The organism is Pseudomonas sp. GQ91 (genome assembly GCF_059758795.1).
Genome location: NZ_JCAXED010000011.1, coordinates 169731 through 211961, shown reverse-complemented (window position 1 = coordinate 211961; position 42231 = coordinate 169731). Strand labels below are relative to the sequence as shown.

The window sequence follows — 42231 nt, the reverse complement described above, 5'->3', positions numbered from 1 at the left end:
AAAAAGCCTCCGCGGTCCTTCAGTCCAAACTGGGGGGGGCAGGTTTGGGGGCTGCTGCGCAGCCCAACGGGGGACAAGCCCCCTCGCCACAAAACAAGCCCCTCTTCAGCCACAGGGCAAGCCCTCTCGCCACTTCTCATTGATCAAAGCCAGGCGGCATCCCACAGCGGGTAGTCGCCGATGTGTTCGACCAGGCCGGCGCGTAGAGGGTTGGCGATGATATAGCGTGCGACTTTACGCAGGTCTTCATCAGTACGAATGGCGCGGTCATGGTAGCCACGTTGCCAGAAGCGTTCCTTGCTGCCACGGGCGTGGTTGATGCTTCGTGTGCTCAACGACTTGGTACGCCCCACCACCTGGGGCAAGGTGGCGTCCTTGAGTTCGAACAACCAGTGGAAGTGATCAGGCATCACGACCCATGCCAGGGAGTTGATCAGGTTCAGTTCATGGGCCTGCTTAAACTCGGCGACCAACAGTCTTCCCAGATGGAAATTTCGAAATAACGGCTGGCGGTTATGCACAACCGCCGTAATCAGATAAGCGCGGCCTGGCTCTGAATATCGACCACGGCGCAGTAAGTGTGACTGGGGATGAGGCAATCCATTGCTCCTTTTGGTACGACGAACTGAACCTTTGACGCTAGCAACGGAGAAGGGCGAACCGTGTGGCGATTGATGTCTGTTTGTATCGATAAAGGTCGAGAAGGACGTTCACACCGGGCACGTTGGGCGCCGGTTACCTGTGTGACATCAAGTAATTTGTGTAGCCACAGGACAAACCGCCGCTCAGCCAGGTTGGCAGCGCATGGATTCTGTCTGTTCCAGATAAGGCATCAGGAGCGGTGTCATGCCCTTGAGCACTTGCACCGGCAGGGCTGAGGTGAAGGTGAAGTGCTGTGCCGAATTGCCCGGTACGAACGCCGTCAAGGTGCCGAAGTGCTGCTCGCCGAGGTAGAACACGAACGTGGCGGTGCGGTTGATCGATTTGGAGCTGAGTACGCGACCGCCCGCACCAAATGTCTGGATGCGGTTGTCCCCCGTACCGGTCTTGCCGCCCATTGCCAGCGGCGTACCGTCGGCCAGGGTGAAACTGCCCGCCACGCGTTTTGCCGTGCCGGCGTCCACCACCTGCGACAACACCTCGCGCAGCGCCGTTGCCACTTCGCTGGGCATGACGCGTCGAGCACGCTCCGGGTTGTTGATCAGCCGTGTCTCGTAAGGTGTGCCGGCGGCAAAATGCAGACGGTCGATGCGCAGCACCGGCAAGCGTACGCCGTCGTTGAGGATGATCCCGATCAGTTCGGCCAGGGCGGCGGGGCGGTCGCCCGAGCTGCCGATGGCGGTGGCCAGCGAGGGCACCAGATGATCGAAGGGATAGCCCACGGCCTGCCAGCGTTGGTGGATATCCAGGAACGCCTCGACCTCGAGCAGCGTGCGAATGCGCTTGTCCCGTGCACTTTGATGACGGCTCTTGAACAGCCAGCCATAGACTTCCTGGCGCTCGAACTGACTGGCCTCGACGATTTGGCTGAACGTCGCCTCGGGGTGATTGAGCAGGTAGCCCATCAGCCACAGGTCCAGTGGATGAACCTTGGCGATGTAGCCTTGGTCGGGCAAGTCAAAAGCCCCGGGACCGTAGCGCGTATAGAGTGTTTCCAGGCGCGCGTCGCTCAGCGCTTTCTGGCCCTGGGTGGTTTTCAGGTGTGCCCGCACAAAATGCTTGAAGGTTTGCGGGTTGGCCTCGGGCAGCAAGTAACGATGCACCGCCGCGAGGCGAACGGGCGTGGGGCGCACGCCGTCGAGGAACGTCTCGAGGCGCGCCTGGGTATCTTTTTTCTGATACTTCTTCCAGAACTTGAGCAAAAACGTGCTGCCTTCGCGATCCGCGAATCGGGCCAGGTATTCCTGGCGCCGCGGATCGCTGTCGTCCTTGAGTAATTGCGCGCTGTTGTTGGCGCCCGAATAGATGCTGTAGCGCACCAGGTCGCGCATCAGGCGAATGAACGGCAGGTTGATGGATTCGCGCAGCGCATCGCGCAGGCTCGGCGTGCGGCCGTTGTCCTGGATACGGAAATTATTGAAACGGTGCAGGCCGCCGCCAGTGAAAAAGGCCTCGCCGGGACTCGCCGAATAGGTGCGATCGAGGGCGGCACCGAGCATGTTGTCCAAGCGCTGCTCCGGGTGACGGATCAGGTAATCAATGGCCCAGCGGCTCAAACGGTCCTGGCTGTCGACCTCAACGTTCTTCAACGCAGCGGGCGTCAGATGCGCATAGCGTGCATGCAGTTCCGCGATGATTTGCAGGTAGGTGGTGAGCACGCGCAGTTTGGCGGTAGAGCCCAGCTCCAGCTTGCTGCTCTGGTTGATATCGAAGGGCTGGTCGGTGTTGTCGGTCTGGATCCGCACGCGGGCGCCATCCGCAGTTCGTTCAAACAAGGTAAAGCTATAGCGCACCTGGGCGGTGGACGCGGGGGTCAGCAAGCGGTGGCCCAGCAAGCCGACTTGTCCGGCGAAAGCCGGGTCCGCCAACTGCTTGAGGTAGTCGGTTATCTGGTTTTGCAGCTCGCCCTGCAAGGTGCTGGTAGCCGAAAGATCGAGGCGGTCAAGGTCGTACAAGGAGCGATCCAGCAGCACCGCCAGTCGGCTGCGGGCGACACTGATGGCTTTATTGCTGTCGATCGGTTGAACCGCGGGTTGCTGTTGCCAGTCGCGGTAGGTGACGCGGCTTTCCAGGGCGGCGGCGGCGAGGGTGGTGTCGATGACCGCGTGTTGCCGCAGGAGCCGCAGGTGGCTGTCGGTCAGATTGGTCAGTGCTGCGCGGCCCTTGGTCAGGTAGTACGAAGGGCGGCGCTGGGCGATCATCAAGGACAGCACCTGGCGCAACGCCAGGCCGCGCGCCGCGTGGCTGGCCGGGTCGTCCGCGTGGCTGCTCAGGGCTTGATTGACTTGATTGAAGTCCGCGCCGTACCACGCCCTTAACCCTTCGGCCATGCCATGGACTTCGCCATGCCCCGGAACTGCCGACAACGGCACGCTGTTGAGGTAGTCGCGCACCACGTTCTGCCGGGCGAGGAGCGTGTCGGGACCGTTCTGGTACGCCCGCACACTGGCGGACAGCATCTGGCGGATTTTTTCGCTGCCTGAAAGGGTCAGCCCGTCCGACGAGTGACGGTATTTTTCCAACTGAGTCGCCAGGGTGCTGCCGCCTGCCGTTTGTCCCGGCAAGTGCAACTGGCGGGCGACTTGTGACCATGCAGCCTTGGCGAAGCGCGGCCAGTCCACCGCCGGGTTGGCCTGGGGTCGGGTCGGGTCGAGCAGCTCACGGTTTTCGATAAACAACAGGCTGCGCACCATCAGCGACGGCACGTCGCTGAAGCGCGCATATAACTGGGGCGGGTAGTCGAACCGATACAACGGCGTGGCGCGGCAGTCGGTGATGGATAAACCTGCCTGGATTTTCTCGGCGTAGGGAATGAACATGCCTTGGCGGCTGTACGCCATCAGCGCATCGGAGAAACGTGCCTGCGACTCGATCACGTAGTTGCGATTCAGCAGGCGCGGCAGGAATTCTCCGAGGGCGCTGTAGCCCAGGCGCTGGTCAAACGGGCCGGCGCCGGGGTAGACAATCGCATCGCTGGCGCCGGGCCCCAGGGTGTAGGTCAGTTGCTCTGCCCACTGAGTGAATGTCCGCGCTTGCCAGTGAGCCGTCTGCAGTTCTCGTCTTGCGGCCCAACCCAGGGCGATCAATACCATCAACAGAATCAGCCAACACAGCCGCCAGGCTCGGGATGGCGTGGTTTTTTTCGGCAAAGGCACGGGTGACAGGCTGTCTGCTTCAGTGTCGGGAGAATCGGTGTGCCACAGAGCGCCCATAGTCGACTGATCCATTCCTACAGATTGATCGGACTTGTCTGAAGCGTAGACGCTGATTGCCCATGCCACGAGCTTTGTCGTAGAGGTTTGCGCGAGTCATCCCGGTGCCGGACATGTTATGTAATACTTGCCGCGTTTTGCGCCGGGAAGGCCGGTTTAGACGGTTGCTGCTGCCTCCGTCGAAACGCTTTTTATCGGGGCTTATCGCCAAATTTTGCTGTTTATTGAGTGAAAAGCCCTGTCGGGAGTTTTTTACACTGCACGCCCCGCTGAGCTGGCCAGTTGTTTTTGCCAGACGGGTCTTCCCACAAGGTTGACCCGGTCAAGTCGACATATGCGCCTATCGGCTGATATGCCTGAGACTCGGTGGCTATATCCAATAACAAAATGAGGTTGTATTCCTATGCCTGTCGGCAAACCACTGCCCCTTGAGGAGACCGCTCAAGGCGGTCCGCTCAAACGCGAATTGGGCGAGCGCCACATTCGACTCATGGCCCTTGGCGCCTGTATCGGTGTCGGCCTGTTTCTTGGCTCGGCCAAGGCCATCGAAATGGCCGGCCCGGCGATCATGCTGTCGTACATCCTCGGCGGCCTGGCGATCCTGGTGATCATGCGTGCCTTGGGCGAGATGGCGGTGCATAACCCGGTCGCCGGGTCGTTCGGGCGCTATGCGCAAGATTACCTCGGGCCGTTGGCGGGGTTTCTGACTGGCTGGAACTACTGGTTCCTGTGGCTGGTGACTTGTGTCGCGGAAATTACCGCCGTGGCGGTGTACATGGGCGTCTGGTTCCCCGATGTGCCGCGCTGGATCTGGGCCCTGGCGGCGCTGATCAGCATGGGCAGCATCAACCTGATCGCGGTCAAGGCATTTGGCGAGTTCGAGTTCTGGTTTGCGTTGATCAAGATCGTCACCATCATTGCGATGGTGTTGGGCGGCATCGGCATCATTGCGTTCGGCTTTGGCAATGACGGCGTGGCCCTGGGGATTTCCAACCTGTGGACCCATGGCGGTTTCATGCCCAATGGCGTGACCGGTGTGTTGATGTCCCTGCAAATGGTGATGTTCGCGTACCTTGGCGTCGAGATGATCGGCCTCACCGCCGGCGAGGCGCGCAACCCGCAGAAGACCATTCCCAACGCCATCGGCTCGGTGTTCTGGCGCATTCTGCTGTTCTATGTCGGCGCGTTGTTCGTGATCCTGTCGATCTACCCGTGGAATGAAATCGGCACTCAGGGCAGCCCGTTCGTGATGACCTTCGAGCGACTGGGGATCAAGACTGCGGCCGGCATCATCAACTTTGTGGTGATCACCGCCGCGCTGTCGTCCTGCAACGGCGGGATTTTCAGCACCGGGCGCATGCTCTACAGCCTGGCGCAAAACGGTCAGGCCCCGGCGCAGTTCGGCAAGACCTCCAGCAACGGCGTGCCACGTCGGGCGCTGTTGTTGTCGATTTTCGCGTTGCTGCTGGGGGTGCTGCTCAACTACCTGGTGCCGGAAAAAGTCTTTGTCTGGGTGACCTCGATTGCCACTTTCGGTGCGATCTGGACCTGGGTGATGATCCTGCTGGCGCAGCTCAAGTTCCGTAAGAGCCTGAGTCCGACGCAACAGAAAGCCCTGAAATACCGGATGTGGCTGTACCCGATCAGCTCTTACCTGGCGCTGGCATTCCTGGTGCTGGTGGTAGGCCTGATGGCGTACTTCCCGGACACGCGCGTGGCGTTGTACATCGGGCCGGCGTTCCTGGTGTTGCTGACGGTGTTGTTCTACGTGTTCAAACTGCAGCCGACCAACGCCACTGAAGGATCGGTGTCTTCAGCGTCCTGAAACCTGCGCCGATGACAAAAAAAGCCCCGCCTCATTTTTTATGAGGCGGGGCTTTTTTGTGAGATTCAGGGCGCTGGATCGACGCCTAGAACGCATCCATCAACAGCACTCTGCCGGGCTTGGCCTGATACGCATTGATCTGTGGCACCAACCGTGTGAAGTGCTCGGTCTGGCAGTGAGCATCCAGTGCTGCCTGGTCGGGCCATTGCTCGACAAAGATAAAGTGCCCGGGGTCTTTCTGGTCGACATACAGGTCGTAGGCAATGCACAGCGGTTCTTGCCGGGTTTTCTCCACCAGTTCGGCGTACCAGGGGCGTACGGTGTCCAGGTGTTCGGGCTTGATGAAATCTTCAGCAATGACTTTCAGCATGAGATGTGTCCTTGGAGCGGCGCCCTGCACGGCGCCGCATGAGTAGTCAGGCCGCAGCCACTTCGTGAGGCTCGAAACTGTCGGCCCGCGCCATCTGCCACATCCGCGAATAAAACTCGCCGTTCACTTCACCGGTAAGCAATTCCCCAGGCTTGAGGAACACATGCAACTGCGAGAACAGCTTGATCTCGGTGGCCGACATGCGTCGCACCAAGTGCTTGGCCGACAACTGCGAGGGATGATCGAGCCCGGCCGCGGCGAGCATTTCCGCCAGCGCCTTGAGGGTGTTGCGGTGGAAGTTGAATACACGCTGGGCCTTGTCCGGGACCACCAGCGCACGTTGGCGCAAAGGATCCTGGGTGGCGACACCGGTCGGGCATTTGTTGGTGTGGCAGCTTTGCGACTGGATGCAGCCAATGGCGAACATGAAGCCCCGGGCCGAGTTGGCCCAGTCGGCGCCGATGGCCAGAACGCTGGCGATGTCGAAGGCGCTGACGATCTTGCCGCTGGCGCCCAGCTTGATCTTGTCCCGCAGGTTCAGGCCGACCAGGGTGTTGTGGACAAACAGCAAACCTTCACGCAACGGCACGCCGATATGATCGGTGAACTCCACGGGCGCCGCGCCCGTGCCGCCTTCCTTGCCATCGACGACGATAAAGTCCGGCAGGATTCCGGTTTCCAGCATGGCCTTGGCAATGCCCATGAATTCCCACGGATGCCCCAGGCAGAACTTGAAGCCCACCGGTTTACCGCCGGAGAGTTCGCGCAGTTGGGCGATGAACTGCATCAGTTCGATGGGCGTGGAAAAAGCGCTGTGGCGCGACGGCGAAATGCAATCTTCGCCCATCATGATGCCGCGAGTGTCGGCGATTTCCTGGGTGACCTTGTGTTTGGGCAGGATCCCGCCATGCCCAGGTTTGGCGCCTTGGCTCATCTTGATTTCGATCATCCGCACTTGCGGATTCTGCGCTTGCACGGCAAAGCGCTCCGGGTCAAAACGGCCGTCGCTGGTACGGCAGCCGAAATAGCCGCTGCCGAGTTCCCAGGTCAGGTCGCCACCGTTTTCCCGGTGATAAGGGCTGATGCTGCCTTCGCCGGTGTCATGGGCGAAGTTGCCCAGTTTGGCGCCCTGGTTGAGCGCGCGGATGGCGTTGGCGCTCAGCGAGCCGAAGCTCATGGCCGAGATGTTGAACACCGAGGCCGAATACGGCTGGGTGCACTGTGGACCGCCGACCATTACCCGAAAGGCGCTCGGATCACTCAACGGCGCGGGGCGCATGGAGTGGCCGATGAATTCAAAACCGGACTGATACACATCGATCAGGGTGCCGAAAGGCTTGTCGGCGGTTTCATTCTTGGCCCTGGAGTAGACCAGCGAGCGCTGGGCGCGGGAGAAGGGCAGGGCGTCGCTGTCGGATTCCAGCAGGTATTGGCGGATTTCCGGGCGAATGCCCTCGACCAGGTAACGGATGTTGCCCAGGACCGGATAGTTGCGACGCACCGCGTGAGGGCTCTGCAGCAAGTCGAACAGGCCGATCAGGCTCAGTACGCCGGTGATCAGCGTGATGGGCCACAACCATTCGTGTTCGATAAAGGGCAAGCTGGCGAGGGTGAAAATGACGCACACGGCAAAAAATGCATAACGGCTAAGCAAGGACAAGCTCATACGTATTCCTTGGGTTCGGACTCATCAGGACCTGGGTCTTCAGGGTTGTGCGCCTGTGTCTTGTTATGTTTTTCACGGTTAACGCAGGCTTCCAGCTTAAGGGCGAACTCTCGACAGGGGCAACTGTAATAGCATTGAACACTGCTCTTATTGCAATTGCTTCTCGTTTGATTGGGTTTATTGTGTTACGGTATAACGTAATTAATCCACCCTGTGCCCCGGAGGCTTTATGAAAGCTGGTATCCATCCTGAGTACCGCACCGTGCTGTTTCACGACACCGCCGCCGATGTGTTTTTCCTCATCGGTTCCACCGCCGACACCGACCGTACCCATACACACACGGATGGCAATACCTACCCGTATTTCGCCCTCGACGTATCCAGCGCCTCCCACCCGATCTACACCGGCCAGCAGCGCAAGACCCAGGCCGAGGGCCGGATTGCCGGCTTCAACAAGCGGTTTGCGGCGTTTGGGTCTTCGGCGAAAAAAGTCGAGGTCGAGTAAAAAACAGGGTGGAGAACAACCCTCCTCGCTGCTATAGGCTGCTCGCCCCGTTAAACCGCGCTGACCGCAGGCATCTACAGCGGTTTATCCGTCTGCCGTATCGGCAGCACCACCCGAAAGGTGGTGCCTTTGCCGGGTTCGCTACGCACCGAAATATCCCCGTGGTGTTTCTTGACGATGCCATAGGACAGCGACAGTCCGAGCCCGGTGCCTTCGCCGACCGGCTTGGTGGTGAAGAACGGATCGAAGATTTTCTGCAGGCTGTCGGCCCCGATGCCGCAGCCGTTATCGGCGACTTCCAGCCACACCTGATCGCCTTCGATCCCGTTGCTGATGGTAATCGTGCCGCGCTCCGGACCCATGGCCTGGGCCGCGTTGATCACGAGGTTCATCACCACCTGGTTGATTTGTGAGGCCAGGCATTCGATTTCCGGCAACGGCTGGTAGTGCTTGATTACATCGGCTTTGTACTTGAGTTCGCTGGCCACGATGTTCAGGGTCGAATCGATCCCCTGTTGCAGGTTCGCCCATTGCCATTTTTCGTTGTTGTCGACCCGGGAGAAATCTTTCAGGTCCTTGACGATCTGGGTCACACGCCCAATGCCATCCTTGGATTCGCGGATCAGCAGCGGAATGTCCTCCTTGAGGAAATCCAGATCCATGGCTTTGCGCAGAGTGATCAACTGTTCAAGGCACTCTCCGCTGGGTAACGCCTCCTCGGCCTGCTGGTAAGCGTCGAGCATCTGTTGCAACTGCTTGACGTAGCCTTCGAGGGTGCCGAGGTTCGAGGAGATAAACCCCACGGGGTTGTTGATTTCATGGGCGACGCCGGCGGCCAGTTGTCCAAGGGAGGCAAGTTTTTCCGACTGCACCAATTGGCTTTCCAGTTGTTTGCGTTCATCGATTTCCTGTTGCAGCGCCTGGCCCGCAAGGGTGAGTGCCTGGGTGCGCTGCTCCACCAACTGTTCCAGGTGAATGGTTTTCAGGCTGGCGCGACGAGCCATGTCCCATTTGGCGGCGAGGGTGTTGGCCATCTGCTGGACTTCGATGTTATCGAAGGGTTTCTTCAGGATCAGCAACCGGTCATGGGCTTTCAGGCGCAACAGCAGGTCTTCCCAGGAATAGTCGGAATACGCTGTACACACCACGACTTGCAGGTCCGGATCGACTTTCCAGAGTTCTTCGATGGTCTGCGCGCCGTCCCAGCCTTGCGGCATGCGCATGTCGACAAACGCCAGGGCGTAAGGCTGTTCCTGCTGCATGGCGGTGTGCAAGCGTTGCAGGCCTTCCTGGCCGCCATAAGCCGAATCGAGTTCAAACGCCTGGGTCTGGACCTTGGCGGTTGTACCGAACAACGCGGCCTCCATCGCGTCCAGTTCCACGCTGGGTTCGACGGTGGGTGTCAGGATCTTGCGAAAATCTTCGTGGATCGACGGTGTGTCATCGATCAACAGGATGCGCCGGTTCGGGGGACGATTCATGCTCAGGCCTCGGCACGTTCAAGAGGGATGTTCAAGGTAAACAGCGCGCCTTTGCCCGGCCCGTCGCTGTGGGCGGTCAGGTGGCCCTTCATTTCGATGGCCGCCAGGGCGCAGCTGTGCAGGCCAAAGCCGTGGCCTTCCTTGCGGGTGGTGAAACCGTGGGTAAAGATCCGTGTCATGTTTTCGGCCGGGATACCTTCACCTTCGTCCTTGACGCTGATCTGTAACCTGTCGCCATCCAGGGGCTGGACCGTCAGGGTCATCTGTCGCGTGCGGTCGGTGAGGTTGGACATGGCGTACTTGGCGTTGCTGATCAGGTTCACCAGGATCAACAGCAGTCGATGTTTGTCGGCCATGATTTCAGGCACCTCGTGGTAGTTCTTGATCACGGTCACATGGTGTCTGTTCAGGGCGCCGGCGTTCATGCGCAGGGCATCTTCGATCAGGGCGCTGATGTGTATCGGTTCCCACGGACTGGAGACCCCGGCATAGGATTGCTGGGTGGAAACGATGTCCTTGATGTGGTCGACACTTTTGCTCAACTGCGCCAGCTCATCGACCATGCCTTGCTGTTCGACGGCAATCGCGTCTACCAGCTGGTTCAGGTAGCCGGGGAGCAATTTGCCTTTTTCATCCGCGGTGATAAAGCTGCCCAGGTCATGGGGGTGTTCGTTGATCAGTTGCATCGCCTTGCCCAGTCCCTGGGCCTTGCTGGTGCGCAGTTTGCGCGCGATCAGATCGGCGGAGATATTCACGCTGTTGAGTACGTTGCCGACGTTGTGCAACACGTTGGTGGCAATTTCCGCCATGCCGGCCTGGCGGGCGCTGCCCATGAGCTCGCTCTGGGCATCCTTGAGCTCCCGGGTGCGCTCTTCGACGCGTTGTTCCAGGCTTTCGTTGGCGCGCTGCAACGCGCGATTGACCCGGTTGATCTCGGCGAAACTGCGCAGCAGGCGAATCGCCAGGTACAGCAGTACCATCACCAACAAGGTTGAAAACACCAGCAGGTAACGATGATATTTCTGGTCGATACGATCGGCTATCTGTTGGTCCTGATTGATGTGGTTGGTCAACTCGTCCAGTCGCGCCGACAGCGGGATGGCCGCGATACGCTCAAGCAAGTCGTTGACCACCGGCTGTTCGCGCAGAATCAGCGAAATGTGGTTGCTGAGAATTTCCACCGGTGCCTGGAACCCCTCGGGCATTTGTTCGCGGTTGATCGCCAGCTTATTCAGACCGACAAGAATTTCCGCGCCCTTTTCGTCGTCGGTTACCAGCGCAAATTCCAGGCTGCTGAGCAACAGGTCATAGGTGTCGGTCGCCACGTTCTGCAATGCCAGCCGTTCATGATCGTCCAGTTGGTTGAAGTACGCCTGGATATCGTCTTCGGCAGTCGGCAAAAAGGCTTGGGAGTTGCGTAGCAAGGCGTTGCGCGACTTGAACTGGTCGACCAGCCGCGCCTTTTCCTGAAGGGCTGTCTGAAAGTCATGCTGGAGCGACTGCCAGGCGCCTGCGTCGACAGGGTGATGTTTTGCTTCGTAGGCCTTGAGGCTGGCCCACAGCTTGTTTATTTCGTTGAGTGGAGTGACCAGCGGATCGTAATTGTGGGTCAGCGCAATCCGCGCCTTGAGCACCTCGCTGTCCCATTGGGCGTTCAGTTGCTGGATATGGCGGATCAGGTCGCGGGACTGGGTGTAGCTCGCGGTCTGGTCCGTGGAGGATTTGACGTACAAAAATACCAGGATCGAGGCGAGTGCCAGGGCAACGGCGCCGAGCAGGAGCAGGGTGGCGCGGCGTGTCAGTCTCATAGTTGCTTACCTTCCCACTTGCCGCTCAGGGTCTTGAGAAACTTGATAATCAGGTCTTTGTCTTTGGCCGACGGTATGCGCCCCAGCTGATACTTGAACATCACGTCGACCGCGTCCTCCAGGGTTTTCGCCGAAGCATCGTGAAAGTACGGGGCGGTGGCGGCGACGTTGCGCAGGCTGGGGACCTTGAACACGTTGCGATCTTCCTCATCCTTCGTCACGAGGTAGCGTCCCAGGTCGGCTTCGGTGGGGTTGCCGCGGTCCTTGAAGTAATCGCCCATCACGCCGAACTTCTGATACATGTTGCCACCGATATTGACCCCTTGATGGCAGGCAATGCAGCCATATTCCTTGAAACGCAAATAACCGTACTTTTCCTCGCGGGTGAGAATCTCGGTGTCGCCTTGCAGGTACTGGTCAAAGCGAGAGTCGGGCGTGAGCAAGGTCCGCTCATACGTCGCCAGGGCGTTCTGCACGTTGGCGGCGGTGACACCGTCAGGATAGATCTGCTTGAACGCGCCCTGGTACCCAGGCAATGCGGCCAGCGTGGCGACCACGTTCTTCCAGTCACTGCCCATTTCCACGGGGCTGGTGACCACCGCTTCGATCTGTGCCTCAAGGGTGTCGACCCGGGCGTTCCAGAACTGTTTGAAGTTCAGGCTGGCGTTGAACACCGTCGGGGTGTTGAGCGTCACAGGCTTGCCATCGAACCCCAACGAAAACGGCTGGTTATCGGCGCCACCCCGATCCAGGCGATGGCAACTGGCGCACGACAGCGTGTTGTTGACCGACAGGCGCGTTTCATTGAACAGCCGACGCCCCAGTTCGACCCGCGCGGCGTCAAGCTCCGGCAATGGCGGCAGGGGTTTGAGTGCTTCATTGAGTGGCGCTGCGGCTAGCTCGCCGCCACTGCCGGACCACAGGCCAAGGGCTATCGCGGCTATCAACGAATAACGTGCAAGTGGATTGCTCAACTTGAATTCCTTGTGAGCAGACGGTTATTGACCCGGCATCAGATTAGGTTGCCCGCTTCGCAGCAACAAGGCGAACTCCTCGGGCGCCACCGCTTTGCTGAACAGGTAGCCCTGGCCTTCCTCGCAGAGGTTGGCTTGCAGGAACTGCAGTTGCTCAACGGTCTCCACGCCCTCGGCGATGATATTCAGGTGCAGGCTCTTGCCCAGGCTGATGATGGCGCTGATCAGTTGCATGTCCTGGCTGTTCTCGCTCATGCCGTGAATAAACGATTGATCGATTTTCAACACATCGATCGGAAAGCGTCTCAAATAGCTGAGACTGGAATAGCCGGTACCGAAGTCATCGATGGCCAATCGCACGCCCAGATGCTTGATTGCCTGCAGGGTGGTAAGCGTGTTCTCGACGTTTTGCATCAAGATGCTTTCGGTGATTTCCAGTTCCAGCAAGGTCGGGTCCAGGCCGGTTTGTTCGAGGATGGCGGTGAGATTGGCGACAAAATCCCGTTGGCGGAAATCGATCGCCGAGATGTTCACCGAAATACACGGCGGCTGCAATTCCTGGGATTTCCACTGTCTGGCTTGTTCACAGACCTGGCGCAACACCCATTGGCTCAAGGGCACGATCAGGCCACTGTCTTCGGCCACCGGGATGAAGGTGGACGGATAGACCCAGCCAAGACCTGGCCGATACCAGCGAATCAACGCTTCCGCGCCCACGATTCGCCCGGTTTTCAAGTCCAGTTTCGGTTGGTAATGCAGGACAAACTCGTCGCGCTCCAGGGCCAGGCGTATCGCGGCCTCCAGGCTTTGTTGCTGGCGTGCGATCAGGTTCATGTCTTCGGTGAAGAAAGCGAAATTGTCGGGCCCGCGCTCCTTGACGCTGCGCATGGCGGTTTCGGCCTTTTTGATGAGGTCCACCGCGTCGAAACTGTCGTCGGGATAAATGCTGATGCCAAGGCTGGCGGTGACGCGCAGATCATGGCCGGCGACAGGCCGGATCCGACCGACAGTCTTGAGGACCTTGTCGGCAATGCTCTGGGTTTGCTGGGGGTGGTGAATGTCATTGAGGATGATCACGAACTCATCGGCGCCATAACGAAACAACGAGTCGGATTCGCGTACCGCCGCCACCAGATCCTGGCTGACCTGTTGCAGCACTTGATCGCCCACCGGATGCCCCAGCGCGTTATTGATGCGCTTGAAGCGATCCAGGCCGATAAACATTACCGCCAATTGGGTGTCGTGGCGTCTGCCGAGGGCGATGGCTTGTGTCAGCCGGTCACCGAGCAGCGTGCTGTTGGGCAACTGGGTGAGGGCGTCGTATTGCAGCAGGTGCGAAACCTTCAGCAACTCCTGGACCCGTTCCTCTACCGTGCGTTCAAGGTTGATCACCTTGAGGGCCGCATCCTGCGCCAACTGCCACTTCCAGGTCAGCGCGCTGGCCATCTGCCGGATTTCCAGGTGATCGAAGGGTTTTTTCAGGATCAGCAACTGATCGTTGTACTTCAGGCGCGCTTCAATCGCCTCGAAGGAGTAATCGGAGTACGCCGTGCACAGCGCGATCTGCAGGTCGGGGTCAACCTCCCACAGGTGTTCGATGGTCTCCAGGCCATCCCATCCCGGCGGCATGCGCATGTCGATGAACGCCAGCGCGTACGGTGCGTTATCGGCCTGGGCCTGGCTCACCAGTTCCAGGGCTTCCTGGCCCTGATAGGCCGAGTCCAGGGTATAGGTTTGACGCGCGACAGGCGTCGTGCCGAACAGGGCTTGCTCGATGCCTTCCAGCGTCTGATCGGCCATCGCTTCCGCGCAGAGAATTTTGCGAAAGTCTGCATGGATGGACGCTGTATCGTCGACGATCAGGATCCGGCGGTTGGCCTGCCCTGACTGAGGCGTCATGATAGGTGCCTCAGAGGCGGCGGCATGGATGAGCACATAGGGCTTCCTTTCCTCGGTTGTTTGGCTTGAGTGGTGGGGCAGTCGCCGACTACGCTTAAGCATAGCCGTCTCCCTTGAAATAGTCGGCCACTTGACGTCAAATCAGTGTCAGTTCCCCCTTGGTTATGTCGCGCCAACCGTCGAGGCCCCTACAGTGTCTGATCGGCCCCGGCGGGCAAGGGTTTTTTGGCTTTCAGCAGGTGTCGCCATGGATGAGCAACTCGCTACGACTTCCCCCTACAGACCTACGGTCTTGCTGGTCGACGATGAAGAGTCGATCCTTAACAGCCTGCGTCGGCTGCTGCGTGCTCAACCCTATGACGTGGTACTGGCCGGCAGCGGCGCCCAGGCCCTGGATATCATGGCTGCCCAGCCCATCGACCTGATCATCAGCGATGCGCGCATGCCCGTCATGGATGGCGCCACCCTGCTGGCCGAGGCCCATCGGCTGTATCCAGGCACCTCGCGCATTCTGTTGACCGGCTACGCCGACCTGACGCTGATCATCAAGGCGATCAACGAAGGGCAGATCCACCGTTACATCAGCAAGCCCTGGAACGACGAAGAGATGCTCCTGACGGTGCGTCAGTCCCTGGAGCACCAATATTCCGAGCGCGAACGCTTGCGCCTGGAGCAATTGACCCGTGAGCAGAATGATCAATTAAAGGCACTCAATGCCACACTGGAAAAGCGCGTGGAATCGCGAACCGGTGAGCTGCAACAGACCGCCGACATGCTCGACCTGGCCTACGATGAACTCAAGCGCAGCTACGTGACCAGCACCGAGGTGTTTTCGCTGCTGGCCAACCTGCGCCTGCCCAAGGAAAAGCAGACCAACCGAGCGTTGATCGAGCTGATCCGTGTCTACTGCCGGGATCAGGCGATTGACGAAACCAGTGTGCGTGACCTGAGCATGGCCGCTGCCTTGTATAACGTCGGCAAGCTGAGTTGGACCGACGCAATGATGATGGCTCCCTCGGATCTGTTGCACAGTACCGAGCGTGAGTTGTATCGGGCCTACCCCACGCAAAGCGAATCGCTGTTGATGACCCTGGAGCCGATGAAGGATGCCGCCCGGATCATCCGTCATCATCAGGAACGCTGGGATGGCAGCGGTTACCCCGACCACCTCAAGGGCGAGGCAATCCCCTTTGGCTCACGTTTGTTGAAGCTGGCGGTGGACTTTATCGAGCTGCAGCGCGGCTTGGTCCTTGAGCGGCACATGAACAGCGATGAAGCGCTGCTGTACATCCGCAAGTACGCCGGCCGTCTTTACGATCCGGACATGGTGGAGGACTTCGTCCAGGCTTGCGCGGCGTTCCTCAGCGACGTGACCCTGGGCGATCCGAGCGTCAAGGTCCTCACCACCCGCGAGCTGGCCGACGGCATGGTCCTGGCGCGCAACCTCAACGCCGACAACGGCATGTTGCTGCTCAACGCCGGCAAGGTCTTGACCCTGCCGCTGGTGGACAAGTTGATCGCGTTCGAGTCCATGGAGGGCGCCAAATACAGCGTATTCGTCAAAGAACCTGACGAGGTAATGCTGCCGTCCTGACCGCGTGATTCGGTTGCCTCCGTTTTACCTGCGTGGGATCCTGAGGCCTTTTAATCCAAGGCGCTTATTTCATGTCCACGACTATTCGGATTGCCGCGGCGTTGCTGATCGGCGGCGACGGCCGAACCTTGCTGGTGCGCAAGCGCGGCACCCAGGCGTTCATGCAACCGGGCGGCAAGATCGATGCCGGTGAGCAACCGGTGCAGGCGCTGGCCCGTGAACTGCATGAAGAGCTTGGCCTGCGGATTGATCCGGCGCACGCTCGCTACCTTGGGCACTTCTCGGCGCCGGCAGCCAATGAACCGGGGTTTAGCGTGCACGCCGAGTTGTTTCTGGTCCACATCGACGTGGCCGTGACGCCCGCTGCCGAGATTGAAGAGGTGCGCTGGATCGATCCCGCCGGCGACGGCGGCCTGCAGTTGGCACCCTTGACACGTGACCTGATCCTGCCGTTTTATCGCTCATCGCTGGCCACCGCCTGACCCGTCGGGCTCAAAGGACTGAGCATGATCCCCCTGCATGAATTGTTGATCTTCGCCGCCGCCTCATTGTTGCTGGTGCTGACGCCAGGCCCGAACATGATCTACCTGATCTCACGTTCGATTTGTCAGGGGCGCAGGGCTGGCATCACCTCATTGCTGGGGGTGGTCGCGGGTTTCTTTGTCCACCTGTTTGCGGCGGCGGCCGGTTTGACGGCGGTATTCCTCGCCGTGCCCATGGCGTACGAGGCGCTGAAATGGGCGGGGGCGCTGTACTTGCTGTGGCTCGCCTGGCAGGCGGTGAGACCTGGCGCCCGCTCGCCGTTCGAGGCCCAGCGACTGCCCGCCGATTCGACGCGCAAGCTGGTGACGATGGGCTTTCTCACCAGCGCCTTGAACCCGAAAATTGCGGTGTTCTATCTTTCGGTCTTTCCGCAGTTCATCACCCCGGAACACGGTTTGGTGTTCACCCAGAGCCTGATGCTTGGCTTTACCCAGATCAGTGTCAGTTTCATGGTCAATCTGTTGATCTCACTGTTCGCCGCGAGCATCGCCGGGTGGTTTATCAACAACCCCGCGTGGCTGTCGGTACAGCGCTATTTCATGGGTTTTGTGCTCGCGGCCCTGGCGGTACGCCTGATGCTCGAGCAACGCCGCGCATGATGATCCGGGCGTTGGCCAGCAGCGACGCGGCGGCCTATCGAGCGTTGATGCTGCAAGCCTATGACACTTATCCCCAGGCCTTCACCACGAGCGTCGCGGAGCGGGCCGCGCTGCCCTTGAGCTGGTGGGAGAAACGCCTGGACAGCCCGCTGGATCGGGTGCTCGGCGGGTTTTCCGGGGAGCAACTGACAGGTATTGTCGGCCTGGCGTACGAACCTCGGGAAAAGGCCCGGCACAAGGTGACGTTGTTCGGCATGTATGTCGCCGAGGCATGTCAGCAGCGTGGTTTGGGGCGCCAGCTGGTACACGCGGCGCTGGATGAGGCGCGCAGGCAACCCGGCGTGAAGCTGATCCAACTCACGGTCACCGCCGGTAATGATGCAGCGCTTGCGCTTTACCGGCGGTGCGGGTTTGTGCAGTACGGCCTGGAACCGCTGGCGGTACGTGTGGGCCTGGAGTATTTCGATAAAATCCACATGTGGCGCGAACTCAAGGGAAGTCCGGCCTGTCAGTGAACGCCTAACGTACCGCGCTGACCCCATCCAGGGTCGAGAACGAAGTGTCCTTGGCGGTCAGCAGGAAATCGCGCATATAGGGCGCATCCAGCATGTCCGCGCGGATCCCGGCATACAGCGTGGCGAACAGACCTTTCTCCCCCAGCCGCTTGGCTTTCACATAACCCCGTGAACTGTACTCGTGCAGCGCCCAATGGGGCATGCCGCACACGCCGCGGCCGCTGGCCACCAGTTGCATCATCATCACCGTCAGTTCAGAGGTGCGGACCTGGGCCGGTTCAACGTCAGCCGGTTCCAGGAAACGCGTGAAAATGTCCAGGCGATCGCGCTCTACCGGGTAGGTGATCAGGGTTTCGTTGAGCAGGTCCGCGGGCACGATGTAGGGCTTGCCCGCCAGCGCATGCTGGTTGGCCACGGCGAGCATGGCTTCGTAGGTGAACAGCGGCACATAAGTGATGCCCGCCAGCTCCAGCGGATCGGAGGTTACCACCAGGTCCAGGTCGCCACGGGCCAGGGCCGGCAGCGGGGCGAAGGCAAACCCCGAGGCCAGGTCCAGTTCAACCTCCGGCCACGCATCGCGGAACTGGTCGATGGTCGGCATCAGCCATTGGAAACAACTGTGGCATTCGATTGCCATGTGCAAGCGCCCGGCGGTGCCGCCGGCCAGGCGCGCGATGTCGCGTTCGGCGCCGCGCAACAAGGGCAGCGTCGCGTCCGCCAGTTGCAATAGACGCAGGCCGGCGCTGGTGAAGCGCACCGGTTTGGTCTTGCGCACGAACAGCGGCATGCCCATGCGTTCTTCCAGTTCCTTGAACTGATGGGACAGCGCGGACTGGGTCAGGTGCAGGCGCTCGGCGGCTTCCACCAGGCTGTCGGCTTCGCGCAGGGCGTGCAAGGTCTTGAGATGACGGATTTCGAGCACGGCGACTCCATGAAGATAATTTGTTGAAAACAAGAATAGGGTGAGTTTGTCTCATGTTGTTCCGGCTGTCGACATGTCCGGCTGCAAATGACCGCTGGGCGCCATTCATTAAACTGTCATGCAACTGTGGCAGCGCGCTTGAACAAACTTCATCAGACTCGCGCTCTACTGGGGTTCTGCGTTTCGGTGTTTTCATGCGCGTGTTGCTTTTACTGGCCGCTTTATTGTTCGGCCTGCCGTCTTTTGCGGCTTCTCGATGTGATGTCAATGTCCCGACCGAGCGGGTCGACCTGGACCAGGTGAGCCTGGCGTACCAGAGTATTGGGCGTGCCTCCGATCCGGCGTTGCTGCTGGTGATGGGCCTGGGTGGACAATTGATCCACTGGCCGGACGAAGTGGTGGTCGCCCTGTGCGAACAGGGGTTTCGGGTGATTCGCTACGACAATCGCGATGTCGGCCTGTCCACGTGGCGCCAGGCGCCCGCCAGCGCCAACCTGACGTTCGAGGTGTTGCGCTACAAGCTCGGCCTGCCGGTGGCGGCGCCTTATACCTTGACCGATATGGCCGACGATGGCCTCGGCCTGATGGACGCTTTGCAGGTCCGGCAATTTCACGTATTGGGCGCGAGCATGGGCGGGATGATCGCCCAGCACATGGCGGCCATGGCGCCGCAGCGCGTGGAAAGCCTGACCCTGATCATGACCAGTTCGGGGGCCGAAGGCCTGCCGGCGCCGAATGCCGCGCTGGTGCAATTGTTGTCGCGGCGCAGCGCGCCCAACCGTGAAGTCGCGCTGGAGCAGCAGGCCGACCTGCTGGCTGCGCTAGGCAGTCCGCAGATCAAGGATGATCGCCAGGCGTTGCTGCAGCAGGCGGCGTTGTCCTACGACCGCGCCTTCAACCCCGAAGGCGTGAAGCGCCAGATCATGGCAATCCTCGCTGAACCGAGCCGGGTGCCGCTGCTCAATCAATTGCGCGTACCGACCCTGGTCGTCCACGGCACGGCCGATCCGTTGCTGCCGGTGATGCACGGCGTGCACCTGGCGGCGCATATCCAGGGCAGCCAGTTGCGCCTGATTCCCGGTCTGGCGCATCGTTTTCAGGAGGCGTTCAAGGCGCCGTTGCTGGCAGCAGTGTTGCCCTACCTGAAATCCCACCGGGAAGATGTGGCGCATTGGGCGCGGATTGATCCAGTGCTGCCCTCGAAGCTTTTGTGAAGGCCGGGCAGGGGTGTATGGTGCGAACTTTCCGGCGTGTGATGCCTGCGAGGTTGGCTAAATGAGTACTCCCCTGAAAATCGATTTCGTCAGTGATGTGTCCTGCCCCTGGTGCATCATCGGCCTGCGCGGCCTGACCGAAGCCCTGGACCAGTTGGGTGCCGAGGTGCAGGCCGAGATCCACTTCCAGCCTTTCGAGCTGAACCCGGACATGCCTTCCGAAGGGCAGAACATCACCGAACACATCAGTGAAAAATACGGTGCCAGCGCGCAGGAATCCCAAGCCACCCGCGCGCGCATCCGCGACATGGGCGCCGAGCTGGGCTTTGCTTTTCGCACCGACGGGCAGAGCCGTATCTACAACACCTTCGATGCTCATCGGCTGTTGCACTGGGCCGGTCTCGAGGGGTTGCAATACAACCTCAAGGAGGCGTTGTTCAAGGCGTATTTCAGCGACGGCCAAGACCCGTCCGATCACGCGACTCTGGCGCTCATCGCTGAAAGTGTCGGCCTGGACCTCAAGCGCGCGGCCGAGATCCTGGCTTCTGATGAATATGCCGCCGAGGTGCGCGAGCAAGAGCAGTTGTGGGTCTCGCGTGGGGTGAGTTCGGTGCCGACTATCGTATTTAACGATCAGTATGCGGTCAGCGGCGGCCAGCCGGCCGAAGCCTTTGTGGGTGCGATTCGCCAGATCATCAACGAAGCCAAAAACTAAAGCCGGACACGCCACCAGAACTCCCTGGCCCGCCCCTTGCATTGTCCCCCTAAAGCCCGTCCGGTATGCGGATGGGCGCAACCATCAGGGGGGAAACACTGCCTTGAACATTCTCGATCTCGACCACAGCCTCACGGCCCAGGCACCGATTGCCCGGCGCCTGGCCAGTGGACATGCAACCCGCATGGACCTGCTCGACCTGGGCCCGAAACTGCGCCTGTGGTCCACCGAAAAAACCTGGAAGCGCTTCACCCAACGCCTGGCCCAACGGCCACGGCCAACCCCTGCACGGCCGGAAATCTTCTTTGTCGGTTCTGGCGATTACCATCACCTGACCCCGGCCTTCCTCGCCGACCTGCAAGAGCCCGTCAGCCTGATCCACTTTGACAACCACCCCGACTGGGTGCGCCTGGCGCCGCGTCGGCACTGTGGTTCCTGGGTCAATCAGGCGTTGAAGATGCCGGCGATAAAACGCATCGTCACCCTCGGTCCGTGCAGTGACGATCTGCATAACCCGCAACTGCGCGGCGGTAATCTCGGCGCCCTCAAGCGCGGGCAATTGCAGCTGTTTCCCTGGCAGCATGCACCGTCGAAAGTCTGGGGGCGGATCGGCAGCGGCGCGGGGCATGAACAGCAGGAAAACCACTTGCACTGGCGCAACCTGGCGGAGATGGAGTGGGCCGAGTTTCTTGCGCAGATGATCGCCAGCCTGCCGACCGAGGCGATCTGGATCACCCTCGACAAAGACGTGCTGGCCAGTGAAGACGCCGCCACCAACTGGGATCAGGGCGGCATGCGCCTGAGTCACCTGTTGCAAGCCTTGCGCGCCTTGGCCGCGAGCAAACGAATCATCGGCATCGACGTCTGCGGCGAGTTCGCCCAGCCGGCGTTCAGCAATGTCTTCAAGCGTTGGGAAGCCAAGTCCGACCAACCACCGGCCGAGCGCTGGAACGCCGAGGATTTGCTGCGCAACGCGACGACCAATGAAGCCTTGATCCACCTGTTCGAGGAGCTGTTTCCGTGACCTTGACTGTGGTGTTGCTGGTGGCCGTCTCCATCGTGCTCGATGTGCTTGGCCAGCTGTGTTTCAAACTGGGCCTGGACCGTTTGCCGGAGTTGGAAGGCGGGTTTCGCCTGAATGCGTTCTGGGGCCAGGTGTTCAACGCGCCCTTGCTCTGGGCGGGCATCGGCGCCTACGTCGTCGAATTTTTTGTCTGGCTCGAAGCCTTGTCCCGCGCGCCGTTGAGCCTGTTGTTTCCAGCCGCCGCGCTGGCGTATTGCGGGGTGGTGCTGGCCGGCAAGCTGGTGCTTGGAGAAACCGTCAGCCGGCGTCGCTGGCTGGGCACGCTGGTGATCACGGCGGGCGTGATGTTGGTGGCTGTTGCGGGGACTCAGGCATGAATTCGGAAAATACCGCCGTCCGCCCTGTGGGCTGGTTGCATGGGCGCCTGGGAACCCTCGTGTTGTGGGCGCTGTTGATCTGCACCGAAAGCGCCGGCCAGCTCTTTACCAAGGTGGCTGGCGATCAGCTGGGGCAGATGGATTTCAACTGGCAATGGTTGACGGCCGTGGCGGTTAACCCGGGAGTGCTGGCGGCCATTGCCTGTTACATCGGCGCGTTCTTCGTGTGGATGCTGATCCTGCGGCGCAGCAGCCTGTCCCTGGCATTTCCGCTGAGTTCGCTGGTGTTTGTGGTGGTGTTGCTGGGGTCCTGGCTCGGCCTGGGCGAACACATCAGCGTTCTGCATTGGGTCGGGGTGGGGGTGATCATTGGCGGCATTGCGCTGTTGGCCGAGGGCGAAGAGAACTGAAACCGCTTCGCTGTCGCGGCGAGGCTCAGTCGAAGCTGTAGCTGATTGCCGCCTGAACCTGTGCCTGGTTCACTTCGCCGGCCTGTCTGACGATGCTGCTGTTCGCCGCCGAGCCCACCAGATGCACCCAACTGGCACTGGTCAGCAATGACCAGTTTGGCGCCAGGGGAATGTGCAAGCTCTGCGTCAGCGTCACGTTCTGGAAGCCTGCGCCGGCTTTGTAGGGGCGAATTCCAGAGGCGGCTGCCGCAGGCTCATCCACCCCGAAAAATGCCTGGGTCTGGCGTGCATCGGCAAAGCGTGCCACCAGGCCGCTGCTGCCAATCACCCCGGCGCCCAGTGGATAACCCAGCTCGCCACCGACCTTGCCGAGCACGCCACTTTGCTCGCGAGGGCCGCCCACGGCCCGACCCAGTTGTGCGTAGATCCGCCAGAAATCGGCCGGGGCGTATTGGATAAAAGCGCCAGCCTCGGCCCTGTCCGGCACATCCGGCAAGCCTTGCAGCGAGCCGTTGGCCGTGCGTCCCGGCAGGTAATTGAGGTACGGGCCGGCGGTCAGACCATTGTGCTCGAGCGCGCTCCAGGTCAGGCCGTCGTCGGTGTCCAGGCTGACATTGCCCCAGTCCAGATCGAAGTAGGGCACGGGTACGGTTTGATAGCGGCTGCCACTGGGCTCGCGGGGCTGATAGCTGATGCCAAGGCCGATATCTGCGCTCATTCCCGCTGCCGGCGCCGCACCGGCCCACAAGCCAAGTAATCCGGCGAAGACGCTCGTCGTCATCCTGCACATGGTGCTTTTCTCTCTCTGAACATGCACGCATCAACGCGCATGCGCGGGACCTCATGCAAGCACTCATGTTGTTTGTAGCGACCTACAAAAATTGTAGCGTCGTCGCTGTGTTTTTCCTTGGGCATGCCACCAGAGCCCAGCCCCGCTGGGTTCCAGCAGGTTGGCACAGTCCCTGCTCTACCTCTGGTAATCGCGCAATGGCGCGCTCATCTCCAAGGTAAACGCAGATGAATGACTGGCATATCGTGTGTGACTTCGACGGGACCATCACGCCCACCGATGTCATCGACAACATCCTGCAACGCTTCGCCGGCCCCGAGTGGGAAACCATCGAACAGCAATGGCTGGACGGTCAGATCGGTTCCCGTGAATGCCTCAGTCGCCAACTGGCCTTGGTCAAGGCGACGCCGGCCGAGCTGCTGGCGTGTTTCGACAGTGTCGAGATCGATCCGGACTTCCCTGATTTCGTCGACCACGTCATCGGCCTGGGTGCTTCGATCGAAGTGGTCAGCGATGGTATCGAACAAGGCATCGCGCGGATTCTGTCGCGCAACTACGTGACCTTGCTGCCGATTCTCGCCAACCGCCTGCGTCAGGTTGACCAGAACAGCTGGCGTATCGATTTCCCGCATGCCAGCGATGCTTGCCGCGCCGCGTCCGGCAACTGCAAGTGCAAATCCACCTCACGCCACCAGCGTGTGCTGGTGATCGGCGATGGCCAGTCCGACATGTGCGTGGCCGCCACCGCTGATTTCGTCTTCGCCAAGGGGCGCCTGGCCGAGTACTGCGAACGCAACCAGATCCCTTACGCACGTTTCGACAGCTTTGCAGAACTGCCGGTGCTGCTGGCCAGCCTGCCTCAAGGCGAAGCCGCCAATGCCACTCACTTCAACCCCTCTTCCGACACTCAGGAACGCTTTCATCATGTCTGATATCCGCATCGCCACCGCCGAAGACCAAGTGCTTCTCGATAAAGAAGCCAAGTACTGCTCCTACGGCGACACTGTCCACTACATCGACCCGCCGCGTATTTTCAGCCGTTGCGAAGGTTCCTACGTATGGGACACCGAAGACCAGGCCTACCTCGACCTGCAAATGTGGTACTCGGCGGTCAACTTCGGCTACGCCAACCCGCGCTTGAACAACGCCTTGAAACAGCAGATCGACACCTTGCCGCAGATCGCCAGCCAATACCTGCACAAGGGCAAGATCGAGCTGTCGGAAATGATCGCTGTGGACGCCAAGAAAAAATTCGGCCTCGACGGCCGGGTGCACTTCAACGTCGGTGGTTCGCAATCCATCGAGGACTCGTTGAAAGTGGTGCGCAACGCCTGTAACGGCAAGAGTCTGATGTTTGCGTTTGAAGGCGGCTACCACGGACGTACCCTTGGTGCCTCCTCGATCACGTCCAGCTACCGCTACCGTCGCCGCTATGGCCATTTCGGCGAACGCGCCAACTTCATTCCGTTTCCGTACCACTTCCGTGGCCCCAAAGGCATGACCAAGGAAGAGTACGGCAGCCATTGCGTGCAGCAATTCGCCCGGCTGTTCGAGACCGAATACAACGGGGTGTGGGACCCGAAAGTCGGCCAGAGCGAATACGCGGCCTTTTATGTCGAACCGATCCAGGGCACCGGCGGCTACGTGATTCCGCCGATGAACTTCTACAGTGAGTTGAAGCAGGTGCTCGACCAGCACGGGATCCTGATGGTGGTCGATGAAATCCAGATGGGTTTCTGGCGCACCGGCAAGCTGTGGTCCATCGAGCACTTCGATGTCCAGCCGGATGTGATCGTGTTCGGCAAGGCCCTGACCAATGGCCTCAACCCATTGGGCGGCCTCTGGGCCAAGGAAGAATTGATCAACCCGAAGCTCTTTCCGCCCGGCTCCACTCACTCGACCTTTGCCTCCAACCCGCTGGGCACGGCGGTGGGCCTGGAAATGTTGAAGATGACCAGCGAAGTCGACTACGGCGCGCGCGTCATGGCCAAGGGCAAATATTTCCTCGAAGGTTTGCAGGAATTGCAGAAACGCTTCCCGATCATCGGCGACGTCGACGGCCTGGGCCTGGCGCTGCGTTGCGAAATCTGCGGGCCGGACGGCTTCACGCCGGACAAGGCGACCTTGGACTATATGGTTGAGGAAGGCATGAAGGGCGACATGCAGGTGGACGGTCAGAAGTTGGGCCTGATCCTCGATGTGGGCGGTTACTACAAGAACGTGATCACCCTGGCGCCGTCCCTGGAAATCAGCTACCCGGAAATCGAGCTGGGCCTGAAGCTGCTCGAGCAGTTGCTGATCCGGGCGATGAAGCGGTGAGTCGCGCCGATATCGAGCTTGGCGAAGGTGACGCGGGCTTCGTTCTCGGCAACGGTCCGCTCGGGATCCTCTTGATCCACGGCCTGACTGGCACCCCGACGGAATTGCGTCGGGTAGCCCAGGGCCTGGCCAAGGTCGGCAATTGCACGGTGTACGTGCCGACCCTGGCCGGGCATTGCGGGAACAACAGCGACCTGCAGGCCACCGGTTGGCGTGACTGGTACGAGAGCGTGCGCAAGACCTTTGTCGGCATGCAGCAGCGGCACGCACAGGTGTTCGTTGGCGGCTTGTCGATGGGGGCGGTGATGTCGATGTACCTGGCTTCCGAGTTTCCGGGCCAGGTGAGCGGATTGCTGTTGTATTCCACCACCTTGAAGTACGACGGCTGGAGTATCAACAAAATGGCGTTCATCACGCCGTTGCTGATCCGGATTCCGTTTGGTGTGCGTTTGTTCCGTTTCACCGAGAAGCCGCCGTACGGCATCAAGAACGAACGCTTGCGGGCGATTGTCGAGCGGCAGATGAAAGCGGGCGAGAGCAGCGAGGCCGGCCTGCTGACCATGGAAGGCGTCACGCTACGCGAGTTGCACTGGATGAACGCGGTGGTCAAGAAGCGCATGCCGTCGATCAACACCCCAGCGCTGGTCCTGCACGCCCTCGAAGACGACATTACCAGCCGCTGGAACGCGGATTACGTGGAGCGCCACCTGGGCGGCCCGGTGACCAAGGTGCTGCTGGACAACTGCTATCACATGATCACCGTCGACCTGCAATACCGACGGGTGATCGAGCTGAGCGCCGACTTCATCGAACACCACACACGTCGTGCAAAAAACCTCGATGAACCTGTGTACTGCCTGGCCTGATGCAGCCTCCTGCAGGAGCGGTGCTTGCCCGCGAAAATCGCCAACGATAACGCGTTCGTCCTGGATGAACGCGGTGTCCTTGCGTTTTTCGCTGGCACGCCAGCGCCTACAGAGGGTGATATCGAGCCTGAGGAAATGCCGTGACGACTACCCAAGCTTTTTCAACGATCCAAGCCATCGAGCGCAGTGCCTGGAACGACTGTTTTCCCTCGGTCCTGGAAAATTGGGATTACTACGTGGCCGTGGAAAACGCCGCCATCGATGATTTCCAGTGGCGTTATCTGGCGGTGTTCGAAGACGGCCAACTGCTCGCCGTGGCCCCAGCGTTCATGACTCAATACCGCCTCGACACGACTGTTTCGGGGATCGGCAAGCGCTTTACCCAACGTCTGCAACGGCTGTGGCCGGGCGCGTTGCGATTGGGGCTGTATGCCCTGGGTTCGCCGGTAGCGGAACAGTGCCACGCCGGCATCGCCAGCCATGTTCCGGCGTCCCGGCGCGCAGCTTTGTTGGCACAGTTGCTCGACGCCGCGCGCCGTGACGCCGATGATTTCGGCATTGGCCTGCTGGCGGTCAAGGACGCACCGACGCGGGATCAAGACTGGGCCGACAGCTGCAAGGCTGCCGGGCTGCACAGCATGCCAAGCTTGCCCAGCGGGGTATTGCCGGTACCCTACGGCTCGGTCGATGCCTACCTCGGTTCTCTGGGAAAATCCACCCGCAAGGACCTGCGTCGCAAGCTTCGAGCGCCTGGGCCGCGTGTCGAATGGCGGCGCAATATTGATGACGTATTGCCCGACATCATGCGCCTGTACGACGCAAGCCTGGCCCGTGCCGATCTGCAATTCGAGCGGCTGCCGGCCGATTATTTCACCGAGGTTCTGGCGCAACTTGAAGAGCGGGCGGTGTGTGTTCTTTACTGGGTGGACGAGCAACTGGTGGCGTTCAACCTGATGTTGCGAGACCCACACCGGCTGATCGACAAGTTTTTTGCCCATGACCCGGCCCATAGCCGCGAACACAACCTGTACTTTCGCAGTTGGGTGACCAACGTCGACTACTGTATTGAGCACAATATTGCGTTGTATGAGTGCGGTCAGGCCGGTTATGCCAGTAAGCTGCGACTGGGCTGCGAGTTTCAGGGCAATACCCTGTTTTTCCGGCATCGCAACCGCTTGCTCAACCTCGTGCTCAAGGTGGTAAAAGTGTTTATTCGTCCGGACCGATCCGACCCTGCCATGGCTGCTGCGATAAGCGAAACCTGATGATCACCAAGACCCGCCCCAAAGCCCATCCGTTTGCCATCTCGCGTTGGAGCCTGCAGCGCAAGCTGGTGTTGGCGTTCTGGCTGGTGACGGTGATTCCGACGATGATCGCCGCGGAGCTGGCGGCGACCACTCTGTCGCAGCTTTTCGACGGCAACGTGCGCATCTGGTTGCAAGAGTCGACCCGCATCGTCAAGGACGAAGTCAGCGATATCCTGCACGACAACGCCCGTGTCGCGCAGATCATCCTGCGTTATGTGGGCCCGCCGGCAAACCCGCAGGCGGTCAGGCATGACCGTTTGATCGCGGACATTGCCAATGCCACCGACATTGATGTGGTCACGCTGATTCGTAGCAGCGACCGCAAAGTGATGTTCAGCACGGTCGGTGACGACGTGGTGCGGCAGATCAGCCTGGCGCCCAATGCCGTGCTGCAAACCGTCGAGGTCGGCGGCGTCGCCACCGGCGTGGTGATCTCGAGTTTTGAAAGCGCTCAGGACGGGGTTGATTACGAACTGTTGGTGGGCACCTATCTGGACAGCAGCTTCCTGACCAGTGTGGCCGAAGTCCATTCCCTCGACCTGCGGCTGTACCTGGCCAACAGCGAAGGTTTCTCGGAGATATTCTCCACCCAGCGCTTCGAGGACCACCCCACGCGCATCCCGAAGAACATCGAGGTGTTGTTGCGCAACACCAAGCAGCCCAGCGAGCAGTTCACCGATAATTACAGCGGCCTGTACTGGCCGATTTTTAACGATATCGGCGAGCTGCAAGGGGTGATTTTCAGCGGCCTGTTGCGTCACACCGGCCTGGTGGGGCTGGTGAACCAGAGCAACCTGTTCGTACTGATCTTTCTTGTCAGTTCAGCCTTGTCGCTGGGCGCTGGCGTGCTGGTATCCAGGCGCCTGACCCGGCCCCTGCGGGATTTGTCCCAAGGCGTCAGTGCGCTGATCAGCGGTAACTATCAGCACCGTGTGGCGGTCAGCGGTGATGACGAACTGGCGCAACTGAGCAGCACCTTCAACCACATGACCGAACGCCTGGGCGAACTGCATCTTCTGGAAGCCCAGTTGCGCCGTCGCGACCGTCTGCATGCACTGGGCGAAGTGGCGATGGGGCTGGCCCACGAAATCCGCAATCCCCTGGGGATTATCAAGACCGCCACTCAATTGCTGCACCGGCGCGCGGACTTGCCCGAGACTGACAGGCGCCATCTGCAATACGTGATCAGCGAAGTCAGCCGGATCAACGACCTGATCACCGATTTTCTCGACTTCGCCAAACCCGGCACGCCGCTGCGCAGTGTGCAGCCGGCGCGGCCGCTGGTGGAGGAAATCCTGGGTTTTTGCGCGCCTGAATTGTCCAGCCACAGCATCGATGCGCAGATCGAGGACCTGGCGCCCGGCGCGACCCTGTATGCCGATGCCAAGCAGATCAAACAGGCCTGCCTGAACCTGATACTCAATGCTATCGACGCGATGCCCGACGGTGGGCGCCTGACAGTCGGCATCAGTCGCCAGGACGGCAATACCGTGATCAGCATCACTGACACCGGCCAGGGCATCAGCGCGGATATGCTCGAGCGCATTTTCACCCCATTCGTCACCACCAAGGCCTCGGGGACGGGGCTGGGGTTGGCGAAAGTCTTTTCGATCATGGAAAGTCATGGTGGCAGTATCGAGTGCCTGAGCGAGAAAGATGCCGGCGCTACCTTCAGCCTGTACATTCCGGCGAATGGTGAAGATGAGGACAGTCATGACGCATAACGTATTAGTGGTGGACGACGAGCCGAAGCTCTGTGACCTGCTGTCGTCGGCCTTGAGCCAGAGCGGCATTCAGGTATTCACCGCCGGCAATGGTTTGCACGCACTCAAGGTGCTGGAGCAGGAAGACATCGACCTGGTGATCAGCGACTGGCGCATGCCCGGCATGGACGGTCCGCAACTGCTGGCGGAAATCAAGCTGCGCTACCCGCAGGTGCCGGTGATCGTGATGACGGCCTACAGCACGGTGAAAAATGCCGTGCAGTCGATGCGCAATGGCGCTTACGACTACATCGCCAAGCCGTTCGACATCGATGAACTCGACATCACCGTGGCCAAGGCCTTGCAGTTTCGCGACATCGTGCGGGACAACGCGCGATTGCGCGCCGAGTTGGATGAACAGGCACAGATCGACAGCCTGGTGGGCGACAGCCCGGCTTTTCGGCGGGTCCTGCAGGCAGTCGATTCGGTGCGCGAAAGTAATGCGACCATTCTGCTGACCGGCGAAAGCGGGACGGGCAAGGAAATGGTCGCCCGTGCCATCCACAAACACGGCAATCGCGCCGACAAGCCTTTCGTCGCGGTCAATTGCGCGGCGATCCCGGAAGGCTTGCTGGAAAGCGAAATGTTCGGCCATCGCAAAGGCGCGTTCACCGGCGCCGTGGCCGACCGGGTAGGGCGCTTCATGCAGGCCGACAAGGGCACGCTGTTTCTCGATGAAGTGGGCGACATGCCCCTGGCATTGCAGGCCAAGATCCTGCGCGCCTTGCAGGAGCGCGTGATCGAGCCGGTGGGCGATCCCAGGGAGCGCAAGGTGGACGTGCGGGTCATCGCCGCCACCAACAAGAATCTGCTGGAGGCGGTGGCCAACAAAGAGTTTCGCGAAGACCTGTATTACCGGCTCAACGTATTCCCGATCCCGCTGCCGGCGTTGCGTGAGCGAGTGGAAGACATTGCGCCCCTGGCCCGGCACTTCGCCCGGACCTTGAGCGCAAATGCTGGCAAGCGCATCACCGGCTTCAGCCCCGAAGCCCTGCAAGCCATGGCTGCTTATGCCTGGCCGGGGAATATTCGCGAGCTGCAGAATTGCGTGGAACGGGCGACGATTGTTGCGGCCAGCCCGGTGATCGAGGACATTGATTTACCGGCGTATCTGTTTGCCTCAACGCCTGCGGATCGCGATGTGACGGCGATTCTCGGCGAGGGTCCGGGTGTGCCCCATGACTTGGATGCGGCGCTGGCGGAGGTGGAAAAAGCCTACATCATGGCGGCGCTGCAGGAGAGCAACGGCGTGCAGGCGGCCGCGGCGCAAAGGATCGGGATTTCGGAGCGCAGTTTCTGGTATCGGTTGAAGAAGTTGGGAATTCAGGTGGATAAGATTGTGCGTTGAGGGGCGACCCTGAAGCCACGCCCTGTCTCACGCCTGTACCCGCACCCAAACACTCACCAGCAGCGTCGCCGCCATCAACCATGCCACCGCCGCCACGGCCAGCGACGCCTCCAGGCGCATCCGGTCGACCATCACATACAACGTCGCCAGGTACACAAAGTAGGGAATGATCGACCACATTCCGAACACGATGGTGGTCTTCAGATCCTCCACCGAGCGGCCCTTGCCCACGATGTAATGGGCGATCAGCGCAAACGTCGGAAACAGCGGCACCAGGCCCGCGATGTAATAGTTTCTGGTCTTGGCCAGCATCGCCAGAAGCAGCACCACCGCCGCGCCGAGAGCGGCCTTGAAGACTAAATCCACGCTGCGCTCCTTAGTGGCTCAGGCCGTATTTCTTGACCTTGTCGAACAAGGTGGTCTTGGCCATGCCCAGTTCCTGGCTGGCCTGGGTCAGGTTGCCGCCGCTGCGTTGCAGGGCGTCGCTGAGCAGGTTGCGCTCGAAGGCTTCCACCGCCTCGGTAAAGGCCAGGCCGTGGCTGCCGCTGCTGGCGCCGCTTTTCTTGAAGGCCGGCAGTCCCAGGGCAAAGCGTTCGGCGACGTTGCGCAGCTCGCGCACGTTGCCCGGCCAGTCGTGGCTCATCAGGTTGGACAGGGTCTGGTGGTCCAGGTCCGGTGCGGTGCGGTCGAAGCGCAGGGATGACTGCTGCAGGAAGTGTTCGAAGAGTTGCAGGATATCTTCCCGACGCTCGCGCAGGGGCGGCAGTTCCAGGGTCACGACGTTCAAGCGGTAGTACAAGTCGCTGCGGAACTGGTTGGCGCGGCTCAATTCGTCGAGGTCGGATTTGGTGGCGGCGATCACCCGGCAATCCACGGCCACGCTCTGGTTGGAACCGAGGCGCTCCAGGGTGCGCTCCTGCAAGACCCGCAGCAGTTTGATCTGCAGGTTCATCGGCATGCTTTCCACTTCATCGAGGAACAGCGTGCCTTCGTGGGCATGCTCGATCTTGCCGATACGCCGTTTACCGGCGCCAGTGAACGCGTTGGCCTCGTGGCCGAAAATTTCGCTTTCGAAGAGGTTTTCCGGTAGGCCGCCGCAGTTCAAGGCGACAAACTGGTGGGTGTGGCGGCGGCTGAAGTCATGCAGGCAGCGCGCGACCAGTTCCTTGCCGGTGCCGGTTTCGCCTTCGATCAGCACGTTGGCCGAGGTATCGGCAACGTTGGCGATCAGTTCACGCAGGTTCTGCATGGCCGGGGAACGCCCGATAATCCGGCCTTCCAGAGAGTCGCGTTCGGCCAGTTGCCGGCGTAGCGACCAGACTTCCCGGGCCAGTGCGCGTTGCTCCAGGGCACGCCGGGCAACGTCCACCAGGCGCTCGGGAGAAAAGGGTTTTTCCATGAAGTCATAAGCGCCGTTGCGCATGGCGCCCACCGCCATGGAAATGTCACCGTGACCGGTGATCAGTACCACGGGCAGGCTTTTATCCAGGGCCTTGAGGTGGGTCAGCAGCTCCAGGCCGTCCATGCCGGGCAGGCGAATGTCGCTGATGACGATGCCGGCGAAATTCTCGCCGACCTGCTTCAGGGCTTCTTCGGCGCTGCCCACGCCAACGCTGGGGATATCTTCCAGAGCCAGGGCCTGCTGACAGCCGAGCAATACATGCGGGTCATCTTCTACGATCAGGACGGTCAGGTCGGTTTTGGGTTCGGTGTTCATGTCGACTCGCCGGGTGAGGGGCCTGTCAGCGGCAGGCTCAAGACAAAGGCTGTACCACCATCGGCCGGGTGCTCGACGGCGAGGTTGCCGCCGGTGGCTGCCGCGAGGCTGGCCGAAAGGGTCAGCCCCAGGCCCAGCCCTTGCTCGCCGGGCTTGGTGGTGAAAAAGGGTTCGAACAAGTGCTTGCGGGCCTCGGGATCGATCCCATGACCATTGTCACGCACCCGCAGGCGATATTTGCCATCGACGCTGTCGCCTTCCAGCCACAGCTCGGGAGCCGGTTGCTCCTGCATCGCATCCAGGGCATTGCCGATCAGGTTGACCAGGATCTGCTCCAGGCGGGTCTGGTCGATCTGCAGGTGAGCAGGCGGGAAGCTGCGATGCACGGTCAGTGGCAGGCTGTCGAGGCGTCCTGCCAGGATCTGGAACGCTGCGTCCACCGCCTTGTCCAGGCTGGCCTGGCCCTGATCATCGCCGCGCCGGGCGAAGGAGCGCAGGCTGGCGGTGATACGGCCCATGCGGTCGATCAGTTCATTGATGGTCTTGAGGTTGGCGCTCGCGGTATCCAGGGCGCCACGTTCCAGGAAGCGTACGGTGTTGCCGGACAAGGTCCGCAGGGCGGCCAACGGCTGGTTCAATTCGTGGGCGATGCTGGTGGACATTTGGCCAATGGCGGCCAGCTTGCCGGCCTGGACCAACTCGTCCTGGGCCCGACGCAGGGTTTCTTCGGCCTGGCGGCGTTCCCGGATCTGCGCCTTGAGCCGTTCGTTACTGGCCCGCAGATCGGTGGTGCGTTCGGTAATCCGTCGCTCCAACTGGTTGTTGGCTTCCTGCAAGGCTTCCCGAGCGGCCAGGCGCGTGGCGATGACTTTGCGCCGCTCGTTCCAGGCGATCAGCAGGAACGCCACCAGAGCAAAGGCCACGGCTACCAGGATGCCCTGATTGATGGCGGCCTGGCGCAGGTCATTGAGTGGGGTGAGCAGGGTGAAATTCCACGGCGTATCGTTCAGCGGGCGCGTCTGGGCCAGGTAGCTGACTTCCTTGTCGTCAGCCACCACCTCGCTGTTGGCCGGGAACGTGAGTTTTTCCGTGCCCTCATTCAGCCGTTCACGAGCCAGGGGTTCCAGCTCATTCAGGGTTGCCCAGTAATATTGCAGGCTGCGGGCCAGGCGTTCCTTGGTCTCGTCGTTCAGGGGCAGCACCGCCTTGAGCCTGCGGGCGGGGTCGCTGGAGAGAATGATGATGCCATTCTCGTCGCTGACGAAGGCTTCCAGGCGCGCCCGTTGCCAGCGTTCTTCCAAGGCCTCCAGGCGCACCTTGACCACTGCGACGCCGATGATCTTGCCGTGCTCTTCCAGGCCATGGGCGAGGTAATAACCGGGTTCGCCGTTGGTGCTGCCGATGCCATAGAAACGCCCGGGCTGGCCGCGCACGGCGTTCTGGAAGTAGGCGCGAAAAGACAGGTCTTCACCCAGGTAGCTGTCGACGTCGCGCCAGTTACTGGTGGCCAGGACGCGGCCGGTGGTGTCCATCACGTAAATAGCCCGACTGCGGCTGCGCCGGTTCAGGCCTTCGAGGTAATCATTGACCGTCTGCCGGTGTTCCGCGTTGGGCGCGGCGAGCAGTTTGGAGACGCTGGATTCCAGCTCCAGCAGACTCGGCAGGTAGGTGTATTTGCTGATCTCACTCTCGACGGTACGCGCATGCAGTTCCAACTGACGCTCGCCGTTTTCGCTCAGGGTGCGTATCCCGTAGTACTCGCTGGTCCAGAAGCCGATAAAGCCCAGGCCGACCATCAGCAGAATGATCAGTGGCGGCAGGAACAATTGGCGAATCAGACGAGGCTTCACGGCAAGTGATGGCGGTGCGGCGCGATAGAGAGTGGGGTCGCATTTCATCACAGATGCCTTGGGTCAACCAGAGCTTGCCTGCCTGCAGGGTCTAATGTGGGAGCGGGCTTGCTCGCGAAGGCGGTGGGTCAGTCAATATCTCTGGTGACTGATTCACCGCCTTCGCGAGCAAGCCCGCTCCCACATTGGTCCGGCTTTTACAGTGGAAGCTGTGTAGGGCTTAGTGCTGCAGGATTTTCTCGAGGAAGTGCTGAGCACGTTCGGAGCGGGCGCTGACGTCGCCGAAGAACTCTTCTTTCTCGCAGTCTTCGATGATCTGGCCTTTGTCCATGAAGATCACGCGGTCCGCCACTTTGCGCGCAAAGCCCATTTCGTGGGTCACGCACATCATGGTCATGCCTTCGTGGGCCAGTTGCACCATGACGTCCAGTACTTCGTTGACCATTTCCGGGTCGAGGGCCGAGGTCGGTTCGTCGAACAGCATGACGATCGGGTCCATGGCCAGCGCACGGGCAATCGCCACACGCTGCTGTTGGCCGCCGGAAAGCTGCCCCGGATGTTTGTGGGCATGTTCCGACAGGCCTACGCGGTCGAGCAATTGCAGGCCTTTCTTGGTGGCTTCTTCCTTGCTGCGCCCCAACACCTTGATCTGCGCGATGGTCAGGTTCTCGGTGATGGTCAGGTGCGGGAACAGCTCGAAGTGCTGGAATACCATGCCCACGCGCGAGCGCAGTTTCGGCAGGTTGGTCTTCGGATCGGCGATGGAGGTGCCGTCGACCACGACGTCACCTTTCTGGAACGGTTCCAGCGCGTTGACACACTTGATCAGCGTGGACTTGCCGGAGCCGGACGGCCCGCACACCACGATCACTTCGCCTTTTTTAACTTCGGTGCTGCAGTCAGTCAGCACTTGGAAGTCGCCATACCACTTGTTGATATTCTTGATAGAGATCATACGGCAAACCTTTTTTGCAGACGCTTGACCAGCACCGAGGCGGCGAAGCTGATGATGAAGTAGACGACACCGGCAAAGATCAGGAACTCGTGGGAGCGTCCGATGATGTCGCCGTTGGCACGGGCGGAGTTGAGGAAGTCCACCAGACCCACGGTGTACACCAGCGAGGTGTCCTGGAACAGAATGATGCTCTGTTGCAGCAGCAGCGGGGTCATCTTGCGAAATGCCTGGGGCAGGATGATCAGGCGCATGGTCTGGCCGTAGGTCATGCCCATGGCTTGCGCCGCAGCCATCTGGCCCTTGGGAATCGACTGCACGCCGGCGCGGACGATTTCGCAGAAGTACGCGGCTTCGAACATCATGAAGGCCACGACGCAGGAGGTGAAGGCACCGATCGGCGTGTCTTCCCCGGTGATCCAGCGCAATACGAACGGCACCGCCAGGTAGAACCAGGTGATCACCAGCAGCAGCGGGATCGAGCGGAAGTAGTTCACATAGGCGCCGGCCACACTGGACAGCAGCTTGCTGGAGGACAGGCGCATCAGTGCCAGGATCGTACCGAGAATGATGCCGCCGATCACGCCCATGACCATCAGCTTCAAGGTCATGACCATGCCGTTCCACAAGCCTGGAATGGCCGGGATGATACCGCTGAAATCGAGTTCCATTATTTACCCCCCACGGAGATCAGGCCGGGCACCGCGACTTTCTTCTCGACCAGGCGCATCAGCAGCATGAGGCTCATGTTGAGGGTGAAGTAGATCAGCGTCGCCAGGGTGAAGGCCTCGAACAGGTTCGCCGAGAACTCTGCGGTCTGCTTGGTTTGTGCCAGCAGTTCCATCAGGCCGATCAGCGACGCCACCGAGGAGTTCTTGAAGACGTTGAGAAATTCCGAGGTAAGGGGCGGAATGATGATCCGGTAGGCCTGGGGCAGCAGCACGTTCCAGTAGATCTGCGGCAGCTTGAAGCCCATGGCGCGCGCGGCAGCTTCCTGGCCACGCGGCAAGGCCTGGATGCCGGTACGCACTTGTTCACACACACGCGCGGCAGTGAACAGGCCCAGGCACACGACAACGCTCAAGTAGGCCGAGGTGGTCGGGTCGAGGTCTTGTTTGTACCAGTCCTGCAGGTTTTGCGGCAGCAGGTCGGGTATCAGGAAGTACCAGATGAACAGCTGAACCAGCAGCGGTACGTTGCGAAACAACTCCACATAGCAGGTGGCGATGCCCGATACGATGCGGTTCGGCACGGTGCGCATCACGCCCAGTATCGAACCCAGCAGCAAGGCGATGATCCACGCCACGATGGCGATGGCGATGGTCCAGCCCAAACCGGAGATGAACCAGTCGAGATAGGTCTCGCTGCCCACGCCGGTGGACTTGAAGAACACGCCCCAGTCCCAGTTGTAATTCATTAGGGTCTCCCCCGAAATCGATCGATGTACAAGCACCCGCTTGGGGAAAGTCCATTCCCGCCTGACGTTGATCGCCAGGCACACGCGATCGGCTCGAAAACCGCCCGGTCGAGTGTTCCAGATAAAGCCAGCAGGTAGTAACAGACGCTTGAGGGAGGTTGGCTCCCTCAAGCGATAAGGTTAGTCAGGAATCAGGATTTTTTATCTTCGGCCGGCTTGTCGGTCGGATTGGCGATCAGCGCCTTGAGCTCTTCGCTCATCGGGAACTGCAGGTTCAGGCCTTTTGGTGGAATTGGCTGGGTGAACCACTTGTCGTAGATCTTGGTGATTTCGCCGGACTTGTAGGTGGCGACGATGGCGTCATCCACGGCCTTCTTGAACGGCGCGTCGCCTTTGCGCACCATGCAACCGTAGATCTCGAAGGATTGCGGCGTACCGGTCACGGCCCAGTCGCCTGGCTTCTTGGCCTTGGCCATTTCACCGGCGAGCAGTGCGTCGTCCATCATGAACGCCACGGCGCGACCGCTCTCGAGCATGTTGTAGGACTCGCCGTGGTCCTTGGCGGAGATGATGTTCATGCCCATTTGCTTGTCGGCGTTCATCGACTTGAGGATGCGCTCGGACGTGGTGCCAGCGGTGGTCACCACGTTCTTGCCTTTCAGGTCCGCGAAATCCTTGTAGGGCGAGTCCTTTTTGGCCAGCAGACGTGTGCCGACTTCAAAGATGCCGACCGAGAAGTCGACCTGTTGCCCGCGCTCGGCGTTGTTGGTGGTGGAGCCGCACTCCAGATCCACGGTGCCGTTCTGCACCAGCGGGATACGGGTCTGCGAAGTCACCAGGTTGTACCGGACCTTCAGGTCTGGCATGTCCAGGTCCTTCTTGAGGGCCTCGACCACTTGCATTTGGATGTCGTGGGAGTAACCCACTGGCTTGCCGGAAGCATCCGCGATGTAGGAGAACGGGATCGAACCGTCGCGGTGGCCCAGGGTGATGGTGCCGGACTCTTTGATTTTCTTCAGTGTGCCGGTGAGTTCGGCAGCGAAAACTGGAGTGCTAATCAGAGCTGCAGCGATAGCTGCGCCCAAAATATGGGGAACGATGCGCATCAATACTTCCTCGACATTTGTTTTTTTTATGAAGCCTGGACGGCCCTTGATACCGCGATCTCTGTGAAACCGCTCAAAGCGTCCCAGGCAATCGCTACAAAGTGTAGAGCATGAGTCGTGCCAAACCAGAAACAAAAGACTAACTATATGATTTATAAGAGTATTAAGTTTATGTGACGGGTTTTTTGTGAGGGCGGGATCCGGCAAACCGAATCGTCTGCTGCGCAACGTTCGGAAAACCGACTGTTCTGTATGCGGGCTTCGAAGCGGCGGCGCGGCATTCGAAAAAAAGCCCCTGGACCTTTCGGTGCAGGGCATAGGTATTTACACAATTTTCAGAAGCTGACGACTTTCCCTGTGGCGAGCGGGCTTGTCGGAACGCCGCATCGCCCGCGTTGGGCTGCGAAGCAGCCCCAAAACCAGCGGCTAAGGAGTATCTGATACACCGCACTTGGGTTACTGGGCTGCTTCGCAGCCCAACGCGGGCGATGCGGCGTTCCGCCAAGCCCGCTCGCCACAACAGCCCTATCTGCTTGGATTTAAGCGTTGAAGCAAAGTTGTGTAGATGCCTGTGGGGCAGGGGCTTGGGTCGATCAGGCCGCTTCTATCTTGCTGCGGGCCTGCTCCAGTTGGGTCAGGTAGCGTTGCAGGTTGTCCTGTTCGGCGGGCGTGGTGAACAGGCCCAGCTTGCTGCGACGCCAGAGAATATCTTGCGGGTGCAGGGCCCATTCTTCGGTGCACAGGTAGTCGACTTCGCGGGTGTACAGGCCGCCACCCAAATGGTCACCCAAGTCGGCCAGCGATTGCACGCCTTCAAGCAGGCGCCAGGTGCGGCTGCCGTAGGTGGTGGACCAGCGCCGGGCAATTTCGCTGGGGATCCAGTCGAACGTGTTGCGAATGGCCTGGGCCAACGCTTCCGGCGTGCTCATGTCCTCGCCGCCGGGCAGGGTCGCGTTGGCGGTCCAGCTTGGCTTGATGTCCTTGAAGTACGGCGCGAGTTGCGCCAGCGCCGATTCCGCGAGTTTACGATACGTGGTCAGCTTGCCGCCGAATACCGAGAGCAATGGCGCTTCATTCGCCGCACCGGACAGGGCGAGGGTGTAGTCGCGGGTCACGGCTGACGGGTTGTCGGACTCGTCGTTGCACAGTGGGCGCACACCGGAATAAGTGTGGACGATATCGTCGCGGCTCAACTGTTTCTTGAAGTGAGCATTGACCACATTGAGCATGTAGTCGGTTTCACCTTCGGTAATCGCGACGTTCGCCGGATCGCCAGTGTATTCGCGGTCGGTGGTGCCGATGATGGTCAGGTGATTCAGGTACGGAATGGTGAAGACGATGCGTTGGTCTTCGTTCTGCAGGATATGCGCGTGGGCGCCTTCATACAGTTTCGGCACGATCAGATGGCTGCCCTGGATCAGGCGGATGCCGTAGGGCGACTCCAGCTTCAGGTCGTCCTTGATGAATTTGGCGACCCACGGTCCGGCGGCGTTCACCAGCGCCTTGGCGCGGATCGAGAACAGGCTGCCATCGGCACGTTCCAGGTGCATATGCCACAGGCCTTTGCTGCGTCGGGCGCTGACGCAACGGGTCTGGGTGTGAACGTGAGCACCGTTTTCCCGTGCGGCCATGGCGTTGAGCACGACCAGGCGTGCGTCATCGACCCAGCAATCGGAGTATTCGAAGCCTTTGGTGATTTCGCTTTTCAACGGGCTGTCCGGACCGAACTTGAGGCTTTTGGAGCCCTGCAGCTTCTCCCGCTTGCCGAGGTGGTCATAGAGGAACAATCCGGCGCGAATCATCCAGGCTGGACGCAGGTGTGGACGGTGAGGCAGGACAAAGCGCATCTGCTTGACGATGTGCGGCGCCTTGGCCAACAGCACTTCGCGTTCTGCCAGGGCTTCGCGCACCAGGCGGAATTCGTAATGTTCAAGGTAGCGCAGGCCACCATGAATCAGTTTGCTGCTGGCGGACGAGGTATGGCTGGCCAGGTCGTCTTTTTCGCAAAGAAATACCGACAGACCGCGTCCGGCCGCATCTGCTGCGATGCCCACGCCATTGATCCCGCCACCGATAACGGCGACGTCATAGACTTCGGCAAGGGGTGGAGCAGGCAAGGTAGAAAGGGGCATCGGCTGGCCTCGCGATTTTCTTTTCGTATTGGAAATCGAACATTAATGTTCATTTGCGAAAATGGTAGCGCATAAACGCGGGTACAGCCAGTCGACTTCGATTGAAAATACTGATCGAAGGGGCGAGAAAGGAAAATTTGTGAACATCTTCGGGCGGATAGATCTATCTAGGTGGCGAGCGGGCTTGCCCCGCGTTGGGTGGCGAAGCCGCCCTAAAACCTAGTGTCCCGGCCTGACTGGAGAATCTCGGTGGTCTGTGATGGGGCTGCTACGCAGCCCAGCGCGGGGCAAGCCCGCTCGCCACAGGGTTACACGACTTCCAGGCGGATTTTGTGCTGACTGAGCAATTGCACCAGCGCCGGGACCGGCTGCTGGTCGGTGACCAAACAATCGATCAAACTGATCGGTCCCAGGCGAATCATGGCGTTGCGCCCGAATTTGCTTGAGTCTGCCGCCAGAATGACCTTGCGCGCATTGGCAATGATCGCTTGGGAAACCCGCACTTCCTGGTAATCGAAGTCGAGCAGGCTGCCGTCCTCGTCAATCCCGCTGATGCCCACCAAGGCAAAGTCGACCTTGAACTGGTTGATGAAGTCCACGCTCGCCTGGCCTACCACGCCGCCGTCGCGGCGCACGTTGCCGCCGGTCAGCAGCACGTCGAAGTCGTCCTTGGCGCTGAGCATCATCGCGACGTTGAGGTTGTTGGTGATGATCTTCAGGTGGCTGTGATTGAGCAGGGCGCGTGCGATCGATTCGGTGGTGGTGCCGATATTGATGAACAGCGAGGCATGATCAGGGATCTGTGCGGCAATGGCTTCCCCGATGCGCTGTTTTTCGTCGCGCATCTGGTCGGCACGCATGGCGTACTCAGTGTTTTCGACGCTGGAGTCATACGCGGCGCCGCCGTGGTAGCGGCGCAGCAGGTTGGCTTCCGCCAGTTGATTGATATCACGGCGGATGGTTTGCGGGGTCACAACGAACAACTGCGCCATTTCCTCGATGCTGACATAGCCGCGTTCGCGGACCAGTTCGAGGATTTGTTGCTGACGGGGAGGCAGGTTCATGGGGCGTCCTTTGGGCTGCCGTACAAAAAGTGGCCCATGATGACGCAGGAATCTGCTCCCTGCCAGTTACAACCCGATGTGGATCCTGCGCGGGGCTTATTCCGCGCCTTCGTGGGGTTCCCAGTCGCGGGTGCGGCTGACCGCTTTTTTCCAGCCGGCGTAGAGCTTTTCCTTGGCCGGTTCGTCCAGTTGCGGTTCGAACTCGCGCTCGATCACCGCCTTGCCGCGCAACTCGTCCAGGCTGCTCCAGAAGCCGCACGCCAGGCCTGCCAGATACGCCGCACCCAACGCCGTGGTTTCGCGCATTTGCGGGCGCTCCACCTGGGTGCCGAGGATGTCGGCCTGGAACTGCATCAGGAAGTTGTTGGCCACGGCGCCGCCATCCACCCGCAGGGATTTCAGGCGTTCGCCGGAATCCTGCTGCATGGCGTCGAGTACGTCGCGCGTCTGGTAGGCAATCGACTCGAGCGCTGCACGAATGATGTGATCCACGCGTACGCCGCGGGTCAGGCCAAACAGTGCGCCACGGGCGTACGGGTCCCAGTACGGGGCGCCGAGGCCGGTGAAGGCTGGCACCAGGTACACGCCGTTGCTGTCCTTGACCTTGCTGGCAAAGTACTCGGTGTCGTGGGCGTCATTGATGATCTTCAGTTCATCGCGCAGCCATTGCACGGTGGAGCCGCCGTTGAAGACTGCGCCTTCCAGGGCGTAGGCCACTTCACCACGGGGGCCGCAGGCGATGGTGGTGAGCATACCGTGCCGGGATTTGACCGCCTTGTCCCCGGTGTTCATCAGCAGGAAGCAGCCCGTGCCGTAGGTGTTTTTCGCCTGGCCCGGCTCCACGCACATCTGGCCGAACAGCGCTGCCTGCTGGTCACCGGCAATGCCGCCGATGGCGATGCCGCTTTTGGTGCGACCGTAGATTTCCGAGGACGACTTCACTTCCGGGAGCATTTCCCGCGGGATATCCAGGATATCCAGCATTTTCGCGTCCCACTCCAGGGTGTGGATGTTGAAGAGCATGGTGCGCGAGGCGTTGGTGTAGTCGGTAACGTGGGTCTTGCCGCCGGTAAATTTCCAGATCAGCCAGCTGTCTACGGTGCCGAACAGCAGTTCGCCGTTGCGTGCACGTTCGCGACTGCCTTCGACGTTATCGAGGATCCACTTGAGCTTGGTCCCCGAGAAGTACGGGTCGGTCACCAGGCCGGTGGTTTCACTGATGTATTGCTCATGACCGTCGCGCTTGAGCTGCTGGCAGATTTCGGTGCTGCGTCGGCACTGCCAGAC

37 protein-coding genes (1 of these 37 cut by a window edge) are annotated in these 42231 nt (G+C 60.4%); 17 read left to right on the top strand and 20 right to left on the bottom strand.

Features of this window, described 5'->3' with window-relative positions:
• Window positions 1-143 precede the first annotated feature (143 nt).
• Window positions 144-599 carry an REP-associated tyrosine transposase gene (locus tag AC6CIA_RS18235; RefSeq protein ID WP_498313935.1) on the bottom strand — a complete coding sequence of 152 codons (456 nt, stop codon included), beginning with the start codon at window positions 597-599 and terminating at the stop codon, window positions 144-146.
• Window positions 600-785: 186 nt separating this feature from the next.
• On the bottom strand, window positions 786-3872 hold the full coding sequence (locus AC6CIA_RS18230) for a transglycosylase domain-containing protein (protein ID WP_498313933.1): 3087 nt from the start codon (window positions 3870-3872) through the stop codon (window positions 786-788).
• Window positions 3873-4275: 403 nt separating this feature from the next.
• Between AC6CIA_RS18230 and AC6CIA_RS18225 the strand changes: the two genes are divergently transcribed.
• Entirely contained in the window at window positions 4276-5697 is a 1422-nt protein-coding gene (locus tag AC6CIA_RS18225) for an amino acid permease (protein ID WP_339532054.1), read from the top strand.
• Window positions 5698-5782: 85 nt separating this feature from the next.
• Here AC6CIA_RS18225 and AC6CIA_RS18220 read toward each other — a convergent pair whose 3' ends face one another.
• Entirely contained in the window at window positions 5783-6067 is a 285-nt protein-coding gene (locus AC6CIA_RS18220; RefSeq protein WP_339532055.1) for a putative quinol monooxygenase, read from the bottom strand.
• Between the two features lie 46 nt (window positions 6068-6113).
• Entirely contained in the window at window positions 6114-7733 is a 1620-nt protein-coding gene (locus AC6CIA_RS18215; RefSeq protein ID WP_339532056.1) for an FMN-binding glutamate synthase family protein, read from the bottom strand.
• 229 nt (window positions 7734-7962) lie between these two features.
• On the opposite strand from AC6CIA_RS18215, the gene AC6CIA_RS18210 reads away from it, so the two are divergent.
• Window positions 7963-8238 carry a type B 50S ribosomal protein L31 gene (locus AC6CIA_RS18210; protein WP_498313930.1) on the top strand — a complete coding sequence of 92 codons (276 nt, stop codon included), beginning with the start codon at window positions 7963-7965 and terminating at the stop codon, window positions 8236-8238.
• A 74-nt stretch (window positions 8239-8312) separates the two neighbouring features.
• Here the strand turns inward: AC6CIA_RS18210 and AC6CIA_RS18205 are convergent, their stop codons facing one another.
• From AC6CIA_RS18205 to AC6CIA_RS18190, 4 genes are read right to left on the bottom strand one after another with little or no spacing between them, the layout of a single operon-like run.
• Window positions 8313-9719: an ATP-binding protein gene (locus AC6CIA_RS18205; RefSeq protein WP_498313928.1), complete on the bottom strand. Its 1407-nt coding sequence runs from the start codon at window positions 9717-9719 to the stop codon at window positions 8313-8315.
• A 2-nt stretch (window positions 9720-9721) separates the two neighbouring features.
• On the bottom strand, window positions 9722-11527 hold the full coding sequence (locus AC6CIA_RS18200; protein ID WP_498313926.1) for a DAHL domain-containing sensor histidine kinase: 1806 nt from the start codon (window positions 11525-11527) through the stop codon (window positions 9722-9724).
• Window positions 11524-12501: a cytochrome-c peroxidase gene (locus AC6CIA_RS18195; RefSeq protein ID WP_498313925.1), complete on the bottom strand. Its 978-nt coding sequence runs from the start codon at window positions 12499-12501 to the stop codon at window positions 11524-11526. Before AC6CIA_RS18195 ends, AC6CIA_RS18200 begins: the two co-directional genes overlap by 4 nt.
• Window positions 12502-12525: 24 nt before the next feature.
• Window positions 12526-14400, bottom strand: a complete 1875-nt coding sequence (locus tag AC6CIA_RS18190) for a putative bifunctional diguanylate cyclase/phosphodiesterase (RefSeq protein WP_498313923.1) — start codon at window positions 14398-14400, stop codon at window positions 12526-12528.
• Between the two features lie 247 nt (window positions 14401-14647).
• Here AC6CIA_RS18190 and nosR point away from each other — a divergent pair, with 247 nt between their 5' ends.
• The 4 genes from nosR to AC6CIA_RS18170 all read left to right on the top strand — a co-directional run bounded on the left by nosR (window position 14648) and on the right by AC6CIA_RS18170 (window position 17651).
• Window positions 14648-15994: a response regulator c-di-GMP phosphodiesterase, NosR family gene (gene nosR / locus AC6CIA_RS18185; protein WP_498313921.1), complete on the top strand. Its 1347-nt coding sequence runs from the start codon at window positions 14648-14650 to the stop codon at window positions 15992-15994.
• Between the two features lie 71 nt (window positions 15995-16065).
• The gene (locus tag AC6CIA_RS18180) at window positions 16066-16476 is read left to right on the top strand and encodes an NUDIX hydrolase (protein WP_498313919.1); all 411 of its coding nucleotides are present in this window, start codon (window positions 16066-16068) and stop codon (window positions 16474-16476) included.
• Between the two features lie 24 nt (window positions 16477-16500).
• Entirely contained in the window at window positions 16501-17136 is a 636-nt protein-coding gene (locus AC6CIA_RS18175; protein WP_498313917.1) for a LysE family translocator, read from the top strand.
• On the top strand, window positions 17133-17651 hold the full coding sequence (locus tag AC6CIA_RS18170; protein WP_498313915.1) for a GNAT family N-acetyltransferase: 519 nt from the start codon (window positions 17133-17135) through the stop codon (window positions 17649-17651). Before AC6CIA_RS18175 ends, AC6CIA_RS18170 begins: the two co-directional genes overlap by 4 nt.
• Before the next feature lie 4 nt (window positions 17652-17655).
• Here AC6CIA_RS18170 and metR read toward each other — a convergent pair whose 3' ends face one another.
• Window positions 17656-18573, bottom strand: a complete 918-nt coding sequence (metR, locus tag AC6CIA_RS18165; protein WP_339532066.1) for a transcriptional regulator MetR — start codon at window positions 18571-18573, stop codon at window positions 17656-17658.
• Between the two features lie 194 nt (window positions 18574-18767).
• Here metR and AC6CIA_RS18160 point away from each other — a divergent pair, with 194 nt between their 5' ends.
• From AC6CIA_RS18160 to AC6CIA_RS18140, 5 genes are all read left to right on the top strand, one after another.
• Window positions 18768-19787: an alpha/beta fold hydrolase gene (locus AC6CIA_RS18160; RefSeq protein WP_339532067.1), complete on the top strand. Its 1020-nt coding sequence runs from the start codon at window positions 18768-18770 to the stop codon at window positions 19785-19787.
• A 61-nt stretch (window positions 19788-19848) separates the two neighbouring features.
• A complete protein-coding gene (locus tag AC6CIA_RS18155) occupies window positions 19849-20502 on the top strand; it encodes a DsbA family oxidoreductase (RefSeq protein ID WP_498313913.1) in 654 nt (217 codons plus the stop codon).
• 103 nt (window positions 20503-20605) lie between these two features.
• Window positions 20606-21526 (top strand): arginase family protein, encoded by a 921-nt coding sequence (locus tag AC6CIA_RS18150; RefSeq protein WP_498313911.1) that lies wholly within the window; start codon window positions 20606-20608, stop codon window positions 21524-21526.
• Complete coding sequence (locus AC6CIA_RS18145; RefSeq protein WP_339532070.1) at window positions 21523-21903, top strand: DMT family transporter; 381 nt, start codon at window positions 21523-21525, stop codon at window positions 21901-21903. The genes AC6CIA_RS18150 and AC6CIA_RS18145 overlap by 4 nt, the downstream gene beginning before the upstream one ends.
• Window positions 21900-22313 (top strand): EamA family transporter, encoded by a 414-nt coding sequence (locus tag AC6CIA_RS18140; RefSeq protein ID WP_339532071.1) that lies wholly within the window; start codon window positions 21900-21902, stop codon window positions 22311-22313. Before AC6CIA_RS18145 ends, AC6CIA_RS18140 begins: the two co-directional genes overlap by 4 nt.
• 25 nt (window positions 22314-22338) lie before the next feature.
• On the opposite strand, the gene AC6CIA_RS18135 is transcribed toward AC6CIA_RS18140, so the two are convergent.
• A complete protein-coding gene (locus tag AC6CIA_RS18135) occupies window positions 22339-23103 on the bottom strand; it encodes a MipA/OmpV family protein (RefSeq protein WP_498313909.1) in 765 nt (254 codons plus the stop codon).
• 227 nt (window positions 23104-23330) lie between these two features.
• Here AC6CIA_RS18135 and AC6CIA_RS18130 point away from each other — a divergent pair, with 227 nt between their 5' ends.
• From AC6CIA_RS18130 to AC6CIA_RS18105, 6 genes are all read left to right on the top strand, one after another.
• Window positions 23331-24035 (top strand): MtnX-like HAD-IB family phosphatase, encoded by a 705-nt coding sequence (locus AC6CIA_RS18130; protein ID WP_498313907.1) that lies wholly within the window; start codon window positions 23331-23333, stop codon window positions 24033-24035.
• Complete coding sequence (locus tag AC6CIA_RS18125; RefSeq protein ID WP_498313905.1) at window positions 24028-25422, top strand: aspartate aminotransferase family protein; 1395 nt, start codon at window positions 24028-24030, stop codon at window positions 25420-25422. The genes AC6CIA_RS18130 and AC6CIA_RS18125 overlap by 8 nt, the downstream gene beginning before the upstream one ends.
• The gene (locus AC6CIA_RS18120) at window positions 25419-26288 is read left to right on the top strand and encodes an alpha/beta hydrolase (protein WP_498313903.1); all 870 of its coding nucleotides are present in this window, start codon (window positions 25419-25421) and stop codon (window positions 26286-26288) included. Before AC6CIA_RS18125 ends, AC6CIA_RS18120 begins: the two co-directional genes overlap by 4 nt.
• A 140-nt stretch (window positions 26289-26428) precedes the next feature.
• The gene (locus tag AC6CIA_RS18115) at window positions 26429-27553 is read left to right on the top strand and encodes a GNAT family N-acetyltransferase (protein WP_498313901.1); all 1125 of its coding nucleotides are present in this window, start codon (window positions 26429-26431) and stop codon (window positions 27551-27553) included.
• On the top strand, window positions 27553-29319 hold the full coding sequence (locus tag AC6CIA_RS18110; RefSeq protein ID WP_498313899.1) for a sensor histidine kinase: 1767 nt from the start codon (window positions 27553-27555) through the stop codon (window positions 29317-29319). The genes AC6CIA_RS18115 and AC6CIA_RS18110 overlap by 1 nt, the downstream gene beginning before the upstream one ends.
• The gene (locus AC6CIA_RS18105; protein WP_498313897.1) at window positions 29309-30706 is read left to right on the top strand and encodes a sigma-54-dependent transcriptional regulator; all 1398 of its coding nucleotides are present in this window, start codon (window positions 29309-29311) and stop codon (window positions 30704-30706) included. Before AC6CIA_RS18110 ends, AC6CIA_RS18105 begins: the two co-directional genes overlap by 11 nt.
• A gap of 27 nt (window positions 30707-30733) precedes the next feature.
• Here the strand turns inward: AC6CIA_RS18105 and AC6CIA_RS18100 are convergent, their stop codons facing one another.
• The 10 genes from AC6CIA_RS18100 to glpK form a co-directional block, all read right to left on the bottom strand.
• Window positions 30734-31072 carry a GlpM family protein gene (locus tag AC6CIA_RS18100; protein ID WP_498313895.1) on the bottom strand — a complete coding sequence of 113 codons (339 nt, stop codon included), beginning with the start codon at window positions 31070-31072 and terminating at the stop codon, window positions 30734-30736.
• Window positions 31073-31082: 10 nt separating this feature from the next.
• Window positions 31083-32423 (bottom strand): two-component response regulator AauR, encoded by a 1341-nt coding sequence (aauR, locus tag AC6CIA_RS18095; protein ID WP_339532080.1) that lies wholly within the window; start codon window positions 32421-32423, stop codon window positions 31083-31085.
• On the bottom strand, window positions 32420-34321 hold the full coding sequence (gene aauS / locus AC6CIA_RS18090; RefSeq protein ID WP_498313893.1) for a two-component sensor histidine kinase AauS: 1902 nt from the start codon (window positions 34319-34321) through the stop codon (window positions 32420-32422). The genes aauR and aauS overlap by 4 nt, the downstream gene beginning before the upstream one ends.
• A 172-nt stretch (window positions 34322-34493) precedes the next feature.
• On the bottom strand, window positions 34494-35228 hold the full coding sequence (locus AC6CIA_RS18085) for an amino acid ABC transporter ATP-binding protein (protein ID WP_084381810.1): 735 nt from the start codon (window positions 35226-35228) through the stop codon (window positions 34494-34496).
• The gene (locus AC6CIA_RS18080) at window positions 35225-35896 is read right to left on the bottom strand and encodes an amino acid ABC transporter permease (protein ID WP_084381809.1); all 672 of its coding nucleotides are present in this window, start codon (window positions 35894-35896) and stop codon (window positions 35225-35227) included. Before AC6CIA_RS18080 ends, AC6CIA_RS18085 begins: the two co-directional genes overlap by 4 nt.
• A complete protein-coding gene (locus AC6CIA_RS18075; protein WP_084381808.1) occupies window positions 35896-36642 on the bottom strand; it encodes an amino acid ABC transporter permease in 747 nt (248 codons plus the stop codon). Before AC6CIA_RS18075 ends, AC6CIA_RS18080 begins: the two co-directional genes overlap by 1 nt.
• 191 nt (window positions 36643-36833) lie before the next feature.
• Window positions 36834-37748: a glutamate/aspartate ABC transporter substrate-binding protein gene (locus AC6CIA_RS18070; protein WP_498313890.1), complete on the bottom strand. Its 915-nt coding sequence runs from the start codon at window positions 37746-37748 to the stop codon at window positions 36834-36836.
• A gap of 593 nt (window positions 37749-38341) precedes the next feature.
• The gene (gene glpD / locus AC6CIA_RS18065; protein WP_498313889.1) at window positions 38342-39880 is read right to left on the bottom strand and encodes a glycerol-3-phosphate dehydrogenase; all 1539 of its coding nucleotides are present in this window, start codon (window positions 39878-39880) and stop codon (window positions 38342-38344) included.
• 308 nt (window positions 39881-40188) lie between these two features.
• A complete protein-coding gene (locus tag AC6CIA_RS18060) occupies window positions 40189-40944 on the bottom strand; it encodes a DeoR/GlpR family transcriptional regulator (RefSeq protein ID WP_498313887.1) in 756 nt (251 codons plus the stop codon).
• A 96-nt stretch (window positions 40945-41040) separates the two neighbouring features.
• Window positions 41041-42231: the 3' portion of a glycerol kinase GlpK gene (gene glpK / locus AC6CIA_RS18055; RefSeq protein WP_498313885.1), read on the bottom strand. 315 nt of this gene lie beyond the right edge of the window; 1191 of the gene's 1506 nt are visible here — the last part of the coding sequence; its start codon lies off the right edge, out of view; its stop codon occupies window positions 41041-41043.

Coding starts and splice junctions, on each gene's coding strand:
- AC6CIA_RS18230 (WP_498313933.1), bottom strand. CDS start 3,872: ATGGGCGCTCTGTGGCACACCGATTCTCCCGACACTGAAGCAGACAGC.
- AC6CIA_RS18225 (WP_339532054.1), top strand. CDS start 4,276: ATGCCTGTCGGCAAACCACTGCCCCTTGAGGAGACCGCTCAAGGCGGT.
- AC6CIA_RS18220 (WP_339532055.1), bottom strand. CDS start 6,067: ATGCTGAAAGTCATTGCTGAAGATTTCATCAAGCCCGAACACCTGGAC.
- AC6CIA_RS18215 (WP_339532056.1), bottom strand. CDS start 7,733: ATGAGCTTGTCCTTGCTTAGCCGTTATGCATTTTTTGCCGTGTGCGTC.
- AC6CIA_RS18210 (WP_498313930.1), top strand. CDS start 7,963: ATGAAAGCTGGTATCCATCCTGAGTACCGCACCGTGCTGTTTCACGAC.
- AC6CIA_RS18205 (WP_498313928.1), bottom strand. CDS start 9,719: ATGAATCGTCCCCCGAACCGGCGCATCCTGTTGATCGATGACACACCG.
- AC6CIA_RS18200 (WP_498313926.1), bottom strand. CDS start 11,527: ATGAGACTGACACGCCGCGCCACCCTGCTCCTGCTCGGCGCCGTTGCC.
- AC6CIA_RS18190 (WP_498313923.1), bottom strand. CDS start 14,400: ATGACGCCTCAGTCAGGGCAGGCCAACCGCCGGATCCTGATCGTCGAC.
- nosR (WP_498313921.1), top strand. CDS start 14,648: ATGGATGAGCAACTCGCTACGACTTCCCCCTACAGACCTACGGTCTTG.
- AC6CIA_RS18180 (WP_498313919.1), top strand. CDS start 16,066: ATGTCCACGACTATTCGGATTGCCGCGGCGTTGCTGATCGGCGGCGAC.
- AC6CIA_RS18175 (WP_498313917.1), top strand. CDS start 16,501: ATGATCCCCCTGCATGAATTGTTGATCTTCGCCGCCGCCTCATTGTTG.
- AC6CIA_RS18170 (WP_498313915.1), top strand. CDS start 17,133: ATGATGATCCGGGCGTTGGCCAGCAGCGACGCGGCGGCCTATCGAGCG.
- AC6CIA_RS18160 (WP_339532067.1), top strand. CDS start 18,768: ATGCGCGTGTTGCTTTTACTGGCCGCTTTATTGTTCGGCCTGCCGTCT.
- AC6CIA_RS18155 (WP_498313913.1), top strand. CDS start 19,849: ATGAGTACTCCCCTGAAAATCGATTTCGTCAGTGATGTGTCCTGCCCC.
- AC6CIA_RS18140 (WP_339532071.1), top strand. CDS start 21,900: ATGAATTCGGAAAATACCGCCGTCCGCCCTGTGGGCTGGTTGCATGGG.
- AC6CIA_RS18135 (WP_498313909.1), bottom strand. CDS start 23,103: ATGTGCAGGATGACGACGAGCGTCTTCGCCGGATTACTTGGCTTGTGG.
- AC6CIA_RS18130 (WP_498313907.1), top strand. CDS start 23,331: ATGAATGACTGGCATATCGTGTGTGACTTCGACGGGACCATCACGCCC.
- AC6CIA_RS18125 (WP_498313905.1), top strand. CDS start 24,028: ATGTCTGATATCCGCATCGCCACCGCCGAAGACCAAGTGCTTCTCGAT.
- AC6CIA_RS18110 (WP_498313899.1), top strand. CDS start 27,553: ATGATCACCAAGACCCGCCCCAAAGCCCATCCGTTTGCCATCTCGCGT.
- AC6CIA_RS18105 (WP_498313897.1), top strand. CDS start 29,309: ATGACGCATAACGTATTAGTGGTGGACGACGAGCCGAAGCTCTGTGAC.
- aauR (WP_339532080.1), bottom strand. CDS start 32,423: ATGAACACCGAACCCAAAACCGACCTGACCGTCCTGATCGTAGAAGAT.
- aauS (WP_498313893.1), bottom strand. CDS start 34,321: ATGAAATGCGACCCCACTCTCTATCGCGCCGCACCGCCATCACTTGCC.
- AC6CIA_RS18085 (WP_084381810.1), bottom strand. CDS start 35,228: ATGATCTCTATCAAGAATATCAACAAGTGGTATGGCGACTTCCAAGTG.
- AC6CIA_RS18080 (WP_084381809.1), bottom strand. CDS start 35,896: ATGGAACTCGATTTCAGCGGTATCATCCCGGCCATTCCAGGCTTGTGG.
- AC6CIA_RS18075 (WP_084381808.1), bottom strand. CDS start 36,642: ATGAATTACAACTGGGACTGGGGCGTGTTCTTCAAGTCCACCGGCGTG.
- AC6CIA_RS18070 (WP_498313890.1), bottom strand. CDS start 37,748: ATGCGCATCGTTCCCCATATTTTGGGCGCAGCTATCGCTGCAGCTCTG.
- glpD (WP_498313889.1), bottom strand. CDS start 39,880: ATGCCCCTTTCTACCTTGCCTGCTCCACCCCTTGCCGAAGTCTATGAC.
- AC6CIA_RS18060 (WP_498313887.1), bottom strand. CDS start 40,944: ATGAACCTGCCTCCCCGTCAGCAACAAATCCTCGAACTGGTCCGCGAA.